Consider the following 46,669-nt stretch of genomic DNA (forward strand, 5'->3'; position numbering starts at 1 on the left):
TAGCTAATTTTGCTTTTTTAAATTTATCTGTTTCTAAATCAAAAGACTGTTGAAAATACTTTATAGCTTCATTTTCTTTGTGATTTTTAAATAAAATAGTTCCAACGAAGTATTTTGTATCTGCAGAAGGTGCAGTCTGATCATAAGACTTTACTAATTTCTCATATAAAGGATCATTAGTACATTCCTTATAATACATTTTACTTACGGCACGTTTTAACCAAACTACATTGTTTTTATTCTCTTCAAAATCTTTTCTGTATAAAGGAATTAAGTTTTCACAATTCGCTCTATCTCCTAATTTTTGATCGATACTTCCTGAAATTTGATCGTATGCTCTTAAATAACTCTCATAAGAATTTTTATACCGTCCTTCTTTTTTAGTTATTTCAGTACCGGCATCTTCTTTCGCAATAAGCTTATTGAGTTTTTCTGAATAGTTTTTAACTTCTTCTTCTACCTTCTCTACAACATCATCATACTTATTAAATAAATCTTTAGCTGGTTTCTTTTTTGCATCATATAAATCTACCATTAAAGAAAAATACGTGTACAAACTTTTAGGGTTAGTAAAGGTAGCCTTATCTAATTTATAAGCGGCATCAAAACATTCGTAAAGCTCTTCTTTTGTCTTATTTAATACCTTTCTGTTATCGTACATTAATTGGCACGCTTTTGCTGCATATTCTCCTTTTTTGGTTTTACTTGCAAAATGTACTGCTCTTTCTTTCCACAACTTCAATAAATCATTAATATAATTTACTTTATCTGTATCTGATGTTGCTTGTTTAATTTTATGAGCCAAAATTTTATCACCATCTATATAAATAGCAATATTAAATTTTGGACATTTATTTCTTACTATCATCCAAGGTTCATGAGCTGCATCATAATTTTTAGCTTTTACATACTCATGAAAAATAGACAACTTAGTCATGCACTCTTCATCTTGTTGTGCAAAACCAGCATGTAAGCCAATAAATAATAATGTAAATAAAAATGTAATTTTTGTTTTCATAATAATAATTTTATGCTATTAGTCATATTTTCTTTTCCTAAACCATCTATCATTCAAAGATAAACTTATTTGAAAATTAACAAAGTTCTCTTGAATCAAGCTACTGTTGGTAGTTCCTCTTTTACCAATTTCAAAACCTAAATTTGCATTAGATAAAAAACTCCCCATCGGTAATCCTACCCCAAAAGATATGCCAAACTCATTTATTGATTCACTATTTATATTTAATCCTGTTTTTTCGTAACGTGCTCCTGCTCTATAAACAATACGTTTTATATAACTATAACTGTTAAAAGAATTATACTTTGGAATATAGAAGCCTCCTAAAGAAAATGTTGTAGCATCTTCATACATTATAACAGTAGTATTACTAGTATATAAATCATTTGAAAAATCACTTGTTTTTTGTGCGGTATATTCGGCACCAACAAACCAGTTTCTTGGTTTACCAATCCCCGCTCCTATTGAAAACTTTGCAGGTAGTGTTAAATCGGTTTCTAACAATCCAAGAGCTTCCAAATCAACATCTATGGTATTAATTTCAAATTCACTTCCGCTAGTGTTTGTTGTTATAGTAGAAAATGATCTTGTGTTTTTAGACACTAAATTACTCTCTGGCGTGTACGTTATTCCAGAAGAAAGTTCTAAATTTTCTGTTAACAACTTTTTAAAAGACAGCCCTATATTAAAGCTTAAACCACTTAAATCGGATCTATTATTCTCACGTGACTGATTTTGAAGCGGTACGCCATCACTATCATACAAATATTCAACTGTACTATTTTGAATATTACCAAAATTATATTGAGCATCAATACCAACACTTAACTCATCTGTTATTTGATACCCTAACCCTAGAAATGCTCTATTAAGCCCACCTTCTCCTCTAAACTTATTTTCAATATCTTCATTATCGTTTAAGGATTCCAATTTATATCCAACTGATGTATACGGCATTAGCCCAAAACCAAAACCAAACTTACCCATTGGTATAGATAAAGCCAGATAATCGAACGTTGTTGAAGCTGTATTATCTGATCCGGTATCACTTTTTAAATTTATACTGGAATAGCTTGCTCCTACTGTAAACTTTACAGGTCTGCTTTCGTTATTGAAACTTTCCAGGTTTTTTCCTGCATATGAAGCAGGGTTACGCAAATTAACATGAATACTATCATTATATATACTTAAACCTCCCATACTTCTATTTTCTACGGTACCTTTAAATTTAAGACTTCCAATACCATAAAAAGAATAAGGCGAAGCCGTCCCTTCTTGGCCGTAACTGTGAATTGCAAAAACTGCAATAAAAACTAATACAAGTTTTTTTATCATTCGTTTAAGTTAAATTGTAAAATATAATTTAATCCTTCTAAAAGAAAATTAGAATTGGCAAATATGCTACTTTTTAATTGTTTTGACAAGAAATTAGCATCACCTCCTGTTAAAATTACTGTTAAATCTGAATATTTTCGATTATATTCTTCAATAATACCATCAATTTCTTTTAAAAGACCGTTTACTACTCCGGAATGAATTGACGCATTCGTTGAGTTTCCTATAATACTTTTCGGGGTTTCTGATTCTAATAACGGTAAATTGGCAGTTAAATTATTTAATGATTTATAACGCATGCGAAGCCCTGGAGAAATAGCCCCTCCTATATATTCGTTCTTTGCTGTTACAAAATCGTAAGTAACACAGGTTCCTGAATCAATAATAAGTACATTGCTATTTGGAAACTGATCGACTGAAGCACAGACCAATGCTATTCTATCTACACCTAAAGTATTTGGCGTAGCATAAAGATTCTTAAACGGCAATTTTACATTGGAATCTAAAATCATGACATCAAAAGATTTACCTATAGCCTCTACATCTGACTTATTAAGTTTTCCAACTGAAGAAATAATTGCTTTTTTTTTAGGGCCATGCGTCTCTTTTAAAATATTTATACTTTTTAAAACAAGTTTTAACGCCACTACTTCTTTATGCATAAGCATACTATTCTTAAAAATAGCCAGCTTAACAAAAGAATTGCCTACATCTATTATTAAATTCATACTTTTAAAAAAGTCTAAATTTACAAAATGGGTATCAATAATTATTCCATTTCTGGGTATAATATTAATAACAAACTAGTTATAGCTATTTTGGTTTGAAATAAATAAAACTGATCGATTTTTTACAAATTTCTTTTGGGTAATAATAAAAATGAATATATATTTGCATCCGCTTTGGCAAGCTACCTTAGCTCATCCCGATAGCTATCGGGAGGTAGAGCAAAGTCAAAATCGTCAATTGCTGAGGTACCTTAGCTCAGTTGGTAGAGCAAAGGACTGAAAATCCTTGTGTCCCTGGTTCGATTCCTGGAGGTACCACAAAAAAATCCCGAAACATTTGTTTACGGGATTTTTTGTTTTTTTAGAATGCCGAAGGGTGTATCTCAATTATTATTCATCTCGCAAACTCTCCACCGGATTTCTAGTTGCCGCTTTAATACTTCCCAGAGATTGCCTTTATTTTTAAACTAAAAAAACTTATGAATATCCGAATTACTTTTCACTTAATCTGTTACAAGGTATATATTACCAAATATTGACACGATTTTTCTTTATCTTAACAAAAAAAACAGTCAACTGCACATAGCTCAGCGTTCTACTTAATTTGATAAAAATATGGATATAAAAACCACAATTACAATAACAGCATCGATACTAGCTTTATTAACATCTGTTTTCACTTCATATTTTTCTTGGATAAAAAATAAAGAAATTGAGAAATTGAGATTAAAATTAGAAAGTGAAAAGGAAAAAATCAAATTTCTTTTTCAGTATGAAACAGATAAATTAAGTCAATATTATGTTAGTTTAAAAGATTTTCTCACATTAACCCAAAAAATAAAAGATGAGATACGATTTTTAATAAATTCAAATATGTTTGATAAGGAAAAGAATACACTTTTGAATAATATTCAAGAAAAAATAATTAATCAATATTCAAAAGACATAGTGTTTTTTAAAAAATCAGAGCCCGATATCGCTCATCAAATAAAAAATAACGTTTTGTCAATAATTGAATTATTAAAGCGATCTAATTCGGAATCCATCGAAGTCAAGGAGCTTCTTGATAAAATATCATCAGATCAAAAATCGTTAAGGAAGCAAATGGATAAAGAAATTGATGAAATGCTAAAGTCAATTGAGAACAACAACTATTCATGAAAATTCTTATTTATGCAAGAAATAAAATAAATGTTATTGTACATACAAAATGGTTTGAGAGGTTAAGTAATGAAGTCAAGTCTTCAGTTGATATAGAGATTATTGAAGAATTTTTATTTGATTTTCACCCTGACATTTTTATCACTCATCTTCATACATTTGAGGGACGTCAGTTCAAAAAAATAAGAAATTTAACAGCCCTTATAAGACAAAAAACCCCTAAATGCCTTATAGTTATTACGCTTCACAATGATGCTTTTTGGTATAAGGAATACCAAGATGAATACTTTAATAATTATTCCTATGATTTGATTGGTAATGAATCTCTAACGTATCTAAAATTACATAAAAATTCTAAATCAGTCCATCCTAGTTCTTATTATGAAGAAGCGGTCTATGAATGTATTTTGGAATTAGCTAAAGAAAAAACTAAGTTCAACAATATATAACTTTACTATACACTACTGTAAAGCTATTTAATGAATTTTATCAAACTGCAATTATGACGGATTTGACTAAGTCAGAATCTACTCGGAATAGTCAAAGATCAATCAAAAATAATTCTACAATCTCAAATATGCTCTTGAATACTCACTAGTACACAAATGCATACAGATTCATTTTAGAATTAAAGAATCTCATCAATTATATACGTAAATATACTGGTATTCATACAAGTGTAAAAGTACAAGCTACTGGAGGTACCACAAAAAAATCCCGAAACATTTGTTTACGGGATTTTTTGTTTTTTAGAATGCCGAAGGGTGTATCTCAATTATTATTCATCTCGCAAACTCTCCACCGGATTTCTAGTTGCCGCTTTATAGGTTTGCCAACTTACGGTTAGTAATGCAATAACTAATGTAAACACTCCTGCCAAAGCAAACACCCACCAGCTTAATTCTGTTTTATAAGCAAAATTCTCAAGCCATTTACTCATGGCGTAATAAGCTATGGGGCATGCTATAACAAAAGCTACGACTACCCATTTTATAAAGTCTTTATTAAGCATAAACATAATTTCATTTATTGTTGCTCCATTTACTTTTCGTACACCTACTTCTTTAATACGGCGTTGTGTGTCGTAGAGCGCAACGGTAAACAAGCCTATTCCAGATATCAGTAAGGCAATAGCAGTAAATATTATGTATATGATACTTAAACGTTTTTCTTTTTTATAAAGTAACTCAATTTCATCACTTAAGAAAGAGTACTGAAAAGTCTCTCTTGGGTTAACTTTTTTAAATACATCTTCAACAAATTGCAAGCCTTCTTTCTCTTTATCTTTTTGAAACTGTATATGAAAATCATTTTCCATAAATTCATTATAAAACATGATAAGAGGCTTAGGCTTAACAGACAATCTTTCATAATTAAAATCTTTAACGACCCCTATAATTTCGTAGCCATTTTTTAATAAACCATAAGTCAATACTCTATGCTTAGAGATATCCCTTAAATTCCAAAATCGTTTGGCGGCTTCATTGATAACCACTTTTTTGTTCTTAACCATAGGGTTATCTTTTTCAATATCAAAAAACCGTCCCTCAACGACTTCTATATCATAAATTTTTTCAAAGCCGGGTGTCACGGTGTAGAAGTTTAGTGTTGTAAAATCATTTTCGGTCTCCTTAATTTTGAATTCAATTGCATTCGGATTTAATAACGGGGATCCTTGAGAAAATTTAATAATCTTGGGGTTAGAGGATAATTCATTTTTAATATATTGATACTTAGTTTTCTTTTCCTGTTCTATTTTAGTTTTATTATTTCTATGCTCATCAGGATTATGGAAAGATTCAAAATACATTTTAGATCTAATAATATTTTCACTTGTAAAACCTAAATCTTTGTTTAGCATTAAACGCAACTGGTTTGTTACTACTAAAGAAGATACTAAGAGAAGCATTGTTAATGTAAATTGAAAAATGATGATTAGTTTTTGCCCTATTAATCGATTTTCTATAAAGGATACTTTTTTTAAACTTTTAATTATAGAAGTTCGTATAATTATTATTAATGGATAAATTAATGCTAAGAATAGTATTAAAAATAAAACAACTCCGTTTATAAGAACTACTTTCCACAAAGGAGGGGCAAGTTCAACATTAGTAAAATTATTAAAGGCAGGTATCAAATATTGATAACCCAATGTTATTACAGAAATAGACAAGAGAAGTAACAATAATAATTCAATATTTTTCTTAAAAAAAACATGCCGTTTTTGGGCACCATTTACCATATAAATGGCATTTTTCTTAACACTTGAATGCATATTAACAATTTGTAAGTTTGAAAAGTTAAGTGCAGAGATTATTAGAATAACAAACATTATAACTATAAGAACATAGATGTTTTTTTTATCTCCATAACGAGGAAAAACATCAGCCTTAAAAGGAATATCTTTTTCTAGATAAACATCATCTAAAGCAACAATTGTTATGTCTTTGAATTCAAAAAGAGGCTGACCTTTTCCTATATTTTTAATTTTTCTTTTAAAAATATTGATGTCGGTAGTTTTTTTTACCGATATAAAATCTGTTCCTAGAAACACCCCTTTTTCATGTATCTTTTTTGATCTGAATAAAATAAAATCAAAAGTTAAAGAACTGTTTACAGGTAAGTTAACAACTCCTTTTACTGTATATATCTTTTCTTCCTTGTTAGTACTAATTTTTATAGGTTTACCTAGCGGGTTTTGACCTCCAAATACATTTTTCACAAACTGTTCAGACAGCAAAACGGTATTAGAATCATTAGTTAGTTTTTCACCATCTCCTCCTTTTAATTTGAAATCAAATATTTTAAAGAAATTAACATCTGTAATAATACCTTCTGAAACGAAGTTTGAATTTTTATAAAAAATTGTTGCTTCATTTTTATTAATTTTTTTTACTGAAATAGCTTCTTCAACTTCTGGAAAGTCGCTATAATCAAAATCAAAAAAATAAGATGGGTTCATACCAGACCAATCACTACTAGGAGAGTCTCTTATAATAACTGTGTATATATTATTTTTATGAAAATTGTTCATTGTAAGTTCATTATGAACATAAGAGAACAATAATGAAATGCACAACGCTCCCAAACAAAGAGTTACTAAACTACCTGCAAAAATGACTTTATTACTTCTAAAGTTTCTAAGGGCAAATTTTATATAATGTTTTAGCATGGTTTGTTTGTTTTATAAGCTTTTAAACAAGCTTAAAACATTCTCTGTTTTTTCACTAAATTACTCATCTCTCAACGCCTCTACCGGATTTCTAGTAGCCGCTCTATAACTTTGCCAACTTACAGTTAGTAATGCAATAACTAATGTAAACACACCTGACAAAGCAAATACCCACCAGCTCAAAGTTGTTTTATAAGCGAAATTCTCTAACCATTTACTCATAGTATAATACGCTATAGGGCAAGCAATAACAAAAGCTATAAACACCCATTTTATAAAATCCTTATTGAGCATAAACAGGATTTCATATATAGTAGCACCATTTACTTTTCGAACCCCTATTTCTTTAATGCGTCGTTGCGTATCGTACAAAGCAATAGTAAATAAGCCAATAGCAGAAATTAACAACGCAATAATGGTAAAGGCAATGTAAATAGAACTTAAACGTTTTTCTTTTTTATATAGTTCTGCGATTTCATCACTTAAAAAAGTATATTTAAATATCTGATTTGGGTTTACTTCTTTAAATAATGCTTCAATATACTGAATCCCCTCTTGCATTTTATTCTCATAAAACTTAATAAAATATTCGGCTCCAGAATCTTCAAAATAAACCATCATAAGAGGCTGGGGTTTTGCCGATAAATGCTCATAGTTAAAATCTTTAACCACGCCTATTATTTCATAATCACCCCAACTTCTATTGTTAATAATTGTATTTTCTATGTCATCAATACCCCAATGCTTTTTAGCAGCCTCATTAATTACTATTTTTTTGCTACGTTGTTTATCTACTCCTGCTTCAAAAAAGCGTCCTTCTACTAAATTAAAATGGAACAGATTTTGATGATTTGTTGTAACAACTAGTGAATTGAGCGTTTCAAATTCAAAATCTCCAGTTTTAGGCTTCCAATCTATTGGAAAAACATCAAGAGGAGAGTTCCCTTGAGACAACTCCTTAATACTAGAAAATGAAGCTAATTGATCATTTATATATTTAGGTATCTGCATTGCTTTTTCTCGTTCTTCTAGCCTTCGTTCTTTAGGCCAATTTCGACTTTCAGGGTTAAAAGGTGGCTCGTGAAAAAGTTTAACTTTCAAAATACCTTCATCATTAAAACCAAGATCTTTATCTAACATTAATTTTAATTGATTATTCACTATTATAGCAGAGATTAATAGTAAAAAAGCCATGGCATATTGTAGAACAACTGTAGTTTGTTTTCCTTTTATTTTTTGAGAAATAGAGGTCGTCTTCTTTAAATTATTAATAGTTGAAAAACGATTAATAATAACCATTGGGTATATTAAACCAATTACTGTTATGGTAGAAATAATAATAATATTAATTAAGAATATTTTCCATACTGGTGGGTTTAATGAAACCCCTACAAAACCATTAAACCATGGAAGTAAAATATTATAAAACAGCGAAATAAATAATGAAGACAATATAATTACAACTAAAGTCTCAACCATTTTCTGGCTAATTATATGTCGCTTAAAAGCCCCATTCACTTTAGATATAGCCATATTTTTGAGTACAGCATTAATATTAACTATCTGAAGATTGGAATAATTGAGAATAGACACAAATAATATAACAAACATAATCACGATTAATATATCCATGTTTTTTTTGTTGCCTGAACTAAATAGAGTATGCTTTTTTAAACCGCTCAATTCAGAACTAAAATATAAATCATCAAGGCTTTTTATGGAAGTTATACTTTCGGTTAACTGCGGATAAAAATTTGGAACTTTGTTATTAGATTCCTTTATTTTTTCGCAAAACGTATTTCTATTAAAACCTATTTGACTTTTAAAAAAGGGAGTGCTTGAACGTCCATAACCATAAGTTCTTTTTGTATAAGGAATAATATAATCAAACTTTATAGAGCTATTGGTTGGTATTTTAATTATCCCCTTAACCGTATGTGTACCTTGATACATTCGTGTTTCTATATAAACACTTTGACCAATAGGATTACTATCTCCAAAAAGTTTTTTGCTATAGTTTTTGCTTAAAATGACAGATTCTACATCTTTTAAAATAGTGTTTTTATCACCATATTTAAGTTTAAAATCAAATACCTTGAAAAAACTACTATCAGCAACAATACCTTTAGGTAAATAAATATCTTGCTTATATTTTAGTTTTGTTTCATCTTCTCTATAAAAAATTAAAGATGTTGCACTTTCAACTTCAGGGTATTCTTCGGGTGTAAATCTATATGGATAGCTCCAATCACTCTTAGGAGATTGCTTCATCATTACCATATAAATATCTTGCTCTCTTTCATGAAAATCATCCATAGTAAGTTCGTTATGAACATAAGAGAACAAAAGAGAGATACACAAAGCCCCGAAACAAAGTGTGGCAAGACTTCCTGCAAAAATGATTTTATTGGACCTGAAATTTCTAAATGCAAATTTTATATAATGTTTTAGCATGGTTTTGTTATTTGTTTATCATTACGAAGAACTCTTTTTAAGTGAGATTATAATCTGTTAATTGCACTCATAAGTGTTGCTTAACAGGAATTAGTATTAAACCAGAGCTGGATCCTTTCTAGTTTCAGTCACAATTTTCCCATCAAATAAATTAATAATTCTGTGTGAGTAATTCGCGTCCCTATCCGAGTGCGTTACCATAACTATAGTGGTACCTTCTTGATTAAGTTCGGTGAGTAAATTCATAACTTCTCTACCATTTTTAGAATCTAAATTTCCAGTAGGTTCATCTGCCAATATCAATTTAGGATTGGCTACTACAGCTCGAGCTATGGCAACACGTTGTTGCTGACCTCCTGATAACTGCTGAGGAAAATGTTTTGTTCTATGTCCCATTTTCATACGTTCAAGTACTTCTTTAACCATGCGCTTACGTTCGCTGGCTTTTATTTTCAAGTAAATTAAGGGCAACTCTACATTTTCGTAAACTGTAAGTTCATCTATTAAATTAAAACTCTGAAACACAAACCCAATATTACCTTTACGCTCTTGAGTACGCTTACTTTCTTTTAAGCCACCTACTTCTTTACCGTTAAAAGCATACGTTCCTTCTGATGGGTTATCTAACATCCCTATTATATTTAATAAGGTTGATTTACCACAGCCCGAAGGCCCCATTATAGCTACAAACTCGCCTTTCTTCACATTTAAACCTATATTATTGAGCGCCTTGGTTTCAATCTCTTCTGTTCTGAAAATTTTTGAAAGCTTTTCTGTTTTTATCATTTTTTAAAATATTTAATTGTTAATCTCTCATTTTTTATTGTTGTTAAAAGGAATCGTTTGGTTTCTCCTAAAACAAGTCATAGTTTTCTAGTAATTTATTCGCGTTTCCCCACCTTAAAGAGAATAAACTGATTACTATTTTTTTAATTCTATTCATCTCTCAAACTCTCCACAGGGTTTCTAGTTGCTGCTCTATATGTTTGCCAACTTACAGTTAACAATGCTATTATTAATGTAAAAGCTCCAGCTAAGGCAAACACCCACCAACTTAAACCTGTTTTATATGCAAAATTCTCTAACCATTTACTCATAGCGTAATAAGCTATTGGGCATGCTATTACAAAAGCAATAAACACCCATTTTATAAAGTCCTTATTAAGCATAATCATAATTTCTTTTATAGTCGCTCCATTTACTTTACGGATACCTATTTCTTTGGTTTTACTTTCGGTAATAAAAAGACTTATGGCTATCATACCCAATAAAGAAATAAAGAGAACAATAACCGTAAAGGCTTCTAATAAGTGTTTTAGTTGGAGCTCTTTTTTGTAAATGTCGTTTAGGTCATATTGAAACAATATGTCTTCTATAAACATAGGTTCAACACCTTTTTTTATAAAAAACCCTCTAGTATCTTCATATAGTTGCTGCCTATATCCATCTTGAAAAGACACCACTAAAGAACCATAATACCATCCTGTATAATCTTTATTGTTAATTATTAATGGTTGAATAGGATAATACAAAGGTGTACAATACACATTTTTAATAACGCCTATAATTACAAATTCTTTATAGCCTTCAATTTTAAAAACTTTCCCAATAGGTTTTTTTAAATTTGCTTTACGTACAAACTCTTCATTAACCAATATTTCAGATAAGCTTTTGCTTTCTTGTTTAATCTTATCTGATTTATCAGTAACTTGTTTCTCAGGGAAATTTCTGCCATAAAGTAACTTTATCCCATTAACTTTTAAAAAATTATAGTCGCCCTCTTTAAGAATGACATCAACATCCTTATTGGTTTCTACATTTGTTATAGCGTTTAAATTAAATGTTGGAGAAAAGAGTAACTGAGAGTATGATGTTGATTTAACATAGCTTTTAGTTTCTAAAAAACTTTTTAAATCTGTATAATTTCTTGTTGATAGGCTTACAACATTTTGAGGGTTATACCCCAAATCTTTATTTTGTATATAATCAACTTGTTTTCCCACAAACAAAATACAAATGATCAATCCAATAAATAATAACAATTGAAAGCCAATCATTAATTTTTTAGAAATCCAAGAGTTTTGCCTTTTGGTTCTCGGTTTTTCAATAATTATTGATTTATATGAGAAGACAAACTCTAAACTTCCTATAATTAAGCCTAACAATAGTATGATTCCAAAATATATAACCAAAAGTATACCATCACTTGCTATGGATAAATGATAGTTAAACCCGATAATATTTGAAATAAATCTACCCATTAGAGGGTATGTTATTAATGTTAGCACAAAACAAATACTAGTGTTTAATAAAGATTCAATAACCAATTGCGTATAAATACCAACTTTTGACGCACCTAAATACCGCCTTGTTTTAAACTCTTTGACGCGACTCACATTAAGTCCCAAATTCATGATAATATAATTAGTTATCGCTAGAAATAAGGTTAGCATACCAACTAAAAGAATAATACGCAAGAACTGTAAATCCCCTTTGCGCTTTTGGTGAACTATATCTGTTGAATTAAAATAAATAGTATCTAATCGTTGAAGATATAATTCAAAATAAGGCTCTTTGATTGTTTGATTTACAAACGCCCTATTAGCTCTAATTTTAACTTCAGAAAACATAAGTTTGGTTGCCTTTTCAGAAAACAGTTTAGTGTTTTGTGTTTTTGGCATGTATAAATACAAATGGGTCGACCCACCTGTTCCAAGCCATTTCATATCAATAGAAACGGCTTTCTGATAGCTTTCTATGTTTATAAAATAATCTCCTTGAATTGTTGAGTTTTCAGGAATTTTATTGAGCACACCAATAACTTCATATTTATCTTTATTTTCTTTATAATCTTCAGAAAAAGTTAAAACTTCACCTATAGGCTCTTTTTCTCCAAAAAGGATTTTTGCAGCTTTTTCAGATATAATTACCCCATTCGAATTTTCTTTAAATTGGGCAACACTCCCCTTTTTTAAACTAAAGCCAAAGAGCTCAAAAAAAGAGGCATCTATATATGAAATATCATTTTTATCATTTTTATCGTTTGCTTTTACTATAATTTCATTTCTTGTTGTAATACGGGTGTAACTCTCTACTTCCGGAAATTTTTCTTTTAATAATTCCCCAAAAGGAAGAGGGGTATCTGCAACTGGAAAATTAGAATTAAGACTTTTTTGAACAACCCTATAAATTTCTTTCTTCTTGCTGTGAAACCCATCTACACTCAATTCCTTAAAAACAAAATGATAAATATGAAAAGAAGCAATAATAGCAATACTCATTCCTAAAATAGAAATAATATAGATTTTATAGTTTCTACTAATTCTACGGATATATTCTTTTAATATTTTAAAAATCATATATATTTTGTTCTATTAAAATTGGTTATTTTAAAATTAACTTATCACTCTCCCCAAAAGCATCATAACCCGATATTATAACTTGCTCTCCTGTCTCCAACCCTTCCAAAACTTCATAATGTTTTGGGTTTTGTTTTCCAATTTTAACCGAGCGTTTTAAAGCAAACGATCCCGATGCATCAATTACATAAACCCATTGTCCTCCCGTACTTTGAAAAAAGGCACCACGAGTTAATAACAAAGCTTCGGTCGGTGTCCCTAACTGTAATTTTATATAATAGTTTTGTCCTGTTCTAATATTATTAGGTTGATCTCCAGAAAACACCATATCAATTTTAAATTTACCTTCCCTAACTTCTGGATACACCTTTTTTAAGGTAACACCATAGGAAGTATCACCACGTTCAAAAGTACCGGTCAATCCTTTTTTTATACGGTCTATATAGTGCTCGTCGACCGTAGATTCTATTTTAAAATCAGTTAATACGTTTATTTGAGCAATGCTTTGCCCACGTCCAATTTGTTTTCCTAATTCGGCATCCAACAGCCCTAATTGTCCATCAATAGGTGCTTTTACATTTAAGTTCTCAATACGCTCGTATTCCATACTCAAGGTTTGTTTCATACGTGCCAAATCTTTTACCAATTCTTTTATACTAGTAGTATTTAATAATGAATCTTGCTTTGTCTGAAACTTATTTACTTCATGGTTTTTTTGAGCCAGTTCATAACCTTCCTCGGCTTGTAAAAATTCTTCACCAGCGATTAATTCGTCTTTGTATAATGCTTGATATTGCTCAAACTTTCGTTTTGCTTTTTTTAACTGATATTGAGATTCCAACAAGCTTTTTTGTCCTCCAATACGTTTAGATTCAAAATTAATTTGGGTTTGTCTTAAATCATTTTGCTTTATGGCTAAATTGGTTTCGCTATTTAAAATTTGACCATATAATTCTCTGTTTTCAAGTTTTAAAATTATATCTCCCTTTTTCACCATACTGCCTTCTTCAATTAAAATTTCTAGTACACGGCCTCCTTCGTAAGCATCTAAATACACGGTGCTTATTGGTTTTACCAAACCACTTATACTTATATAATCATTAAACTTATCATTAATTGTAGTAGAAATAGTCAGCTTGTCTTTTTCCACATTTAATGTAGCACCCGAATCGCTAAAAGCAAGATAACCTATAAAATAAAGAAATAGTAATATCGCACTTACTATGGCTATATGTTTTGGTTTAATACCTTTTTTCTTTTCTATTTTGGTATCCATAGTTCTTAATTTGATATTGTTTGGGTAGGTAATAAAAACTTACCATTGTAAAAATCTAATGTTCGTTTTTGAATAGCTATTTGAGCCATGAGCCTTACTTGTTCAATTTTCGTTACTAAATATGTATTACTTACCGATTGAAGTTCATATAAATTTATCAACTGATTTTCATATTTTTTTTTGGCAATATCATAAGCTTTTTCTTTAGCCTTTACTTTTTTTAAATTAAGTTGCTCTTCTGCTATAAGAGCTTCATTTTTTTGTAATAATTCCTGAACAATTTTATAAGTACTTTGCTGTTCTATTTTTAACTCCGTTTGTGCTTTTTCTAATTCTATTTTGGCAATCTTTATATTACTTCGTGCTCTACCATTGCCAAAAATGGGATAGCTAAGAGATAACCCAACAGATTTGGATTGATTGTTTTTTATTTGCTCATTAAACGGAATAATATTCCCAGAGGCATCTGTAAAATTATCCGAATAACTTGTGTTTATACTAGCTCCTAAATAAATACTAGGTAATAACGCTGTTTTTTTTATGGCCAAATCTTTTTTTGCTATTTCTACATTGATCTTATTTTTTTGAAGGCTGGGCAAGACCCCCAGCGCTGTATTATACATAGATTCGATATAAAGCGGCTCTATATCATCTAAAGGTATTGTCATGTTTATATCCTGTACAATAGTAATGTCCTGCTCCTCTAAATTCATTTCTTGTGTGAGAGCCAATTTAGCTGCTTTAAGTGCATTTTCTGCTTTTAATACCTCTAAAGCATCTGCACTAGTAGTGGCCTCTATCTCATATAGATCGGCTTTGGCAACTAAACTCAAAGCTACTTTTTTTGCGATCTCATTTTTGCGTAATAAATTAGTAGCTTGTTGTTCTTTGATTATTTCCAAAGCACCTTCTTGAAATAATACGCTATTAAACAAATCCATAATTTTAAAGGCTAAATCGTATTCTGCCTGCTGGGTATCAAATTGACTGGATTCATATATCAATCTTTGGTAAGATAAGGTATGCCATTTTTTAAAAGACTCAAATAGTGTTAGCGAAGATGATAATCCGCCACTTAAACCAGATACAAAACGTGTATCTACAAAACTATTAGTAACAGGATCTAAAGTTCGCCCATATCTCACATTGTAACTAGGGTATGAAACACCAATTGTTGGTAGCATATCACGCTTACTTTGCCGCCAGCGCTCTTTACTTATTTTGGCATTATAATTTTGTGTTTCTTGTGCAAGATTATGTTCTAAGGCATACACTATACAATCATTTAATGTCCATGTACTTTGAGAAATTCCACTAAACGGAATTAGTAGCAAAACAAAAAGCCCTATTATTTTTTGACACATGCTTTAAATTATTTTCATGTTTTATACACCAACGGCATGCCACAAACCTAAAACTATTGACAAACAGATACTTAAACATATTTTGCCTGTGACAAAATCATATATAAGTGTAAAATTAATAGACAAAAAGTGTAAAATATTTTTACACTTTTTAATAATCAAGGTTACTAATGCTTAATTTTGAGTTGCAATTTTATACAAATGAATCAGGGGAAAATACTTGTTATAGACGACAAAAAAAGTGTATTAAGTGCCTTAGAGCTGTTATTACAGTCTGAATATAAAACTTTAACAACATTAGCAAATCCTAATGGCATTACTTCAATTTCAGATTTAAAAACTTATAACGTTATATTATTAGACATGAATTTCTCGGCTGGTGTAAATACAGGAAACGAAGGCTTTTTTTGGTTAAAACGCATTAAAAAACTAGCTCCCGACACATCTATTATTATGATGACAGCATATGGTGATGTAGAATTAGCTGTTCGTGCCTTAAAAGAAGGAGCAACAGATTTCATATTAAAACCTTGGGAAAACAATAAACTTTTAAGCACCGTTCGGGCCGCATATCAATTACAGCAATCTAGAAAAGAAGTTAGTCATTTAAAACAAAAAACCAAACATTTAAAGCAGCTAATCAATAAAAGTAAAACTCCTATTATTGGAAATTCTAAAGCTATAAATCAGGTATTAAAAATCACCCGAAAAGTTGCTAAAACTAAAGCCAATATTTTAATAACAGGTGAAAATGGCACAGGAAAAGAGCTTATCGCTCAAGCTATTCATAATGGTTCGTCAAGAAAAGACGAAGTCTTGGTGGCTGTAGACATGGGTGCCATTACAGAAAGCCTTTTTGCAAGTGAACTTTTTGGGCATACTAAAGGTGCTTTTACAGATGCACATGGTGACCGAGCAGGAAAGTTTGAAACTGCTAATGGTGGTACACTTTTTCTCGACGAAATTGGCAACCTTAGCTTGGCTTTACAGGCAAAATTATTAGCTGTTTTACAGAACAGAGTCGTTTTTAGAGTGGGTTCTAATACCCCTATTCCTGTAGACATTAGATTGGTTTGCGCTACTAATTGTAATTTAGAACAAATGGTTGAAGAAGGACTTTTTAGAGAAGATTTGTTGTATAGAATTAATACGATACAAATTGAAGTTCCCCCATTACGATCTCGAGATGATGATATTTTCTTACTCGCTGAGTATTTTTTGAATAGTTATGCTAATAAATATGGGAAATCTGGATTAAAGCTTAATGCTTCTGCTAAAAAGAAATTACAAAATCATCAATGGCCAGGAAATATTAGAGAACTACAACATACTATAGAACGAGGTGTAATATTAAGTGAACACAATATCCTTACTTCAAACGATTTTGTTTTTAAAAAACAGGCTTTTTCTGTTACTCAAGAAATGAACATCACATTAGACGATATGGAAAAAACCATGATTGAAAATGCATTAATAAAACACGAACAAAATTTTAGTGCGGCAGCCCATCAATTAGGTATTACCAGGCAAACTTTATATAATAAAATAAAACGATACGGTATTTAATTATGGCAAGTAAACATATATATTATAAAATAATTATTAGAGTATTGTTTATTACGTTTACTGCTTTCACATTAGCCTATTTTAGCATTAATAAACATCTTGATTATAGTATTTATGTTGGTATTATTTTATGTTTTCAAGTTGTTGGCTTAATTAAATTTTTAAATAAAACTAACCGTAAAATTGCATTCTTTTTTGAAGCTATGGAGAATGATGATTCTGCGATTCATTTCCCTACTCATATTAAAGATAAATCGATAAAAGATCTACATAAAAGTTTAAATAGGGTTAACTTTTTAATTCAGAAAATAAAGATAAAAAACAAACAACAGGAACAATATTATCACTCAATTTTAGAACAAGCTGCGGTAGGTTTACTCACTTTAAATGAAAAGGGACATATTCTATTAGCCAATAAAACTGCAAAAACATTGCTGAATTATGAGCAACTAACGCATGTAGAGCAATTAAAACGCGTGGATGAAAAGCTATTTACTCTAATATCTCAGTTAAAACCTTTCGACCAAAAACTTACGGCTATAACTAACGAGCGCGAAACCATACAACTAACCATACGGTCTAAACCTATAACGGTTGATAACGACAATTTAATTTTAATAATAATTCAAAATATTAATAGTGAATTAAATGAAAAAGAAACAGATGCTTGGATAAAACTTTTTAGAGTGTTAACACATGAGATTATGAATTCCATTGCGCCTATAACCTCATTATCTGAAACATTATCTACGATTTACAAAAAGGATAATAAGGTGATACTGCCTTCGGAATTAAACGAAAATGACATTAAAAAAACCATTAAAGGACTAGATATTATTAAAGATCAAGGTCAAGATTTAACCAATTTTGTGGAGTCGTACAGGTCGCTTACTAAAATCCCCAAGCCTGAAAAAGAGATCATCCTTGTTGAAACATTGTTTAATAAAATACGCATTCTGTCTAGTCAAGAAGAAGGGTTTCAAGAGATCAAGTTTGAAGTCTCTATAAAGCCTAATAATTTAGAAATTTACGCTGATGAAAAACAGATTATTCAAGTTTTATTTAATTTAGTTAAAAACGCCATTCAGTCTATAAATAAAACTAGCAATCAAGGAGTTATTCAGTTAAAAGCTGAAAAAGATGAATACAGTAATATTATAGTGAGTGTTATAGATAACGGACTTGGTATTCCTTTAGAAACTCAAGACCAAATATTTATTCCATTTTTCACAACAAAAGAAGGAGGTACTGGTATTGGGCTTAGTCTTTCTAAACATATTATGAAGCTTCATGGAGGTAGTTTAAACGTTACATCAATCCCAAATAGTATAACAACTTTCAGTTTAAAACTTTAAATACACACTCAGGTATGCTGGACAACACAGAAGTATATTATACTAAGCTACCGGAGGTCCCACTTTTTAAAACCAAAAACCCCTGATAATCAAAAGATAATCAAAGGCTTTGGTTTACTACTTTTATATTAGTTAATTAGGTTCTTACTTAAAATTCATCTAATCCGTTAATCATCTGTATTGATTATTTAGGACTCATCACATTCTTATAATTTATTTAACTGGTCGAAAGTCATTTGATACAAATTTATAAGACTCATATTTGGATTCTGTTGTTGAGTTTCTAATAAATTTTCAAGTAACAATTCTCTTTTTCCCAGCTTATGAGCTTCATATAAAATATCTTCAATAGTACTCATATCTGATTTTCTATTTTGTGAATTACTTTTAATGTTTTTAGAATAGAGTCTGGCGTTACCGATATCGTATCAATACCTTCATTCACCAAGAATTCTGAAAAATCCGGAAAGTCTGAAGGACCTTGACCACAAATACCAACTTTTGTTTTGTGACGTTTTGCAGTCGATATCAACATTTTAATCATGCTTTTAACTGCTTCATTTCGTTCGTCATACAAATGCGCCACTAAACTAGAATCTCTGTCTAAACCAAGGCATAATTGGGTTAAATCATTTGATCCTATTGAGAACCCATCAACCAATGGAGCAAATTGATCTGCAAGAAGCACATTGGAAGGAAGCTCTGCCATAAGATATATTTCTAAACCACGATCACCTCTTTTTAACCCATTTTCTTCCATAATAGCCAATACTTTTTTGAGCTCTTCTGGAGTTCTACAAAACGGAATCATAATGGTTGTATTTTCCAAACCATACTCGTCTCTTACCATTTTAAGAGCTTTGCATTCTAAAATAAAAGCTTCTTTAAAGGATTCTGAATAATATCTAGAAGCCCCACGCCAACCAATCATAGGGTTTTCTTCCTTAGGCTCAAAGTGATTACCCCCCAATAGATTAAAATACTCGTTCGATTTAAAATCGGATAATCTCGTAATTACTCTATTTGGATAAAAAGATGCCGCAATTTTAGCAATTCCTTGTGCCAGTTTATTAATAAAAAAGGCTTCTTCTGTTTCATAGCCTTTTATCAGTTCGGCAATAGAATTAGATAAAGCAAGGTCGTTTAGCTCTTTGTGTTTCAACAAAGCTAAAGGGTGTACCTTTATATAATTATTAATAATAAACTCTTCTCTAGCCAACCCAACACCTGCATTTGGAATTTTTCGGTATTGAAAAGCCAGTTCTGGCGACCCAATATTCATCATAATAGGCGTTTTGGTCTTGGGAAATTCTGAATAGGCTGTCTCGTGTAATTTATACTTTATTTTACCTTTATATATTTTACCAATATTTCCTTCTGCACAAGACACCGATATTTCCTGATTGTTTTCTAATAGCGTTGTAGCATTGGTAGCTCCTACTATAGCTGGAACACCAATTTCTCTAGCTACTATAGCTGCATGACAGGTTCTACCGCCTTTTTCTGTAATAATCGCAGATGCTTTTTTCATTAAAGGTTCCCAATCCGGATCTGTCATTTCCGTTACTAAAACATCACCTGCTTTAAAATCTGTTTCGTCTGCACTACCATCTCTACCATCTAACGTTAATATTTTATGAACACTCCCACTACCAATCTTATCACCTACTGCAACACCTTCTAAAATCAATTTGTCTTTTAACTGATTTATGTCTTCAATTTGGTATTCTTTAATGTTTTCAGTTTGTTCTTGAGAATGGATGGTTTCTGGTCTTGCTTGTACAATGAATAGTTCATTTGATAAACCATCAATGGCCCATTCTATATCCATAGGACACCAAACACCTCTAATTTTACTATAATAATCTTCAATTTTCTGAACCCATTGTGCTAATTGCTTTATTTGGGAGTCATTTAAACAAAAGGTTCCTTGCATTTTTTTGCTTACTGGAACTGTTTTAACTGTTTCAAATGGTTTATTTCCATAAACCATTTTATGTGATTTATTACCCAGCTTCTTATCTATAATAGCGTTGTATCCTTTCTTTAGCGTTGGTTTAAATACTAGAAATTCATCAGGAGAAATTTCTCCACCAACAACCAATTCGCCCAATCCGTAGGCACCATTAATTAGTACGACATCTTTAAACCCACTTTCTGTATCTAAAGAAAATGCAACTCCGGAAGCTCCTATGTCTGAACGCACCATTTTTTGTACACAAACCGATAATTTTACTGTAAAATGATCGAATCCTCTTGATGAGCGGTACGAAATAGCTCTATCTGTATATAATGAAGCAAAACAACTTCTAATAGCTGTAAGTAGCATTTCTCCTCCGCGAATATTAAGATACGTTGATTGCTGTCCCGCGAAAGAAGCATCCGGTAAATCTTCGGCTGTTGCCGAAGATCGTACAGCAATATCTGTAGCTTCTTGATTATAATCTTCAGACAACTCATAGTAAGATTTTAAAATAGCCTTTTCTACAGTAACCGGAAATTTTCCGTTTGATATTAATTTCCGAATTTGAGAACCTGCTTTACGTAGTTGAATAATGTCTGATGAATCTAAACCTTCTAATGTTTTGTTAATCTTATCTTTTAAACGATTTTCTTCTATAAAAGCATCGAAAGCATCTACGTTTACAGCAAACCCATTAGGAACTTTAATATTTTGCTGCGTTAAATTTTGAATCATTTCACCTAATGAGGCATTCTTACCTCCTACTTTAGGTAAATCGTGTATACCAATTTCATTTAATTTTTGAATGAATTGCTTTTCTGTTTTCATGGTTATAAATTGAGAAAATTATTTTTACGAAAACGTTTTCGTAACTTGTTAAAAAAATATTTCAAGATGCAAAATTTCAATATTAATTGAATGTATTCAACCTAAATTTTCACATAAAACGATACTATTTTTGCCCATTAGTATTAATATCCTTAATCTTTAGTAAAAAAAGCATTATTAACAAACATGCAAATAGTAAAATATTAAGATTAAAAAAGGAATATTTTATCGGATTTTATATGTGGAATTAAAAACACTTGTAGATTGTATAATTTAAAGTGTATTTCTTAAAAAAAGTTGGAGGTGCCATAAAGTTTATTCAAACTTTAATCAAACCTTCGTATGTTGAAATGGCTAGTGCGTCTAGATTTGATTGTAATTTTAAAACTAAAGACATCATATTCGCTATCACACCCAATAAGCTTCGAATTTGCCAAGAATGGTAAGCTTTTAAATGATGACACTCCACAAAAAGTAAAACCAACTAATCTCAGGACATCCTTTTCGATTAAAACATCAAACTCACCGAAGTTCCTTTATGCTCTATACTTTTAATTTGAATGTTACCTTTGTGCAACAACATAATTTGTTTACATAAACTCAACCCAATACCGCTTCCTGTTTTTTTAGTAGTAAAAAAAGGCACAAAAATATTGTCGATAATTTCATCGGGAATACCTTTTCCATTGTCTGTTATTTTTAAAACGGTCTGTCCTCCAATTGTTTTTTTTGCTTGTATAATAATCTTCGGATTTTTAACTCCTTTACAAGCTTCAACCGCATTCAAAATTAAATTAATAAGTACCTGTTCTATTAAATACGTATCTATTTCAATTTCTAAAGTAGTATTTTCAGATTCAAATATAAGATCGGTATCCTTCTCTTTAAAAGAGGGCAGCATTAATGTTTTAATATTATCAAACAATTCTCCTACTAAGATTTTACTTAAGTTAAGTGTGGTGACTTTATTTAAGCTTCGGTAGGTTTTGGCAAACTTTAATAAACCTTCACTTCTTTTTTTTATGCTCTCAATACCAATATCTAGATCGTTCATGTCCAAAGGGTAATTATCTGAATCCTGAATAGACAGCCCTACTTTAGATTGTAAGGTCTCTGCTAATGATGAAATTGGCGCAATGGAATTCATGATTTCATGTGTCATAACACTCAACAATTTTCGCCATGCTTCCGATTCGTTCCTGTTTAATGTATCTTCAATATTTTGTAAAACGATTAATTTATAATTGATATTTTCGATTAAAAAAACTGAGCTTGAAATTAATATTTTTACTTTTTCATTGTCAATATTAATAGTAATATCATCACCTTTTGCATAATTGTTTTCAAAAATAATTTTATACAGGTCAGGTTTTCTGTCTTTTATAAAATGAATGGTCTTTAAAGACGGCACATTCAATATGTTCTTAAAAGCATCATTACCCCACAAAACCTCACCGGATTCTATATTATAAGCTATAATGCCTGTATCAACTAATTCTAGTATTTTTTGGAGGTATAAATGCTGAGCTTCTTTTTCATAATTAATGGCATTAATGGTTTTATTTACTTCGTTAAACCCTTTATGAAGCGTTCTTATGTCTTGTGAGCCAGAAGTTTCATTAAACCATCTAGAAAAATCTCTATACTTTACAGATTCAAAAAAATCATCCATTTCTGCAAACCGTTTCATGATGAAACGATATAAATTCAAAAAAGAAAAAACAGCAATAATGGCCATAAGTAATGTAATAATTATAGCAATTGATAGATTTGTATTAAAGTCTAATTTGCTAACTGTAAAGGCCAAACCTAGCAGTAAAAAAAACAAAACCATCACTCTTATAGAAAGAGCCCATTTATACTTACTATAAGCCATATTTGTTTAACCTTCTATAGAGCGCTGTTCTTGTAATCCCTAATTCTTTTGCAGATTTAGAGATATTGCTATTATTTTTTTCAATGACTTTTAAGATGGTATTCTTCTCAACAGTCTCTAAGTTAAGACCGCTTTCTTCAGTTCTAATTTGCTTTTTTTCAATGGGCGAAAAAACCAAATCCTCATCAGTTAAAGTATTTTCGTCAGCCATAATAATAGCCCTTTCTAAAGCATATTGCAGCTCGCGAACATTGCCTGGGAAATAATAACTTTTTAATTTTTTCATAAAACTATCTTCTAATTTAAAAGCTGATTTTAGATACTTTTCGGCATACATTTCAATAAAATGATTTGCTAATAATAAAATATCGTTATCTCGAGATCTTAATGGTGGCATTATAATTTCCACAGTGTTAATTCTATAAATAAGGTCTTTTCTAAACTTAGTCTCGTTTGCTAAAAGAGCAATATCTAAATTGGTAGCACAAATAAGCCTTATATTTAAAGGAATCGGCTGGTTTGACCCAAGCGGCGTTACCTGCCTGTTTTGAAGTATTGTTAAAAGTCGGGCTTGTTGTTGTAAACTTATATTTCCAATCTCATCTAGAAACAAAGTACCGCCCTCGGCAGCTTCAAAACGCCCTTTTCTATCTTCTTTCGCATCGGTAAACGCCCCCTTTTTATAACCAAATAATTCACTTTCAAACAAGGTTTCGGTTAGTGCACCAACATCTACTTTAATAAATGGTTTGTTCTTCCGTAAAGAATTATCATGTATGGCTTTCGCTACCAAATCTTTTCCTGTACCGTTTTCTCCAAGAATTAAAATATTAGCCTCTGTTGGTGCAATCTTTTTAATCTTTAAAAACACCTCTTGCATCACGCTGCTTTCTCCTAATATCTCGCTTCCAAAAATTCCTGTATTTTCCGTTTTATTTTTACCAGATACTTTTTTACTAAGAATCTCAGTTATGGATTGAATCAGTTTTTCATTCTTCCAGGGTTTTACTAAAAAGTCTAAAGCACCTTCCTTTAACGATTTTATGGCCAAGTCTAATTCGCCATAAGCAGTAATTAAAATCACCCCTACTTCTTTATCAATCTCCTTAATTTTATTAAGCCAATAAATCCCTTCATTACCAGTATTTACCAAGCCGTTAAAATTCATATCTAACACTACAATATCAAACTTATGTCTTCTTATTAAATCACTAATATTATTCGGATTTTTCTCCACAACAACCTGTTTTACTCTAGATTTTAGTAAAAGGCGTATGGCAGTCAACACGTCTGCATCATCATCTACAACTAATATGTTTGCGTTCTTTAACAACATTATTACAATATTACAATTTTATTAGCCTTTTTATGAATTAGAACTCTAGAAATTAACGGTTAACATAAAAGTGTTTTAATACCGTACACGAGTGTATCAAAAACGCACACATGCTTAACTCTTACAAATACAAAACATCTGAAATACAGTAATTTACACATTTGGCACAGTTATAACAACAAATAAAGTAATATAAACAGCCTTATGGATATACCTATAGAAAAGAAACGATTTACCAAATCGAAAATAGCAATAATTGCTGGAACAATTTTACTAATATCCTTTATAATATTTGTCTTTGTTTCTTCTGGTGGAAAATCAAAATTAAATGTAGATACCGAGCGTATTATGGTAAGCACGGTTACGAATGGCGTTTTCCAAGAAAATATTCCCGTAAGTGGTATCGTATTACCCATTACAACGATTTACTTAGATGCTCTTGAAGGAGGAAGGGTTGAAGAAATATTTGTTGAAGATGGTACCATTATGAAACAAAACGAACCTATCCTTCGTCTTTCTAATACCGATTTAGAACTTAGTTTGGTAAATCAAGAAACATCGGTATATAATTTATTAACTCAAATGCAAATTTCTCAGAATGCAGCCCGTCAAAATACCATCAACAAATTAAACCAAATGACCGATGTTGAAAGCGCTTTCATTGAAGCCAATAGATTATACCAACTTAATAAAACATTATATGATCAAAAAGCCATTGGGCGTCACGAATTTCAAGAATCTGAAAATAATTATAACTACCAAAAACAACGTATGGAATTAGCGCAACAGATTTTAAAACAAGATTCCATCTCTGTTCAACAAGAAACAAACCAGGCTAAAAGTTCTTTCTCAAGAACCCAAAGCGCTCTAAAGCTCATGCGTAAAAAAGTAGGTGATTTAGTGGTTCGAGCACCGGTTGAAGGTCAATTAACATCTTTAGTCGCCGAAATTGGACAATCTATAAACAAAGGAAACCGCTTAGGACAAATAGACGTATTAAGTGGATTTAAAGTACGTGTAGACATAGACGAGCATTACATATCAAGAATCTACTCGGGGCAAACAGGGACTTTTCCTTTTAACGGTAAAAATTATAAATTGTTAATTAAAAAGGTATACACACAGGTTACCGATGGTAGATTTCAAGTAGATATGCTCTTTGATGAAAAAGTTCCAGAAGGTATTCGCAGAGGACAATCATTACAAATTAGACTGGCATTAAGCGATGAAAAGCAAGCTATATTAATACCTAAAGGAGGTTTTTTTCAAAAAACAGGTGGCAATTGGGTTTTTAAATTGAGTGATGATGGCAAACTAGCGTATAAAGTTGATATCCAATTAGGAAGTCAAAATACCGAGTACTATGAAGTACTTAAAGGCCTAAACCCTGATGATAAAGTTGTAACTTCAAGCTATGATAACTTCGGAGATAAGCAAGAATTAATTTTAAAATAAAAACATACCAATCATGATTAAAATAACTGATTTAGAAAAATATTATAAAACTGAAGAGTTACAAACCATAGCGCTTAACAAATTGTCTTTTGATGTAAAAAAAGGTGAATTTGTTGCCATTATGGGACCTTCGGGGTGTGGTAAATCAACACTACTTAATATTTTAGGAATGTTAGACGATTCTGATGGTGGTAGTTTTATTTTTAATGGTGAAGAGGTTATTCATTATAACGAAAGAAAAAGAGCAAACATTCGCAAACATAATATTGGTTTTGTATTTCAAAGCTTTAATCTAATAGATCAACTCACTGTTTTTGAAAATGTGGAACTCCCATTAATTTATACAGGTGTAAAAAAAGCTGAAAGAAAAAAGAAAGTGCATGAAGTATTAGAGAAAATGCAAATCATGCACAGACGCAAACACTTCCCACAGCAATTGTCTGGAGGTCAACAACAACGTGTCGCAGTAGCTAGAGCCGTAGTAAACAACCCCAAACTAATCCTTGCCGATGAGCCTACAGGAAACCTCGACAGTTCTAATGGTAATGAAGTCATGGATTTATTAACCGAATTAAATAAACAAGGCACCACCATTATTATGGTAACACATAGCGAGCATGATGCTAAGTTTTCACACCGTATTATTCGTATGCTAGATGGTCAAAAGGTCATAGAAAATAGTTTAATTTAAGTCTGTTTTTCAGATCATAAAATAGAAAAATCAATCAATCAAAAAACGAATAGCAAATCATAAAAATCATGTTTAGAAATTATTTTAAAATAGCATGGAGAAATCTTTTAAAGAACAAGGTCTATTCATTTATAAACATATCTGGTTTAGCAGTTGGTATGGCGGCAACAATAATGATAGGTTTATGGATAACTGATGAATTAAATTATAATGATCACTTTAAAAAGAAAGATGTTATAGCCCAAGTATATCAAAGCCAGGCAATGAATGGAGATGTTGGTACAGGGCCTGCAATTCCTAGACCTTTGGAATTTATATTACGAGAGGAATACGCCGATAATTTTAAGCATATTGTTATGTCTTCTTGGGAGCAGCCTAGATATTTAAAATATGGCGAAACGAATATCTATACACAAGGAAATGCGATGCAAGAAAGCGGTCCAGAAATGCTAGACCTCAAAATAATTGAAGGGATTAAAGATGGACTTAAAGAAAAGAATTCTATAATGCTTTCTGAAACTTCTGCTAAAACATTGTTTGGATCTGATGCTGCTGTGGGTAAAATAATAAAGGTTAACAATTTAGATGATTTAATAGTTACTGCTGTTTATAACGATATTCCTGAGAATAATTCATTTAATGAAATGGATTATTTAATACCGTGGAAGTATTATGTAACAAAACAACCATGGTTAGAAAATGCTATAGACCGTTGGGGGAATAATTCCTTTCAAATGTTTGTTCAAATTAATGAAAACACAACCATGGAAGCAGTGACATCTAAAATTATAGATGTTAAGAAAAACGCATCAGTTGATGAAGCAGAGTTTAATCCTCAAATATTCTTATTTCCTATGCAAGATTGGTACTTAAGAAACGATTTCGAAAATGGTGTTCAATCTGGAGGGCGTATAGAAAATGTGTGGTTGTTTGGTATAATTGGATTATTCATTTTACTATTAGCTTGTATTAATTTTATAAATTTAAGTACAGCACGTTCAGAAAAACGAGCTACTGAAGTTGGTATTAGAAAATCAATTGGTTCTCAACGAGGTCAGTTAATATTTCAATTTTTAAGCGAGTCTTTTTTAATTGTTATTTTATCATTTGTATTTGCCATAGGTATCGTATTACTCTTTTTAAATGGATTTAATAATTTGGCTAGTAAAGTCATTGTATTTCCGTGGACTAATATTCAATTTTGGCTAGTAGCGTTAGCGTTTATAATTGTTACGGCTTTCTTATCAGGTAGCTATCCTGCAATATATTTATCATCCTTTAATCCAGTAGCAGTTCTAAAAGGTGCTTTTAAATCTGGTCGTTACTCGTCTTTACCTAGAAAAATCCTGGTTGTTACGCAGTTTACGGTATCTATAGCCTTGATTATTGCTACACTAGTAGTAATGAATCAAATTCAATTTAGTAAAGATCGCCCTGTTGGATATGATAAAGAAGGCTTAATCCAAATCCCAGTAATGAGTAATGAATTTATTGGTAAAGCCGAGGTTATGAGAACGCAATTTATAGCTTCTGGTGGCGCTATAGAAATGGCAACAACAAGTAGTCCTACAACAAATGTTTGGTCAAATAGATCTGGTTATACTTGGGAAGGAAAACCTGTTGGCTTTCAAGAAGATTTAGCTTACACTAATGTTTCTTACGAGTTTGTGAAAACCTTGGGCGCAAAAATAATTCAAGGACGTGGTTTTTCACGTGATTTCCCATCAGATTCCTTAGGTGTAATTCTAAATAAAACTGCTGTTGAGTACATGGGAATTAAAGATCCGATAGGAAAGTATATTAGAGATGCTGATACTGACGTCGAAAATCGAGAGCCACCTTTAAAAATTATCGGAGTCATAGATGATATTATTATGCAATCTCCTTACAGCCCTGTAAAACAGTCGATTTATGCTTTTGATAATGGTGGTACTGCAAGCTTCTATAATCTAAGATTAAATCCAGAAAAAAGTACTGCTAAAAACTTAGAAATAATTAAAAATGTCTTTAAAAAGAATTTCCCAGATACCCCTTTCGATTTTCAATTTGTAGATGAAGAATACGGAAGAAAATTTAGTTCAGAAGAACGCATTGCAAGTTTGGCTAGAGTATTTACTGCATTAGCTATTTTTATTAGTTGCTTGGGGTTATTTGGATTGGCATCATTTGTAGCTGAGCAACGCACTAAAGAAATTGGTGTTAGAAAAGTATTAGGAGCATCCATCAGTCAATTATGGTTATTACTCTCAAAAGATTTCATCACGCTTGTAGTTATTGCTCTCTTGATTGCTTCTCCTTTTGCCTATTATATTATGGGGCAATGGTTACAGAAGTTTAGCTATAGAGTGTCTGTAGGTTGGGATGTGTTTGCAATTGCATGTTTTGGGGCACTTATTATCACACTTATCACCGTAAGTTTCCAAGCCATCAAAGCAGCAATTGCAAATCCTATAAAAAGTTTAAGAACAGAATAATCATGATTAAAAACTATTTTAAAATAGCATTAAGAAATCTACGAAAAAACAAATTATACGCAAGCATTAATATTTTTGGCTTGGCTATTGGTTTAGCTTCTTGCATGCTCATTGGTCTTTATATTGTTAAAGAACTGAGTTATGACAAATTTAATGACAAAGCCAATCGCATTGTACGTGTTACAATGGAATATAAAATGTCGAACGAAATTAATTATGCAGCAACAACTGGAACCAAAGTAGGCCCAGAGTTTGCGAGGACTTTTCCTAAAATAGAAGAATACACTAGAACATTTATTAGCACTAGTAATGTAGAATACGGTAACAAACTTTTTAATGAGGATAGAATTCTTTTTGCAGATCCTTCCTTCTTCAACATATTTTCTTTTAACCTCTTACAGGGGAATGCTGAAACTATTCTAGATGCACCAAACAAAATTGTGCTTACAGAATCCATGGCAAAAAAATATTTTGGTGATGAAAACCCTATTAATAAAACCATAACAGTTATTGGCAAGGAGATGATTGTTTCAGGGGTTAGCCAAGACTGTCCTAAAAATTCACAAATTAAGTTTGATTTTGTAACCCAATTCTTAAACCTTGGAAATAAAGTAAAAAGAGAGCAATGGTGGTCAGCTAATTGGATAACCTATTTTTTGTTGAACACTGGTGATGATATAACTCAATTTGAACAGCAAATAAATACTTATATGCAAACGGATGCTATTAGAAGCCAAGCAGGTTTAGAAGGCGAGAGTTATTTAAATTACCATATGCAACCACTATTGGATGTCCATTTAAAATCTGATTTGGCTGGTTTCGAACCAAATGGAAACATGACATACATATACATATTCATTATAATTTCCTTACTTATTTTATTAATTGCAAGTGCCAATTACACCAACCTTGCAACAGCTCAATCCACTTCTAGAAGTGGCGAGATTGGAATGCGAAAGGTAATGGGAGCTAGTAAGCGTCAAGTATTCATACAATTTATTAGTGAATCTACAACCATTACATTTATTGCAGCTGTCTTAGCTTTATTATTATGTGTCCTGGTGCTGCCATATTTTAACTCTATAACAGGGAAAGCGTTTACCAAATTAGAGTTACTTCAACCAATATCAATGCTATTACTTTTTTTATTCAGTGTAATAGTGAGTTTCCTTGCGGGTTTGTATCCTGCACTTGTTTTATCGGGAACTAACGTTATGAGTGTTCTTAAAAAAGGATTCAGAAGTCCTGGAGGAAATGGAATATTAAAAAAATCCTTAATAGTAGGTCAATTTTCGATTTCCGTATTCCTTATTATTTACACGATGGTTATCCTTCAGCAAATGGATTTTATTCAAAACAAAAATTTGGGATATAATAAAGACCATGTGGTTGTATTACCTATAAGCAGAACTATGCTTGAGAATTTCGAAACCTTTAAATATGGTTTAGAACAAATTTCTGGAGTGCAATCAGTTACAGCATCTTATGAAACTCCTAAGTTTGTAAAATGGGGAGATGGTGTAAATGTGGTAGACGAAAACGGAGAGCATACTATCGATATCAATGCAATGCCTGTAGATTTAAATTTTGTGAACACCTTAGGCATGAAAATGGTTGCAGGACGTGATTTTATACAATCAGATTTTGCTTTAATGGATACCACTAATAATAGTGTTAACTACAAACAACCTTATTTAATAAACGAAACCTTAGCAAAACAAATTGGTTGGTCTCCAGAAGAAGCTATTGGGCGTACTATTGAAAATAGAGCCTCAGGCCCCGTATTAGGTGTTGTAAAAGATTTTAATTTTAGCAGTTTGCATGAGCCAGTTGGACCATTGCTTATGTTTTTAGGTCGTAATTTTTCAAGAAATTATATGGTTCGAATTTCTGATTTAGATGTTCAAGGTACTTTGGGTAACTTGGAAACTCTTTGGAATGAACGTACTAATGGCAGACCTTTTAATTACCATTTCTTAGATGAAGATTATGACGCACTTTACCAAACAGAAAAGCGCAGTGCAATTCTTTTTAGTGTAGCAGCAGGACTTGCTATTATTCTTGCTTGCTTAGGATTGTTTGGTCTAGCAGCTTTCTCAATAGTACAACGCACTAAAGAAATTGGTATTAGAAAAGTCTTAGGAGCAAACCTTAGTAATATCATACTTTTAATAAGTAAGAACTTTTTAGTATTAGTAACAATAGCTATCATTATTGCATCACCATTCGCTTTTTTCGCTACAAAAAAATGGTTACAGAATTTCGCATACAGAATTGAACCCGAATGGTCTGTGTTTTTTATTCCAGTTATTGTGACCTTGCTTGTCACATTTTTAACAGTTGGTTATCACTCTATTAGAGCTGCTATGGCAAATCCTATTAAAAGTTTAAGAACAGAATAATCATGATTAGAAACTATATCAAAATTGCATGGCGAAACTTGATAAAAAACAAAGCTATTTCCTCTATAAATATTATTGGGTTAGCAATTGGTATTGCGTCTTGCCTTTTAATTGTTCTATTTGTATTAGATGAATTGAGTTACGACCGTTTTAATGAAAGAAAGGATGAGGTTTTTAGAGTTGTTTTTAGAGCAAATGTAAATGGCGAACTTATAAAAGAAGCCGTAGTAATGCCTCCTGTTGCCCAAACGCTAAAACAAGAATTCCCTGAAGTTGTAGACGCAACACGTTTTAAAAGAATTCCATCTCCAAAAGTTTCATATGAAAAAAACAACTATAGAAATGGAAAATTCGCTTATGTAGACCCCAATTTTTTCGATGTTTTTACGCTACCAATTATCAAAGGAAACAAGGTAGCTCCTTTGGATAAACCCAATACCATTGTACTCACTAAAAATGAAGCTATAAAATATTTTGGCAAGGAAGACCCCATTGGCAAAATATTACTTGTTAATGATTTACAATTTGAAATTACCGCCATAATAGACAACATGCCCAATAATTCTCACTTCCATTTTGATATGTTAGCTTCAATGGTTGGGTACTCAGCAGCAAAAAATACGTCATGGATGAACTCTGGGTTTTATACCTATTTGGTCTTAAAGAAAGGTCTCGATTATAAAAGTTTAGAATCGAAATTTTCTGCCATTATAGAAAAATATATGGGACCACAAATGAAAGAAGAAACTGGGATGACGTTTGCCGAGTTCACTAAAGATAATCAGCTAGGATTATTTTTGCAACCTCTAACCGATATTCATTTAAATTCTGACTTTTCAAGTGCCAGTACCCTCGAACAAGGTGGTGATATGAAATCCGTATATATTTTCTGTTCCATTGCATTATTTATGCTGTTGATTGCCTGTGTTAACTTTATGAATCTATCCACGGCTTCAGCAACAAAACGAGCGAAAGAAGTAGGTGTTAGAAAGGTGTTAGGGTCTAAAAAGAGTCAATTAATTGGTCAGTTTTTAACAGAAGCTTTTTTTTCCACTGCGGCTGCCATGCTTTTAGCGGTCATTCTTATAGTTATTATGCTTCCTTTTTTTAATAATTTATTTGATAAAGAATTACAAATGACTTATTTATTAGAACCTCAAATAGTTTTTACCCTTGTTTCACTACTTATAGTCATTAGTCTTCTAGCTGGAGTTTATCCGGCGTTTTATATTGCTTCATTTAAACCCATTGCCGCTTTAAAAAGCAAATTTTTAAGTACAGGAAATAAAAAAGGAGTAAGAAGTGGTTTGGTTGTTTTTCAATTTGTTATTTCAGCTGGTCTCATACTTGCTACACTTATTGTTGACAAACAAATGACCTTTATTCAAAATAAAGATATTGGTTACAATAAAAAGCAATTGTTGGTATTAAGAGAATCTTATTTTTTAGGACCCAATCAAACGTCGTTTAAGAATCAAATTTTAACAGACCCTAGAGTAGAACGTGTAACATCATCGGGACATGTTCCTGCAGGTGTTACTAACAATAGTGTAACAGGTATATATGTGAATCAGAAGTTTGACAGACGAGTAAATATCTTCTATATAGATGATGAGTACATTCCAACTATGGGAATGAAATTAATAGAAGGACGTAATTTTTCGAATAATTTTGGAGCAGATTCTCTAAATATTATTGTCAACGAAACAACTATAAATAAATTAGGCTATGGTTCTAACCCCATTGGAAAAACAATGATCATAGGTGTGAATGACGATTTAAAAACGTTCAAAATTATTGGTGTTGTAAAAGATTTTCATTTCCGTTCATTACATCAAAAAATTGAGCCTTTAATCATGCTAAATAAATCTTCTTCAGGGCTTATTGTTCGGGCAAAAGGTGCTGATATGTCTGGATTAATAACAAGTATTTCAAAACTATGGAATAACTATCAAGTTAATGAGCCTTTTACGTACACCCTACTTGATGACTCCTATAATGAGACTTATATGGCAGAACAAAGAATGGGAACTATTTTAAAAATATTTGCGATACTAACCATTTTTATTGCCTGTTTGGGCTTATTTGGCCTGGTTACATTTACAACAGAACAACGGTTTAAAGAAATTGGTGTTAGAAAAGTATTAGGCTCTACAGTCTCTCAAATCGTTTTAATGATCTCTGAATATTTTATAAAACTGGTAATGGTTTCTTTTGCTATAGCATTCCCACTAGGCTATTATTCAATGAATATCTGGCTTCAAGATTTTGCATATCGTACAAAAATTGAATGGCCTACATTTTTAATAGCTGGTTTTATTACTATTTGTATTGCTTTTATAACTATAAGTTTTAGAAGCATTAAAGCGGCTCAAACAAACCCTATTAAAAGTTTAAGAACAGAGTAATAAAATAGTATCAAAATATGAAATCACATATTATAAATACCATTATTAGAAATTTAGTAAAAAAGAAGTTTTTATCCCTAACCAAAATTTTAGGGCTTATAATAGGCTATAGTATTTTTATGTTTTTAGTTGTAAAAATTCAGCATGAAACCAATTATGACCAATTTTGGAACCATTCAGAGTCAGTCTATAGAGTGGCATTAGACCTAAAGTATGAAAATGGTGAACAGGTAAAATCTGCAAAAAACTTTCATGGTGCTTCCGAACTTTTAAATCTGGAACTCCCCGAAATACTTAACCATTGTAATTTTAATAAAGATGTAGTAACTATATTTAGTGGATCTACACAAAAAATACAGGATGTAGATTTTGTTTTTAGCGACCCTTCATTTTTTGATGTTTTTGAGCGTAAAATCATAAAGTCTGAAAATACAGGCGTATTAAAAAATATTCACGGAGTCGTTATCTCCCAATCCTTTGCCCATAAATTGTTTGGAAACGAAAACCCGCTCAATAAAGAAATCACCGTAAATGAAGGTTGGAAATTTGTTGTTGACGCTGTTTTTGAAGACATACCCGATAATAGCCATCTAAAAATTGATGTCGTAGCCACCTATAAATCACTTTTCTATTATATGCGCAACTTTGATAATACGCGTCAGATTTTAATAGATAATCCCAATTTTACTTACAAACAACCAGATCCGTACACCGTAAGAAGGTGGAGAACACCTGTAGCCTATCGCCCTTATTGCTATATAAAACTAAAAGAAGGAACAAACATAAATACCGTTGAATCTAAAGTGGCTGCTTTACTTACTAAAGTACCACTACCTCAAAACTTAAAGGATAGTAACATGGCATTCAACTTTCAACCCATAAAAGATATCCATTTAAAATCTAATCTAGATCACGAAATATCTGCAAATGGAAATACAAAACAAGTGCTTTTTCTTTCCATAATCATCTTTGTTGTCCTGTTTGTATGTGCTATAAACTTTATAAGCCTGAATACCATTTCTAATCTAGAGCTTTTAAAAAACTATGCTATAAGACTATTTAGTGGGGCAACATATACACAAATATTTCAATTAATGTTCGTAGAAAGCTTTCTAATCAATGCTTTGTCACTTCTTATTTCATTACCTATAGCGTATGCCTTAATTACAACACAATTACCGGCACACACCATAGATTTATCAATACTTTTATATGTGGTATTTGTGCTTATATTAATCGCATTTAGCGCTGCGCTCATACCATTTCTATCAGTTGTAAAAAACCGCTTTACTTCTGGATTAAAAATAGTTGGTCAAAAAATAAACCAAAACTGGAGAGGTCAGAAATTAATGGTGACTGCCCAATTTTCAATCACCATCATATTAATTGTTTGCACCATAGGTATTTACAAACAAATGCAATTTATGATGCAAACCGATCTGGGTTTTAATGGCAAACAAACCTTATTTAGTTTTTCTCCCATGACCATGAATCAGCATCCGGACATCCCTGTTAAGTTATCCACTTTCAGAAATGAATTATTGACTTTAAAAGGGGTAAATTCGTTTTCTACCAGTTCCAGTATTCCTGGTCAAACTACACCGCGATTAAACAATCAGGTAAAAGCAGTTCATACCGCTGGACCCTTCCCGGCTACGTTTAATGAAGTTAGTATTGACGATGCCTATCTTAAAACTTATAATATCAAATTAATAGCCGGAGAAAACCTGAGCTTTCAAAACGACTGGGTCTCTAATGACATATTAATAAACCAAACAGCAGCAAAAGACATGGGGTTTTTAAGTGCTAACAACGCCATTGGAAACAGAGTGACTCTAGGTAAACACGATTGTACAATAAGAGGTGTTATTGAAGATTATCATCATACATCGCTTCACAATGCCATAAAACCCACCATATATGCCCAAAATATAAGATGGGATCATTCCGTAGGGTATTATTCGTTTCAGCTTAATTCTGATAATGTAACTGGTACCATCTCTCAAATAACACAAATATGGAATCGCTTATATCCTAAAGAGGAATTTATTTATAATTTCTCTGAGGCGTCTTTTGCATCTCAGTACGAAAGCGATCAAAAATTCAATCAAATTTTAACTTACTCGGCATGTCTTGCATTGTTAGTATCTTGTTTAGGATTACTTGGTTTGACATTGTTTAACATCAAAAAACGGCTTAAAGAAATAAGTATTAGAAAAGTAAGTGGCGCATCGGTAAAACAGATTATAATTATGTTAAACATAGATTTTATCAAATGGGTGCTCGTTGCATTTGTTATATCAATTCCTATTTCCTGGTACGCTATTAATACATGGCTAGAAGACTTTGCCTACAGAACAAGTATAGACTGGTGGATATTTGGCATTGCAGGCTTCGCGTCTATACTAATTGCATTAACCACAATAAGCTGGCAGAGTTTTAAAGCTGCCACAAGTAATCCTGTTAAAGCATTAAAAGAAGAATAACATAGATACTGAAACAAGTTCAGTATAAGAAAAACGAATAATCATGATACATAACTATTTTAAAATCGCATGGCGAAACCTTATTAATAACAAAGGATATTCTGCTATAAACATTGGAGGTCTTGCTTTAGGTATGGCAGTTGTTATTCTTATTGGATTATGGATTCATGACGAAATAACTTTTGATCAGAATCACAAAAACTATGAGGACATTGCTCAGGTTTTAGTGCATAAAACAGCTAATGGAAAGAAGAGAACCCGTTACACGATGCCCTATCCTTTAGGGAATGAGTTAAGAGCAAAATACAATGAAGATTTTGAGCATGTAGTCATGAGTTCATTTCATGGTGATAATATCTTATCTGTGGGCGATAAAAATATTTCTAAGAGAGGCGGCTTTATGGAACCTGATGCACTTAAAATGCTTTCATTAAATATGATATACGGCAATTGGGATGGATTAAAAAATCCTAACTCCATTGTAATTTCACAAGCAACAGCAAAAGTGCTTTTTGGGGACAAAAACCCTATTGGTGAATTGATGACTATAAGTAATAAACTAGATGTGCAAGTAACAGGTGTTTATAAAAACATGCCCTTTAATACTACATTTAATAAATTGGAATTTATAGCTCCCTGGGACTTATATGTGTCTTCCTATACTTGGGTAAAAGAATCTCGCGATAATAATATGTGGGATAATAGCTCCTATCAACTGTATGTTCAAATTGTAAATGGCAGCAACATGTCCTCGGTTAGCTCAAAAATTAAAAATGTTGTGTATGACCACCTCCCCGAATATGGTAAGAAAAGCCATCCAGAACTCTTTTTATTTCCTATGAAGGATTGGCATTTAAGGTCTAATTGGAAAGATGGTGTTAACACTGGAGGGTTTATTCAGTACGTATGGCTATTTAGCATTATTGGTCTATTTGTATTACTTCTAGCATGTATTAATTTTATGAATTTAAGTACAGCACAATCCGAAAAGAGAGCCAAAGAAGTAGGAATTCGTAAATCTATTGGATCTTCGAAACGTCAATTAATTAACCAATTTTTGAGCGAATCGTTTTTAAACGTGGTATTTGCCCTTATTTTGGCTTTAATCTTAGTAGTATTAGTACTGCCTGCATTTAATCAATTGGCAAATAAACAAATACGTTTTCCTTATAACAATTTATATTTTTGTTTGTTAAGTTCAGGAATTGCAATAGCTACCAGTCTTATAGCTGGTAGTTATCCTGCCCTTTACCTCTCATCTTTCCGTCCAGTAAACGTATTAAAGGGTACTTTTAAAACAGGAAACTCAGCAAGTTATTTTCGTAAAACCCTAGTTGTAGTACAATTTACTGTTTCCATAATACTTGTTGTTGGAACTATTGTTGTGGAAAAGCAAATTGACCATTCTAAAAATCGTCCTATGGGATATGAAAAAAACGGATTGGTTATGCTTGAAAAAGTAACAGAAGATTATAAAGGGAAATACAATGTGCTTAGAAACGACCTTAAGAATAGTAAAGCTGTTATAGAGATGTCGGAATCTTCTAGTCCCCTAACAGATATATTGAGTAGCGGTGGTGGTTTTAAATGGGCAGGTAAATCACCTGACTTTATACCTAATATAGGCATGATTTTCATAGGGCATGATTACGGAAAAACAATTGGCTGGGAACTCACTAAAGGACGTGATTTTTCCAGAGCATTCCCAACAGACTCCACTGCTTTTATATTCAATGAAGCTGCTATTAAATATATGGGAATCGAAAACCCTATAGGTAAAATTGTTCGATGGAATAACCAAGACCATAAAATTATTGGCGTTGTAAAAGACATACTCGCAGAATCTCCTTTTAAACCCGTTAAGCAAGCTGTTTATATGATACAATATGAGAATACAAGCTGGATAAATCTCAAATTAAATCCTGAAAAAAGCACCAGTGCTTCTCTAGCGCTAATAGAAACGGTTTTAAAAAAGCATGCTCCTAATCTCCCTTTTGAATATCAGTTTGTAGATCATTCTTTTGCTAAGAAGTTTGTTGCCGAAGAGCGCATAAGAACTCTGGCAAGCATATTTGCCTTATTTGCCATTTTTATAAGCTGTTTAGGTCTTTTTGGATTGGCTTCATTTATGGCAGAACAACGTTCCAAAGAAATTGGTATTCGAAAAGTTGTAGGAGCCTCAATTTTTAATTTATGGAAACTCCTTTCTAAAGATTTTGTAAAACTCGTGATGCTTGCCTGTATTATCGCTATACCCATAGCATATTACGGTATGCGCAATTGGTTGAATAATTATGAATACCAAACAAATATCTCTTGGTGGGTATTTGCAATTGCTGGGATTGGCGCACTTATAATTACATTATTAACGGTGAGTTTCCAAGCTATAAAAGCTGCGGTTTCGAATCCTATAAAAAACCTCAAAACAGAATAATTATGATTGGAAATTATTTAAAAATCGCGTGGCGAAACCTTATTAAAAACAAAGGGTATTCTGTAATTAATATTGGAGGTCTGTCTATTGGCATGAGTTGTAGTATTCTTATTCTTTTATGGGTTCTAGATGAAACGAGTTATGATAAATTTCACACCAATGCCAACCAAATTTATAGACTTACAGTTGACGCAGGAGGTGATTTTAAAGCAGCCGTTAGTCCTGCTGGAATGGCATCTGGTCTTCAAGATATCATTCCAGGAATAGAATCAACAATGCGTCTGAGCCCACCAATTACGGCTTTATTTGAAGCAAATAACCTTAAATTTGAAGAGCAGCGTGTTTTTTGTGCTGATGCCAACTTTTTGGAAATGTTTAATTTCTCTTTATTAAAAGGACATCCAAAAACGGCATTACAAAATCCCAATGGGATATTAATAACAGCGACCACAGCCAGAAAATATTTTGGAAGCGAAGATGCTTTAGGAAAAATTATAAGGAAAGATAATAAGGATACGTTCACTATTACTGGAATATTAGCAGATACCCCCTCTAATTCCCACTTACAATTTGATATTATTTTACCCATGGCTTATTTAGCAAAAACAGACAAAAACCTAATCAAAAATACATGGGATAATTTCGGTTTTTATTCTTATATCCAATTTAATAGAGGTCATAAATTATCATCTGAAGCACGTACTGATCTTGAGAATGAAATCAATCAAATCTATGCTTCCAAAAGTCCCGAATTTCAACCCAAATTTCAGTTACAACCCCTCACAGATATTCATTTACATTCTTCTAATTTACAAATAGATGTTTCTGGTCATGGTAATATTCAATATGTGAATATTTTTATTATAATTGCTTTTATCATTTTATTAGTTGCCTGTATCAATTTTATGAATCTAGCCACAGCTCAATCATTTCGAAGAGCTAAGGAGGTAGGACTTAGAAAAGTAATCGGAGCTAAAAGAAAGCAATTGATATTTCAATTTTTAAGCGAGTCTATACTAATCTCATTTATTTCTTTATTCATTGCTATCTGCATTATATACTTAGTAACCCCTGCATTTAATAATTTGACTGAAAAACAGATCGTATTTCAATTGTTAGATAATAAAATATGGTTAAATTTAATTCTTATAGGGTTAATTACAGGCCTATTTTCAGGGAGTTATCCCGCATTATTCCTTTCTGGCTTCAAACCAATTAAAGCAATAAAAGGGAGATTAAGATCAGGTCATGAGAATTTGTTGTTTCGAAACGGATTGGTTATTACTCAATTTGTTGTGTCTGTTTTTCTACTTGTAGGAACCGTTGTTGTATATAAACAATTAAACTTTATAAAAGACAAAGATTTGGGTTTTGACAAATCAAACCTTTTATATATCCCTGAAAAAGATGGGATATATAACAAAAGGAGCGCCTTAAAAACGGTGTTACAACAAAATCCACTCACCAGCGATTTTTCTATGGTATCCGATCTGCCTACTAATCTAATTACAGGAGCCGTTAATGTAGAATGGGAAGGAAAAGACCCTAATTCTAAAATTATATTTCCTAGAATCGATATAGATGAGAACTTTACTAGTGTCTTTCAAATAGAGACCCTTCGTGGCCGCAGTTTCTCTAAAGCATTTGGAACCGATGCGTCCAATTATGTTATTAATGAAAAGGCCATGAAAGTAATGGGTATGAATTTAGAAACAGCCATAGGAAAGAACATATCGTTTCAAGATAAGAAAGGAACCATTATTGGCGTTGTGAAAGATTTTAATTTTAAACCACTACAATATGCTATAGAACCGCTCATATTAAGATTTAGAGAAAAAAATAATATTGTTGTAGTCCGAACCCAACCAGGAAAAACGGAAGCTACCATAAAAGCTTTAAAAGAGATCTATGGGAACCTAAACTCTGCATTTCCTTTTGCCTATAATTTTGTTGATAAAGATTTGGAAAATCAATATCGTGGGGAGCAACAAATGGGAACTGTTTTTAATCTGTTTGCTATTCTGGCCATTTTTATCTCCTGTATTGGTCTATATGGATTATCAGCATTTATTGCAGAACAACGTATTAAAGAAATTGGAATACGAAAAGTTCTGGGAGCAAGTATTTTCGGGCTAGTAAATATGCTTTCCAAAGACTTTTTTAAACTTGTTTTAACGGCATTATTTATCGCGACACCAATCGCATGGTATGTAATGGATACCTGGCTTCAAGATTTTGCTTATCATATAAATATACGTTGGTGGATGTTTGCGCTTTCTGGAATAGCAATAGTTGTTATAGCTCTTACCACTATAAGTTTTCAAACTATAAAAGCCGCCATAACAAACCCAATTAAAAGTTTAAAAACAGAATAATAAATTAATAAAACTATGATACTACAAATTAAAAATCTTTTTAAATGGGAAAACTCAGGAGGTAATCGGGTTTTCCTTTTAAATGATATAGATTTTACCGTAAATGAAGGTGAGTTTATTTCCATCATGGGCCCTTCTGGTTCTGGCAAAACCACTTTATTAAATGTTATTGGTATGCTTGATGGTTTTAACGAAGGTGAATATACTTTTTTTCATAAGGAGTATATTGGTTTTGTGTTTCAATCCTATCATTTAATAGATGAATTAACAGTCTATGAAAATATAGAAACGCCTTTGTTATATAAAAAACACCGTTCGTCTGAACGAAAAGCACTTGTAGCTGATATGTTAGACCGATTTAATATTGTGGGGAAGAAAGATTTGTTTCCTGCTCAATTAAGTGGCGGACAGCAACAATTAGTAGGAATAGCCAGAGCATTGATTACCAGCCCAAAATTAATTTTAGCAGATGAACCCACAGGTAATCTCAACTCCAAACAAAGTGATGAAATTATGACGCTCTTTAAACAATTAAATGATGAAGGTGTTACCATTATTCAAGTAACTCATTCTGAAAAGAATGCAGCCTATGGCTCCCGAATCATCAACTTGTTAGATGGCCGAATTGTTTCTAATTGATCTGTAAAAAATACTATTATGAATAAAAAGATCATACATCTAACTTGTCTTTTAGCTCTGTTTTATTGCTGTGGATATGCTCAAAACGTCTCCTATAAAAGCCTGTCACTAGACGATTGTATTAAACTAGCACTTGAAAACAATCTGGATTTAAAAAGGTCTGAACTATCAGCAAAATCTTCCGATGTAAATTATAAACAATCTAGAAACGGCCTACTTCCTAATTTGAATATGAGTTATGACTTGGGTATAAATAATGGTCGTAGCATAGATCCATTTACAAATGCTTATAGTAATCAAGAGCTTACCTTCTCAAACGCAGGATTAAGTCTGGATGCTACCATTTTTAATGGGTTTAGAATCCTAAATAAGATCAAACAAGATCGATTTAATCTACTAGCCTCCGAAATGGAAATTGAAGAGGCAAAGCAAAATTTGATTCTAGACGTTTCTTTGCGCTATATACAAATATTAAGCAGTCGTGACCAATTAGTGATTTCTAAAGCACGACTCGAAACAACCAGAAAACAGTTAAAAAGGCTTGAAGTTTTTTATAAAGAAGAATTTGGAAACCTTGCTGACTATACAGATATGCAAGGACAATACGCCTCTGACCAAATTGGTATCATCAATGCGGAAAACAATTATAAATCTGCCATTTTAAGTCTGATTCAATTATTAAATTTAGATACTGATTCTAATAAAACCTTTGAAAACATTTTTGGTTTAATCGCTTCTGAGAAATACTTGTTTTCAGCAGATGATATTTATAATGACGCCTTGCAAAATTTAGCTACTTTTAAATCAAAACAGCTTAGAATTGATGCAGCCAACACTGGTATAAAAGTAGCTAGGACCAATTATTTCCCAGAAGTATCACTTTTTGGAAGACTTAACACAAATTACTCCAGTTTAGCTCAGGTTTTTAATAATACTGGAAGTGTTATCAGCGAAACAGGGGATTTTGTTAATATAGGAAATCAAGAATATCCTGTATTACAAAATGAAAGCACTTTTGAAAGTAATAAAATTAGTTATGAAGATCAATTTAATAACAATTTAAGCTCTGTTGTGGGTGTATCCGTAAGAATTCCATTATTCAATGGGTTTCAGGCAAAAAACACTGTGTCATTACAAAAAATAGCTTTAGAGGAAACTAAAGTTGAACTTAAAAACACTAAATTACTTTTTAAGCAGACTATTGAAGATGCCTATAATAATATGGAATCTGCTTTTGAGAGGTTTCATATTTTACAAGATCAGGTAGTAGCACTTGAAGAATCTTTCCGAATTAATGAAGTGCGATTTAATAATGGTGTTTCCAATATTATAGCATACTTAACTAGCAAAAACAATTTGGATAGTGCCAAACTAAATCTTAATAATACAAAATATGAATATTTACTCCGTGTTAAAATTCTGGATTATTATAGAGGTGTATAAATAAGTTTTTTCTTTATAAACTCATCCCCTTCTTTTCTAATTAACCTGAGTTCAACATAAATATAATCGTATTTTATTAAAAATCAGAAATTTACTATTTGTGTCAGGTTGAGCGCAGTCGAAACCTTTATAAAATTATCGATTACAAAACCTTTCGACTGCGCTCAAGGAGACAAACACCTTAGAATATTGGCTTACCTAAAATAGGTTCGTTCTTATATCGAACTCAGGTTAATTATGTAAGTTATCAAGTACCAAACGCAATTCGCCATAACTATATTTATCATCTACCTGATGTTTCAAATCTGAAAGGTTTTCAAACTTTGTTTTAGGAATGATCGTTTTTAATTCCTCATAATGACTTTTGGGAATTAAATCGGTTATTTTCACTTCTCCTGAAGCTATAAAGTTTGCCAAATGACCTATGATGGTATTTACATTCAAATCCCTTTCTAAAGCAATCGCATCGGGAGATTTTCCTGCTTTAAATAAGTCTAGAGAAATCTTTTTAGTATCTCCTTTCTTAGGTTTTGGTTTTGGAGCCTCGAAAAAGTCTATCTCACTAGCAGCAGAAGTTTCAATATTATGCGCGTCACAATATGCTCTAATAACTTCTAAAATAGCTGTACCATATTTTTCTACGCGTACTTTCCCCATACCATTAACGTCCTTTAACTCCTGCTTATTAGTTGGCAAGGTTTCACACATGTCATACAAGGCTTTTTGTGTAAACACTTGATAGTGGATTAAATCTTCTTGTTTTGCTATGTTGTTTCTCAACTCACGTAACAATTCAAATAACTCAATATTTGTAGTCCCATCTATAACAGCTTTTCTAGGTTTTTTAGGTTTTTCTTTAGCAAGAAAAACAGATTTAGCACGTAATTCTAAAAAGGTTACCACATTAAAACCAGTTAGTAACCCCTCAAAATACAATAGTTTGGTTGCTAATAATTCTTCTAAGGTATCAACCTGTTTAATAATATCCTTTTCTATTGCCTTGTTGTCTGTCGTAAAACCAAAGGATTTAAAAGGGGTTTCTATATTCAATTTTGTCTGAGTATCAAAATAGTTAATCGCCTTTATAAAGCGTTCTTGAAGGGCTTCACTCGATTCGGGTGTTTCAGCTTCTTCACATAAAGTAATTAACTGTGCCTTAAATGCATTAGCCACTTTTAGTAAGTCTGTTACACTAGATTTTATAGTATTTAAAGGTGTTTCAATTTGCCCTTCTATACTGGTTCTGTTTTTATAATAAATATCTAGTATACGACCTGTAGGGTACAGAAATTTATAAAAATCGAACAATTCTGTTATTAAATTTAATTGGAACTCCGATTTCGATGCCTGTAAAATATTTTCATCTGGCTGATTTTCTTCAGCCATTTTATTAAAAGACTGTACATTACTATCACTAATTATATGACTGGAATTTATCTTACTATTTAGCACTAAACCTTCTAATGATTTACATCTACTTAATGCCACATAAGTTTGTCCATGGGCAAAAGCACCTTGTGCATCAATAATCGCTTTTTCAAAGGTTAGTCCCTGGCTCTTATGTATGGTTATAGACCATGCTAGCCGTAATGGCATCTGAGTATAAGCCCCAATTTTATTTTCGGTAATGGCTTTAGTTTCTGCATCAACTGTATAATTAATATTCTCCCAAATCTCCGGTTTGGTTACTATATTAAAATCATCTTCTTGACAATGCACAATGACTTCGTCTATATCTAAATGAATTACCTTACCTATCTTCCCATTAAAATAGCGCTTTTCTGCTGAACTATCATTTTTAATAAACATCACCTGTGCGCCAACCTTTAAAGTTAATTCTTCCTTATTAGGATAGGCATATTCTGGAAATTTCCCTTCTACACTCGCATTATACGTATAAGTTTTGGTATTTAGTTTATCCAGTTCTTTATTATTGGTCTGTTCTGCCTTATTATTATGAGTTGTTAAAGAAATATAGCCTTCTTTTTCGTCTGGTATAAAGTCAGGTTGATAGCGTTTATTTAATTCGTCTGCTGAAACCTGTGTTAAAGTATTGGTGCGTATTTCATTAAGAATCTTAATAAATTTAGGATTATCTTGCCTATAAATATGGCTTAATTCTATAGTAATGGCTTGACATTTCATATATGCCTGGCTACTAAAAAAGAATCCATTTTTATAAAAAGGTTTTAGTAATTCCCATTCATTCTCTTTTATAATAGGAGATAATTGTTGTAAATCACCTATCATTAATAATTGAACCCCTCCAAATACTTTATTCCTGTTTTTAAAGCGCCTTAAAACCCTATCAATACCATCTAATAAATCGGCACGAACCATACTAATCTCATCAATTACCAATAAATCCAGAGACTTAATAATATTTATTTTATTCTTGCTAAACTTACGGTTAAAACCAGAGGTATTATTTAAGTCTGTATCTGGTAAAAGCGGGCCAAAAGGCATTTGAAAAAACGAATGTATAGTCACGCCCTTCGCATTAATAGCCGCAACACCCGTAGGAGCCACTACTACCATACGTTTTAAAGATTTCATTTTTAGCTTACGTAAAAAAGTAGTTTTCCCTGTGCCTGCCTTACCTGTTAAAAATACGTTTCTATCTGTATTATTAACAAAGTCCCAAGCTAAATCAAGCTCTTTATTATCTGTCATTGTGTCGATTATAAAACGTATTAAAGATAAGAAATCAACTACGAGTTTTAAGCTAAAATATTTAAATATTTAGATTAATTTTTAAGAAAGGTGAAATGTGTTTGTTACTGTTATATTTTTTAAATATCATTTTATGTGATAGTTCACTAATACCTCATGAGATATAACTGAAAACATAATGTATACCAAATGATTTAAGGAAAAACGTGTCTTTATCGAGCCGTCTTTGTTGGAAATAAGAAGTCTATTTACATATAAAAAAAATCCCGATTCTAAAAAAAGAATCGGGATTCAAAAAAGGCAACGACCTACTCTCCCACAAATGCAGTACCATCGGCGCTAATGGGCTTAACTTCTCTGTTCGGAATGGTAAGAGGTGAGCCCCATCGCTATAACCA

The 46,669-nt window shown here is 31.7% G+C and carries 28 protein-coding genes, 1 tRNA gene and 1 rRNA gene (1 of these 30 running past the window's edge); 15 read left to right on the plus strand and 15 right to left on the minus strand.

Annotated elements, in window-relative coordinates:
* The 3 genes in view from Q4Q35_RS13520 to Q4Q35_RS13530 are tightly spaced (at most 18 nt apart) and all read right to left on the minus strand, a layout consistent with a single transcriptional unit that may run on beyond the window.
* A protein-coding gene (locus Q4Q35_RS13520) for a tetratricopeptide repeat protein (RefSeq protein WP_303278519.1) crosses the window boundary here: on the minus strand, positions 1-1,018 show its 5' portion. It extends 368 nt beyond the left edge of the window; the window shows 1,018 of its 1,386 coding nt (coding positions 1-1,018); its start codon is at positions 1,016-1,018; its stop codon lies beyond the left edge, outside the window.
* 18 nt (positions 1,019-1,036) lie between these two features.
* On the minus strand, positions 1,037-2,353 hold the full coding sequence (gene bamG, locus Q4Q35_RS13525; RefSeq protein ID WP_303278520.1) for a BamG family beta-barrel-assembly machinery protein: 1,317 nt from the start codon (positions 2,351-2,353) through the stop codon (positions 1,037-1,039).
* A complete protein-coding gene (locus Q4Q35_RS13530) occupies positions 2,350-3,081 on the minus strand; it encodes a type III pantothenate kinase (protein WP_303278521.1) in 732 nt (243 codons plus the stop codon). Before Q4Q35_RS13530 ends, bamG begins: the two co-directional genes overlap by 4 nt.
* 245 nt (positions 3,082-3,326) lie before the next feature.
* On the opposite strand from Q4Q35_RS13530, the gene Q4Q35_RS13535 reads away from it, so the two are divergent.
* From Q4Q35_RS13535 to Q4Q35_RS13545, 3 genes are all read left to right on the plus strand, one after another.
* A tRNA-Phe gene (locus Q4Q35_RS13535) sits at positions 3,327-3,399 on the plus strand.
* 297 nt (positions 3,400-3,696) lie between these two features.
* Positions 3,697-4,242 carry a hypothetical protein gene (locus Q4Q35_RS13540; protein WP_303278522.1) on the plus strand — a complete coding sequence of 182 codons (546 nt, stop codon included), beginning with the start codon at positions 3,697-3,699 and terminating at the stop codon, positions 4,240-4,242.
* Positions 4,239-4,691, plus strand: coding sequence for a hypothetical protein (locus tag Q4Q35_RS13545; protein ID WP_303278523.1), 453 nt, complete (start codon positions 4,239-4,241; stop codon positions 4,689-4,691). Before Q4Q35_RS13540 ends, Q4Q35_RS13545 begins: the two co-directional genes overlap by 4 nt.
* A gap of 329 nt (positions 4,692-5,020) precedes the next feature.
* Here Q4Q35_RS13545 and Q4Q35_RS13550 read toward each other — a convergent pair whose 3' ends face one another.
* From Q4Q35_RS13550 to Q4Q35_RS13575, 6 genes are all read right to left on the minus strand, one after another.
* Positions 5,021-7,414, minus strand: coding sequence for an ABC transporter permease (locus Q4Q35_RS13550; protein ID WP_303278524.1), 2,394 nt, complete (start codon positions 7,412-7,414; stop codon positions 5,021-5,023).
* A gap of 60 nt (positions 7,415-7,474) precedes the next feature.
* Complete coding sequence (locus Q4Q35_RS13555) at positions 7,475-9,868, minus strand: ABC transporter permease (protein ID WP_303278525.1); 2,394 nt, start codon at positions 9,866-9,868, stop codon at positions 7,475-7,477.
* Between the two features lie 96 nt (positions 9,869-9,964).
* Positions 9,965-10,654 carry an ABC transporter ATP-binding protein gene (locus Q4Q35_RS13560; RefSeq protein WP_303278526.1) on the minus strand — a complete coding sequence of 230 codons (690 nt, stop codon included), beginning with the start codon at positions 10,652-10,654 and terminating at the stop codon, positions 9,965-9,967.
* A 149-nt stretch (positions 10,655-10,803) separates the two neighbouring features.
* Positions 10,804-13,227: an ABC transporter permease gene (locus tag Q4Q35_RS13565; protein ID WP_303278527.1), complete on the minus strand. Its 2,424-nt coding sequence runs from the start codon at positions 13,225-13,227 to the stop codon at positions 10,804-10,806.
* Between the two features lie 25 nt (positions 13,228-13,252).
* Complete coding sequence (locus tag Q4Q35_RS13570) at positions 13,253-14,503, minus strand: efflux RND transporter periplasmic adaptor subunit (protein ID WP_303278528.1); 1,251 nt, start codon at positions 14,501-14,503, stop codon at positions 13,253-13,255.
* A 5-nt stretch (positions 14,504-14,508) separates the two neighbouring features.
* Positions 14,509-15,867 carry a TolC family protein gene (locus tag Q4Q35_RS13575; protein WP_303278529.1) on the minus strand — a complete coding sequence of 453 codons (1,359 nt, stop codon included), beginning with the start codon at positions 15,865-15,867 and terminating at the stop codon, positions 14,509-14,511.
* 201 nt (positions 15,868-16,068) lie between these two features.
* On the opposite strand from Q4Q35_RS13575, the gene Q4Q35_RS13580 reads away from it, so the two are divergent.
* On the plus strand, positions 16,069-17,433 hold the full coding sequence (locus Q4Q35_RS13580; RefSeq protein WP_303278530.1) for a sigma-54-dependent transcriptional regulator: 1,365 nt from the start codon (positions 16,069-16,071) through the stop codon (positions 17,431-17,433).
* 2 nt (positions 17,434-17,435) lie between these two features.
* Positions 17,436-18,788 (plus strand): sensor histidine kinase, encoded by a 1,353-nt coding sequence (locus Q4Q35_RS13585; protein WP_303278531.1) that lies wholly within the window; start codon positions 17,436-17,438, stop codon positions 18,786-18,788.
* A 206-nt stretch (positions 18,789-18,994) separates the two neighbouring features.
* Here Q4Q35_RS13585 and Q4Q35_RS13590 read toward each other — a convergent pair whose 3' ends face one another.
* From Q4Q35_RS13590 to Q4Q35_RS13605, 4 genes are all read right to left on the minus strand, one after another.
* Positions 18,995-19,147, minus strand: coding sequence for a hypothetical protein (locus tag Q4Q35_RS13590; RefSeq protein WP_303278532.1), 153 nt, complete (start codon positions 19,145-19,147; stop codon positions 18,995-18,997).
* Entirely contained in the window at positions 19,144-21,579 is a 2,436-nt protein-coding gene (ppsA, locus tag Q4Q35_RS13595; RefSeq protein ID WP_303278533.1) for a phosphoenolpyruvate synthase, read from the minus strand. The genes Q4Q35_RS13590 and ppsA overlap by 4 nt, the downstream gene beginning before the upstream one ends.
* Before the next feature lie 508 nt (positions 21,580-22,087).
* Entirely contained in the window at positions 22,088-23,455 is a 1,368-nt protein-coding gene (locus Q4Q35_RS13600) for a sensor histidine kinase (RefSeq protein WP_303278534.1), read from the minus strand.
* Positions 23,445-24,791 (minus strand): sigma-54-dependent transcriptional regulator, encoded by a 1,347-nt coding sequence (locus tag Q4Q35_RS13605; protein ID WP_303278535.1) that lies wholly within the window; start codon positions 24,789-24,791, stop codon positions 23,445-23,447. The genes Q4Q35_RS13600 and Q4Q35_RS13605 overlap by 11 nt, the downstream gene beginning before the upstream one ends.
* Before the next feature lie 204 nt (positions 24,792-24,995).
* On the opposite strand from Q4Q35_RS13605, the gene Q4Q35_RS13610 reads away from it, so the two are divergent.
* The 10 genes from Q4Q35_RS13610 (at position 24,996) to Q4Q35_RS13655 (ending at position 43,598) form a co-directional block, all read left to right on the plus strand.
* A complete protein-coding gene (locus Q4Q35_RS13610; protein ID WP_303278536.1) occupies positions 24,996-26,246 on the plus strand; it encodes an efflux RND transporter periplasmic adaptor subunit in 1,251 nt (416 codons plus the stop codon).
* 13 nt (positions 26,247-26,259) lie between these two features.
* The gene (locus tag Q4Q35_RS13615; protein WP_303278537.1) at positions 26,260-26,937 is read left to right on the plus strand and encodes an ABC transporter ATP-binding protein; all 678 of its coding nucleotides are present in this window, start codon (positions 26,260-26,262) and stop codon (positions 26,935-26,937) included.
* Between the two features lie 68 nt (positions 26,938-27,005).
* Positions 27,006-29,411, plus strand: coding sequence for an ABC transporter permease (locus Q4Q35_RS13620; protein WP_303278538.1), 2,406 nt, complete (start codon positions 27,006-27,008; stop codon positions 29,409-29,411).
* 2 nt (positions 29,412-29,413) lie between these two features.
* A complete protein-coding gene (locus tag Q4Q35_RS13625) occupies positions 29,414-31,813 on the plus strand; it encodes an ABC transporter permease (protein ID WP_303278539.1) in 2,400 nt (799 codons plus the stop codon).
* 2 nt (positions 31,814-31,815) lie between these two features.
* The gene (locus tag Q4Q35_RS13630) at positions 31,816-34,221 is read left to right on the plus strand and encodes an ABC transporter permease (RefSeq protein WP_303278540.1); all 2,406 of its coding nucleotides are present in this window, start codon (positions 31,816-31,818) and stop codon (positions 34,219-34,221) included.
* Between the two features lie 17 nt (positions 34,222-34,238).
* Entirely contained in the window at positions 34,239-36,707 is a 2,469-nt protein-coding gene (locus tag Q4Q35_RS13635) for an ABC transporter permease (RefSeq protein WP_303278541.1), read from the plus strand.
* 43 nt (positions 36,708-36,750) lie between these two features.
* Entirely contained in the window at positions 36,751-39,141 is a 2,391-nt protein-coding gene (locus tag Q4Q35_RS13640) for an ABC transporter permease (protein WP_303278542.1), read from the plus strand.
* Positions 39,142-39,143: 2 nt separating this feature from the next.
* Positions 39,144-41,516, plus strand: a complete 2,373-nt coding sequence (locus Q4Q35_RS13645; protein WP_303278543.1) for an ABC transporter permease — start codon at positions 39,144-39,146, stop codon at positions 41,514-41,516.
* A gap of 15 nt (positions 41,517-41,531) precedes the next feature.
* A complete protein-coding gene (locus tag Q4Q35_RS13650; protein WP_303278544.1) occupies positions 41,532-42,155 on the plus strand; it encodes an ABC transporter ATP-binding protein in 624 nt (207 codons plus the stop codon).
* Between the two features lie 18 nt (positions 42,156-42,173).
* Complete coding sequence (locus Q4Q35_RS13655; RefSeq protein ID WP_303278545.1) at positions 42,174-43,598, plus strand: TolC family protein; 1,425 nt, start codon at positions 42,174-42,176, stop codon at positions 43,596-43,598.
* Between the two features lie 231 nt (positions 43,599-43,829).
* Here the strand turns inward: Q4Q35_RS13655 and Q4Q35_RS13660 are convergent, their stop codons facing one another.
* Together Q4Q35_RS13660 and rrf are read right to left on the minus strand one after the other, a co-directional pair.
* Complete coding sequence (locus Q4Q35_RS13660; protein WP_303278546.1) at positions 43,830-46,271, minus strand: helix-turn-helix domain-containing protein; 2,442 nt, start codon at positions 46,269-46,271, stop codon at positions 43,830-43,832.
* 295 nt (positions 46,272-46,566) lie between these two features.
* Positions 46,567-46,669, minus strand: a 5S ribosomal RNA gene (gene rrf, locus Q4Q35_RS13665); the annotation flags it as partial.

It is taken from the genome of Flavivirga aquimarina, assembly GCF_030540835.1.
In the GTDB taxonomy this organism is placed as follows: Bacteria; Bacteroidota; Bacteroidia; order Flavobacteriales; family Flavobacteriaceae; genus Flavivirga; species Flavivirga aquimarina.

Coding starts and splice junctions, on each gene's coding strand:
- bamG (WP_303278520.1), bottom strand. CDS start 2,353: ATGATAAAAAAACTTGTATTAGTTTTTATTGCAGTTTTTGCAATTCAC.
- Q4Q35_RS13530 (WP_303278521.1), bottom strand. CDS start 3,081: ATGAATTTAATAATAGATGTAGGCAATTCTTTTGTTAAGCTGGCTATT.
- Q4Q35_RS13540 (WP_303278522.1), top strand. CDS start 3,697: ATGGATATAAAAACCACAATTACAATAACAGCATCGATACTAGCTTTA.
- Q4Q35_RS13545 (WP_303278523.1), top strand. CDS start 4,239: ATGAAAATTCTTATTTATGCAAGAAATAAAATAAATGTTATTGTACAT.
- Q4Q35_RS13550 (WP_303278524.1), bottom strand. CDS start 7,414: ATGCTAAAACATTATATAAAATTTGCCCTTAGAAACTTTAGAAGTAAT.
- Q4Q35_RS13555 (WP_303278525.1), bottom strand. CDS start 9,868: ATGCTAAAACATTATATAAAATTTGCATTTAGAAATTTCAGGTCCAAT.
- Q4Q35_RS13560 (WP_303278526.1), bottom strand. CDS start 10,654: ATGATAAAAACAGAAAAGCTTTCAAAAATTTTCAGAACAGAAGAGATT.
- Q4Q35_RS13565 (WP_303278527.1), bottom strand. CDS start 13,227: ATGATTTTTAAAATATTAAAAGAATATATCCGTAGAATTAGTAGAAAC.
- Q4Q35_RS13570 (WP_303278528.1), bottom strand. CDS start 14,503: ATGGATACCAAAATAGAAAAGAAAAAAGGTATTAAACCAAAACATATA.
- Q4Q35_RS13575 (WP_303278529.1), bottom strand. CDS start 15,867: ATGTGTCAAAAAATAATAGGGCTTTTTGTTTTGCTACTAATTCCGTTT.
- Q4Q35_RS13580 (WP_303278530.1), top strand. CDS start 16,069: ATGAATCAGGGGAAAATACTTGTTATAGACGACAAAAAAAGTGTATTA.
- Q4Q35_RS13585 (WP_303278531.1), top strand. CDS start 17,436: ATGGCAAGTAAACATATATATTATAAAATAATTATTAGAGTATTGTTT.
- Q4Q35_RS13590 (WP_303278532.1), bottom strand. CDS start 19,147: ATGAGTACTATTGAAGATATTTTATATGAAGCTCATAAGCTGGGAAAA.
- ppsA (WP_303278533.1), bottom strand. CDS start 21,579: ATGAAAACAGAAAAGCAATTCATTCAAAAATTAAATGAAATTGGTATA.
- Q4Q35_RS13600 (WP_303278534.1), bottom strand. CDS start 23,455: ATGGCTTATAGTAAGTATAAATGGGCTCTTTCTATAAGAGTGATGGTT.
- Q4Q35_RS13605 (WP_303278535.1), bottom strand. CDS start 24,791: ATGTTGTTAAAGAACGCAAACATATTAGTTGTAGATGATGATGCAGAC.
- Q4Q35_RS13610 (WP_303278536.1), top strand. CDS start 24,996: ATGGATATACCTATAGAAAAGAAACGATTTACCAAATCGAAAATAGCA.
- Q4Q35_RS13615 (WP_303278537.1), top strand. CDS start 26,260: ATGATTAAAATAACTGATTTAGAAAAATATTATAAAACTGAAGAGTTA.
- Q4Q35_RS13620 (WP_303278538.1), top strand. CDS start 27,006: ATGTTTAGAAATTATTTTAAAATAGCATGGAGAAATCTTTTAAAGAAC.
- Q4Q35_RS13625 (WP_303278539.1), top strand. CDS start 29,414: ATGATTAAAAACTATTTTAAAATAGCATTAAGAAATCTACGAAAAAAC.
- Q4Q35_RS13630 (WP_303278540.1), top strand. CDS start 31,816: ATGATTAGAAACTATATCAAAATTGCATGGCGAAACTTGATAAAAAAC.
- Q4Q35_RS13635 (WP_303278541.1), top strand. CDS start 34,239: ATGAAATCACATATTATAAATACCATTATTAGAAATTTAGTAAAAAAG.
- Q4Q35_RS13640 (WP_303278542.1), top strand. CDS start 36,751: ATGATACATAACTATTTTAAAATCGCATGGCGAAACCTTATTAATAAC.
- Q4Q35_RS13645 (WP_303278543.1), top strand. CDS start 39,144: ATGATTGGAAATTATTTAAAAATCGCGTGGCGAAACCTTATTAAAAAC.
- Q4Q35_RS13650 (WP_303278544.1), top strand. CDS start 41,532: ATGATACTACAAATTAAAAATCTTTTTAAATGGGAAAACTCAGGAGGT.
- Q4Q35_RS13655 (WP_303278545.1), top strand. CDS start 42,174: ATGAATAAAAAGATCATACATCTAACTTGTCTTTTAGCTCTGTTTTAT.
- Q4Q35_RS13660 (WP_303278546.1), bottom strand. CDS start 46,271: ATGACAGATAATAAAGAGCTTGATTTAGCTTGGGACTTTGTTAATAAT.